This is a genomic window from Pseudaquabacterium pictum (assembly GCF_005403045.1).
Lineage (GTDB): Bacteria > Pseudomonadota > Gammaproteobacteria > Burkholderiales > Burkholderiaceae_C > Pseudaquabacterium > Pseudaquabacterium pictum.
This window is the reverse complement of the sequence record NZ_BJCL01000002.1, coordinates 220,502-275,983: the sequence shown is the minus strand read 5'-3', so window position 1 is coordinate 275,983 and position 55,482 is coordinate 220,502. Positions and strand designations below refer to the sequence as shown.

General features: G+C 71.2%; 52 protein-coding genes and 1 pseudogene (2 of these 53 only partly in view). 28 read left to right on the top strand and 25 right to left on the bottom strand.

Going from position 1 to position 55,482, the window contains the following annotated elements; genetic code table 11:
• Together FFT10_RS05335 and FFT10_RS05325 are read right to left on the bottom strand one after the other, a co-directional pair.
• Positions 1–311 (bottom strand): annotated as a pseudogene (locus FFT10_RS05335) (AfsR/SARP family transcriptional regulator); it reaches 1,980 nt to the left of the window's first position.
• Between the two features lie 124 nt (positions 312–435).
• The gene (locus FFT10_RS05325; RefSeq protein WP_137731742.1) at positions 436–1,797 is read right to left on the bottom strand and encodes a TrpB-like pyridoxal phosphate-dependent enzyme; all 1,362 of its coding nucleotides are present in this window, start codon (positions 1,795–1,797) and stop codon (positions 436–438) included.
• A 280-nt stretch (positions 1,798–2,077) separates the two neighbouring features.
• Here FFT10_RS05325 and FFT10_RS05320 point away from each other — a divergent pair, with 280 nt between their 5' ends.
• Positions 2,078–2,689: a protein phosphatase CheZ gene (locus FFT10_RS05320; RefSeq protein WP_162520697.1), complete on the top strand. Its 612-nt coding sequence runs from the start codon at positions 2,078–2,080 to the stop codon at positions 2,687–2,689.
• Positions 2,690–2,703: 14 nt separating this feature from the next.
• Here FFT10_RS05320 and FFT10_RS05315 read toward each other — a convergent pair whose 3' ends face one another.
• Together FFT10_RS05315 and serB are read right to left on the bottom strand one after the other, a co-directional pair.
• A complete protein-coding gene (locus FFT10_RS05315; protein WP_137731740.1) occupies positions 2,704–3,156 on the bottom strand; it encodes a response regulator in 453 nt (150 codons plus the stop codon).
• A gap of 130 nt (positions 3,157–3,286) precedes the next feature.
• Entirely contained in the window at positions 3,287–4,000 is a 714-nt protein-coding gene (gene serB / locus FFT10_RS05310; protein ID WP_137731739.1) for a phosphoserine phosphatase SerB, read from the bottom strand.
• A 68-nt stretch (positions 4,001–4,068) separates the two neighbouring features.
• Between serB and FFT10_RS05305 the strand changes: the two genes are divergently transcribed.
• Positions 4,069–4,860 (top strand): enoyl-CoA hydratase-related protein, encoded by a 792-nt coding sequence (locus FFT10_RS05305; protein ID WP_137731738.1) that lies wholly within the window; start codon positions 4,069–4,071, stop codon positions 4,858–4,860.
• 12 nt (positions 4,861–4,872) lie between these two features.
• On the opposite strand, the gene FFT10_RS05300 is transcribed toward FFT10_RS05305, so the two are convergent.
• The 8 genes from FFT10_RS05300 to FFT10_RS05265 form a co-directional block, all read right to left on the bottom strand.
• Entirely contained in the window at positions 4,873–5,550 is a 678-nt protein-coding gene (locus FFT10_RS05300; protein WP_137731737.1) for a DUF1007 family protein, read from the bottom strand.
• A complete protein-coding gene (locus tag FFT10_RS05295; RefSeq protein ID WP_137731736.1) occupies positions 5,550–6,515 on the bottom strand; it encodes a cyclase family protein in 966 nt (321 codons plus the stop codon). The genes FFT10_RS05300 and FFT10_RS05295 overlap by 1 nt, the downstream gene beginning before the upstream one ends.
• Before the next feature lie 163 nt (positions 6,516–6,678).
• Complete coding sequence (locus tag FFT10_RS05290; protein ID WP_137731735.1) at positions 6,679–7,605, bottom strand: LysR substrate-binding domain-containing protein; 927 nt, start codon at positions 7,603–7,605, stop codon at positions 6,679–6,681.
• A 16-nt stretch (positions 7,606–7,621) separates the two neighbouring features.
• On the bottom strand, positions 7,622–9,388 hold the full coding sequence (gene araD, locus FFT10_RS05285) for an L-arabinonate dehydratase (RefSeq protein WP_174246078.1): 1,767 nt from the start codon (positions 9,386–9,388) through the stop codon (positions 7,622–7,624).
• A 31-nt stretch (positions 9,389–9,419) separates the two neighbouring features.
• Positions 9,420–11,927 (bottom strand): CHASE domain-containing protein, encoded by a 2,508-nt coding sequence (locus FFT10_RS05280; RefSeq protein ID WP_137731734.1) that lies wholly within the window; start codon positions 11,925–11,927, stop codon positions 9,420–9,422.
• A 29-nt stretch (positions 11,928–11,956) separates the two neighbouring features.
• The gene (locus tag FFT10_RS05275; protein WP_137731733.1) at positions 11,957–12,754 is read right to left on the bottom strand and encodes a substrate-binding periplasmic protein; all 798 of its coding nucleotides are present in this window, start codon (positions 12,752–12,754) and stop codon (positions 11,957–11,959) included.
• Between the two features lie 63 nt (positions 12,755–12,817).
• On the bottom strand, positions 12,818–13,288 hold the full coding sequence (locus FFT10_RS05270; RefSeq protein ID WP_137731732.1) for a PaaI family thioesterase: 471 nt from the start codon (positions 13,286–13,288) through the stop codon (positions 12,818–12,820).
• Positions 13,285–13,971: a transglutaminase-like domain-containing protein gene (locus FFT10_RS05265; protein ID WP_137731731.1), complete on the bottom strand. Its 687-nt coding sequence runs from the start codon at positions 13,969–13,971 to the stop codon at positions 13,285–13,287. The genes FFT10_RS05270 and FFT10_RS05265 overlap by 4 nt, the downstream gene beginning before the upstream one ends.
• Before the next feature lie 77 nt (positions 13,972–14,048).
• On the opposite strand from FFT10_RS05265, the gene FFT10_RS05260 reads away from it, so the two are divergent.
• From FFT10_RS05260 to FFT10_RS05245, 4 genes are read left to right on the top strand one after another with little or no spacing between them, the layout of a single operon-like run.
• A complete protein-coding gene (locus tag FFT10_RS05260; RefSeq protein ID WP_137731730.1) occupies positions 14,049–14,759 on the top strand; it encodes a glutathione binding-like protein in 711 nt (236 codons plus the stop codon).
• Between the two features lie 4 nt (positions 14,760–14,763).
• The gene (locus tag FFT10_RS05255; protein WP_137731729.1) at positions 14,764–15,387 is read left to right on the top strand and encodes a 2-hydroxychromene-2-carboxylate isomerase; all 624 of its coding nucleotides are present in this window, start codon (positions 14,764–14,766) and stop codon (positions 15,385–15,387) included.
• Positions 15,388–15,397: 10 nt separating this feature from the next.
• Positions 15,398–16,798, top strand: a complete 1,401-nt coding sequence (locus tag FFT10_RS05250; RefSeq protein ID WP_228026963.1) for an MATE family efflux transporter — start codon at positions 15,398–15,400, stop codon at positions 16,796–16,798.
• Between the two features lie 34 nt (positions 16,799–16,832).
• A complete protein-coding gene (locus FFT10_RS05245; protein ID WP_137731728.1) occupies positions 16,833–17,636 on the top strand; it encodes an NUDIX hydrolase in 804 nt (267 codons plus the stop codon).
• A gap of 6 nt (positions 17,637–17,642) precedes the next feature.
• Here FFT10_RS05245 and FFT10_RS05240 read toward each other — a convergent pair whose 3' ends face one another.
• The 3 genes from FFT10_RS05240 to FFT10_RS05230 form a co-directional block, all read right to left on the bottom strand.
• On the bottom strand, positions 17,643–18,119 hold the full coding sequence (locus tag FFT10_RS05240) for a BLUF domain-containing protein (RefSeq protein ID WP_137731727.1): 477 nt from the start codon (positions 18,117–18,119) through the stop codon (positions 17,643–17,645).
• A gap of 100 nt (positions 18,120–18,219) precedes the next feature.
• Positions 18,220–18,915, bottom strand: a complete 696-nt coding sequence (locus tag FFT10_RS05235; protein ID WP_137731726.1) for a nitroreductase — start codon at positions 18,913–18,915, stop codon at positions 18,220–18,222.
• Positions 18,916–18,929: 14 nt separating this feature from the next.
• A complete protein-coding gene (locus FFT10_RS05230) occupies positions 18,930–20,111 on the bottom strand; it encodes an ABC transporter substrate-binding protein (protein ID WP_228026962.1) in 1,182 nt (393 codons plus the stop codon).
• A gap of 174 nt (positions 20,112–20,285) precedes the next feature.
• On the opposite strand from FFT10_RS05230, the gene FFT10_RS05225 reads away from it, so the two are divergent.
• From FFT10_RS05225 to FFT10_RS28730, 5 genes are all read left to right on the top strand, one after another.
• Positions 20,286–21,473 carry an acyl-CoA dehydrogenase family protein gene (locus FFT10_RS05225; RefSeq protein WP_137731725.1) on the top strand — a complete coding sequence of 396 codons (1,188 nt, stop codon included), beginning with the start codon at positions 20,286–20,288 and terminating at the stop codon, positions 21,471–21,473.
• A gap of 12 nt (positions 21,474–21,485) precedes the next feature.
• Entirely contained in the window at positions 21,486–23,099 is a 1,614-nt protein-coding gene (locus FFT10_RS05220; RefSeq protein WP_137731724.1) for an acyl-CoA carboxylase subunit beta, read from the top strand.
• 19 nt (positions 23,100–23,118) lie between these two features.
• On the top strand, positions 23,119–24,279 hold the full coding sequence (locus FFT10_RS05215) for an acyl-CoA dehydrogenase family protein (protein WP_137731723.1): 1,161 nt from the start codon (positions 23,119–23,121) through the stop codon (positions 24,277–24,279).
• Between the two features lie 16 nt (positions 24,280–24,295).
• Complete coding sequence (locus FFT10_RS05210) at positions 24,296–26,299, top strand: acetyl/propionyl/methylcrotonyl-CoA carboxylase subunit alpha (RefSeq protein ID WP_137731722.1); 2,004 nt, start codon at positions 24,296–24,298, stop codon at positions 26,297–26,299.
• A gap of 67 nt (positions 26,300–26,366) precedes the next feature.
• Positions 26,367–27,920 carry a methyl-accepting chemotaxis protein gene (locus FFT10_RS28730; protein WP_137731721.1) on the top strand — a complete coding sequence of 518 codons (1,554 nt, stop codon included), beginning with the start codon at positions 26,367–26,369 and terminating at the stop codon, positions 27,918–27,920.
• A 14-nt stretch (positions 27,921–27,934) separates the two neighbouring features.
• On the opposite strand, the gene FFT10_RS05200 is transcribed toward FFT10_RS28730, so the two are convergent.
• A complete protein-coding gene (locus tag FFT10_RS05200; protein WP_137731720.1) occupies positions 27,935–28,387 on the bottom strand; it encodes an FKBP-type peptidyl-prolyl cis-trans isomerase in 453 nt (150 codons plus the stop codon).
• A 58-nt stretch (positions 28,388–28,445) separates the two neighbouring features.
• Positions 28,446–30,272: an acyclic terpene utilization AtuA family protein gene (locus FFT10_RS05195; protein WP_137731719.1), complete on the bottom strand. Its 1,827-nt coding sequence runs from the start codon at positions 30,270–30,272 to the stop codon at positions 28,446–28,448.
• Between the two features lie 278 nt (positions 30,273–30,550).
• Between FFT10_RS05195 and minC the strand changes: the two genes are divergently transcribed.
• The 6 genes from minC to FFT10_RS05165 are packed head-to-tail and all read left to right on the top strand — an operon-like array spanning position 30,551 to position 34,754.
• The gene (minC, locus tag FFT10_RS05190; RefSeq protein ID WP_137731718.1) at positions 30,551–31,348 is read left to right on the top strand and encodes a septum site-determining protein MinC; all 798 of its coding nucleotides are present in this window, start codon (positions 30,551–30,553) and stop codon (positions 31,346–31,348) included.
• 34 nt (positions 31,349–31,382) lie between these two features.
• Entirely contained in the window at positions 31,383–32,198 is an 816-nt protein-coding gene (gene minD, locus FFT10_RS05185) for a septum site-determining protein MinD (RefSeq protein ID WP_137731717.1), read from the top strand.
• A 6-nt stretch (positions 32,199–32,204) separates the two neighbouring features.
• Positions 32,205–32,468: a cell division topological specificity factor MinE gene (minE, locus tag FFT10_RS05180; RefSeq protein ID WP_137731716.1), complete on the top strand. Its 264-nt coding sequence runs from the start codon at positions 32,205–32,207 to the stop codon at positions 32,466–32,468.
• On the top strand, positions 32,465–32,992 hold the full coding sequence (locus tag FFT10_RS05175) for a YgjP-like metallopeptidase domain-containing protein (RefSeq protein WP_137731715.1): 528 nt from the start codon (positions 32,465–32,467) through the stop codon (positions 32,990–32,992). The genes minE and FFT10_RS05175 overlap by 4 nt, the downstream gene beginning before the upstream one ends.
• A complete protein-coding gene (locus FFT10_RS05170) occupies positions 32,989–33,795 on the top strand; it encodes a YdcF family protein (RefSeq protein WP_137731714.1) in 807 nt (268 codons plus the stop codon). The genes FFT10_RS05175 and FFT10_RS05170 overlap by 4 nt, the downstream gene beginning before the upstream one ends.
• 56 nt (positions 33,796–33,851) lie before the next feature.
• Positions 33,852–34,754: a PEP-CTERM sorting domain-containing protein gene (locus tag FFT10_RS05165; RefSeq protein ID WP_162520696.1), complete on the top strand. Its 903-nt coding sequence runs from the start codon at positions 33,852–33,854 to the stop codon at positions 34,752–34,754.
• 12 nt (positions 34,755–34,766) lie between these two features.
• On the opposite strand, the gene FFT10_RS05160 is transcribed toward FFT10_RS05165, so the two are convergent.
• Complete coding sequence (locus tag FFT10_RS05160) at positions 34,767–35,969, bottom strand: acyl-CoA dehydrogenase family protein (RefSeq protein ID WP_137731712.1); 1,203 nt, start codon at positions 35,967–35,969, stop codon at positions 34,767–34,769.
• Positions 35,970–36,143: 174 nt separating this feature from the next.
• On the opposite strand from FFT10_RS05160, the gene nosR reads away from it, so the two are divergent.
• The 7 genes from nosR (at position 36,144) to FFT10_RS05125 (ending at position 44,711) form a co-directional block, all read left to right on the top strand.
• On the top strand, positions 36,144–37,535 hold the full coding sequence (nosR, locus tag FFT10_RS05155; RefSeq protein WP_137731711.1) for a response regulator c-di-GMP phosphodiesterase, NosR family: 1,392 nt from the start codon (positions 36,144–36,146) through the stop codon (positions 37,533–37,535).
• An 18-nt stretch (positions 37,536–37,553) separates the two neighbouring features.
• Positions 37,554–39,779, top strand: coding sequence for an ATP-binding protein (locus tag FFT10_RS05150; protein ID WP_137731710.1), 2,226 nt, complete (start codon positions 37,554–37,556; stop codon positions 39,777–39,779).
• 115 nt (positions 39,780–39,894) lie between these two features.
• Positions 39,895–40,554 (top strand): cupin domain-containing protein, encoded by a 660-nt coding sequence (locus FFT10_RS05145; RefSeq protein ID WP_228026961.1) that lies wholly within the window; start codon positions 39,895–39,897, stop codon positions 40,552–40,554.
• On the top strand, positions 40,547–41,920 hold the full coding sequence (locus FFT10_RS05140) for an ABC1 kinase family protein (protein ID WP_137731708.1): 1,374 nt from the start codon (positions 40,547–40,549) through the stop codon (positions 41,918–41,920). The genes FFT10_RS05145 and FFT10_RS05140 overlap by 8 nt, the downstream gene beginning before the upstream one ends.
• A gap of 55 nt (positions 41,921–41,975) precedes the next feature.
• On the top strand, positions 41,976–42,788 hold the full coding sequence (locus FFT10_RS05135; RefSeq protein WP_137731707.1) for a phytanoyl-CoA dioxygenase family protein: 813 nt from the start codon (positions 41,976–41,978) through the stop codon (positions 42,786–42,788).
• 51 nt (positions 42,789–42,839) lie between these two features.
• Positions 42,840–43,991, top strand: a complete 1,152-nt coding sequence (locus FFT10_RS05130; protein WP_137731706.1) for a phage late control D family protein — start codon at positions 42,840–42,842, stop codon at positions 43,989–43,991.
• 36 nt (positions 43,992–44,027) lie between these two features.
• Positions 44,028–44,711: a phage baseplate assembly protein V gene (locus FFT10_RS05125; RefSeq protein ID WP_137731705.1), complete on the top strand. Its 684-nt coding sequence runs from the start codon at positions 44,028–44,030 to the stop codon at positions 44,709–44,711.
• A 19-nt stretch (positions 44,712–44,730) separates the two neighbouring features.
• Here FFT10_RS05125 and FFT10_RS05120 read toward each other — a convergent pair whose 3' ends face one another.
• The 3 genes from FFT10_RS05120 to FFT10_RS05110 all read right to left on the bottom strand — a co-directional run bounded on the left by FFT10_RS05120 (position 44,731) and on the right by FFT10_RS05110 (position 48,282).
• Complete coding sequence (locus FFT10_RS05120) at positions 44,731–46,524, bottom strand: glutamine--tRNA ligase/YqeY domain fusion protein (RefSeq protein ID WP_137731704.1); 1,794 nt, start codon at positions 46,522–46,524, stop codon at positions 44,731–44,733.
• 72 nt (positions 46,525–46,596) lie between these two features.
• Positions 46,597–47,037 (bottom strand): DUF2306 domain-containing protein, encoded by a 441-nt coding sequence (locus tag FFT10_RS05115; protein ID WP_228026960.1) that lies wholly within the window; start codon positions 47,035–47,037, stop codon positions 46,597–46,599.
• A 135-nt stretch (positions 47,038–47,172) separates the two neighbouring features.
• Positions 47,173–48,282 carry a hypothetical protein gene (locus FFT10_RS05110; RefSeq protein ID WP_137731703.1) on the bottom strand — a complete coding sequence of 370 codons (1,110 nt, stop codon included), beginning with the start codon at positions 48,280–48,282 and terminating at the stop codon, positions 47,173–47,175.
• Position 48,283: 1 nt separating this feature from the next.
• Here FFT10_RS05110 and FFT10_RS05105 point away from each other — a divergent pair, with 1 nt between their 5' ends.
• Genes FFT10_RS05105 through FFT10_RS05095 form a run of 3 tightly spaced genes read left to right on the top strand, consistent with a single transcriptional unit; the run spans position 48,284 to position 50,950 of the window.
• Positions 48,284–49,534: a lipid A deacylase LpxR family protein gene (locus FFT10_RS05105; RefSeq protein WP_137731702.1), complete on the top strand. Its 1,251-nt coding sequence runs from the start codon at positions 48,284–48,286 to the stop codon at positions 49,532–49,534.
• Between the two features lie 41 nt (positions 49,535–49,575).
• Positions 49,576–50,646 carry a M4 family metallopeptidase gene (locus FFT10_RS05100; RefSeq protein ID WP_228026959.1) on the top strand — a complete coding sequence of 357 codons (1,071 nt, stop codon included), beginning with the start codon at positions 49,576–49,578 and terminating at the stop codon, positions 50,644–50,646.
• A complete protein-coding gene (locus tag FFT10_RS05095; protein WP_137731701.1) occupies positions 50,621–50,950 on the top strand; it encodes a protealysin inhibitor emfourin in 330 nt (109 codons plus the stop codon). The genes FFT10_RS05100 and FFT10_RS05095 overlap by 26 nt, the downstream gene beginning before the upstream one ends.
• 36 nt (positions 50,951–50,986) lie before the next feature.
• Here the strand turns inward: FFT10_RS05095 and FFT10_RS05090 are convergent, their stop codons facing one another.
• From FFT10_RS05090 to argC, 3 genes are all read right to left on the bottom strand, one after another.
• On the bottom strand, positions 50,987–51,799 hold the full coding sequence (locus FFT10_RS05090) for a LytR/AlgR family response regulator transcription factor (RefSeq protein ID WP_174246077.1): 813 nt from the start codon (positions 51,797–51,799) through the stop codon (positions 50,987–50,989).
• A gap of 5 nt (positions 51,800–51,804) precedes the next feature.
• Entirely contained in the window at positions 51,805–52,971 is a 1,167-nt protein-coding gene (locus FFT10_RS05085; RefSeq protein WP_228026958.1) for a sensor histidine kinase, read from the bottom strand.
• A 158-nt stretch (positions 52,972–53,129) separates the two neighbouring features.
• Positions 53,130–54,053, bottom strand: coding sequence for an N-acetyl-gamma-glutamyl-phosphate reductase (gene argC / locus FFT10_RS05080; protein WP_137731699.1), 924 nt, complete (start codon positions 54,051–54,053; stop codon positions 53,130–53,132).
• A 105-nt stretch (positions 54,054–54,158) separates the two neighbouring features.
• Between argC and FFT10_RS05075 the strand changes: the two genes are divergently transcribed.
• Entirely contained in the window at positions 54,159–55,043 is an 885-nt protein-coding gene (locus tag FFT10_RS05075) for a LysR family transcriptional regulator (protein ID WP_137731698.1), read from the top strand.
• Positions 55,044–55,058: 15 nt separating this feature from the next.
• Here the strand turns inward: FFT10_RS05075 and FFT10_RS05070 are convergent, their stop codons facing one another.
• Positions 55,059–55,482: the final stretch of a helicase HerA-like domain-containing protein gene (locus tag FFT10_RS05070; protein WP_137731697.1), read on the bottom strand. It continues 1,130 nt past the right edge of the window; the window shows 424 of its 1,554 coding nt (coding positions 1,131–1,554); the start codon falls outside the window, past its right edge; the stop codon is at positions 55,059–55,061.

Genomic DNA, 55,482 nt, shown 5'->3' with positions numbered 1-55,482 from the left:
GTGGCGCCAGTCTGCAGGCCATCGGCCAGCGGGCCCCGCCACAGGGCCAGCGCCTCGGCGGCCCGGCCGCCATCGGCCAGCGCGGCAAACGCCAGCGCGTCGCACTGCACGGCCGGCGAAAGAGCCAGCACCTCGCCCTGGCTGCGCAGCGCATCGCCGGCGCCGGCATCGCGCAGGCGGGCCAGCTCACGGCGCAGGTTGCGGCGGCTGGCGCTGTCGTCGGCCAGCGGCCACAGCCAGCTGGCCAGGCGTGCCCGGTGGCCAGGGCCGCCCAGCGCCAGCAGCAGCAGCAGGGCCTGCGCCTTGTGCATGGGCAACGGCAGGAGCTGGTCGTCCTGCAGCAGGCTGACCGGCCCCAGCAGGCGGAGCGACAACATGCGGCGATGATGCCAGCGCGGCGCGCCGGCGATCCGGCCGCGGGCCCCGGTGCTGCCGTCAGGCTGGCACGGAGGGCAGGCCCGACAGCGCCATCGCCAGCTCTTCCTCGCTGTAGCTCTGGTCGCTGAGCTTGCCGGCGAAGTAGTTGCTGTAGGCCGCCATGTCGAAGTGGCCGTGGCCGCAGAGGTTGAACAGGATGGTCTCGCTGCGGCCCTCGGCCTTGCAGCGCAGTGCCTCGACGATGGCGCCCTTGACCGCGTGGTTGGCCTCGGGCGCCGGCACGATGCCCTCGCTGCGGGCGAACAGCACGCCGGCCTCGAAGCAGGCCACCTGGTGGTAGGCGGTGGCTTCCAGCAGGCCCAGCTCTTTCAGGTGGCTGACCATCGGCGCCATGCCGTGGTAGCGCAGCCCGCCGGCATGGAAGCCCGGCGGCGTGAAGGTGGAGCCCAGCGTGTGCATCTTGGTCAGCGGCGTCATGTGGCCGGTGTCGCCGAAGTCGTACGCGTACTTGCCGCGGGTCAGGCTGGGGCAGGCGGCCGGCTCCACCGCCACGATGCGGCGCTTCTTGCCGCCGCGCAGCTGCTGGCCGATGAACGGGAAGGCGATGCCGGCGAAGTTGCTGCCGCCGCCGGTGCAGCCGACGATCACGTCGGGGTCGTCGCCGGCCATCTCCAGCTGCAGCATGGCCTCCTGGCCGATGATGGTCTGGTGCAGCAGCACATGGTTCAGCACCGAGCCCAGCGCGTACTTGGTGTCGTCGTTCTGGGCGGCGATCTCCACCGCCTCGCTGATCGCGATGCCCAGGCTGCCGGGGTGGTCGGCCCGCTGGGCCAGCACGGCGCGGCCATACGCCGTCTCGTTGCTGGGGCTGGCGACGCAGCGGGCACCGTAGGTCTCCATCAGCGCGCGGCGGTAGGGTTTCTGGTCGTAGCTGACGCGCACCTGGAACACCGTCACATCCAGCCCGAACAGGCTGCCGGCGAAGCTGAGCGACGAGCCCCACTGGCCGGCGCCGGTTTCGGTGGTGAGCTTCTTCACGCCGGCCTGGGCATTGAACCAGGCCTGCGGCACGGCGGTGTTGGGCTTGTGGCTGCCGGCGGGCGAGACGCCCTCGTACTTGTAGTAGATCTTGGCCGGCGTGCCCAGCGCCTTCTCCAGCCGGTGGGCGCGGAACAGCGGCGCCGGCCGCCACAGCTTGAACACCTCGCGCACCGGCTCGGGGATCTCGATCTCGCGCTCGGTCGACACCTCCTGCAGGATCAGCTCCATCGGGAACAGCGGCGCCAGATCGGCCGGGCCGATGGGCTGCAAGGTGCCGGGATGCAGCACCGCCGGCGGCGGGCTGGGCAGGTCGGCGGCGATGTTGTACCAGTGCTTGGGCATGCGGCTGGCGTCGAGCAGGTACTGGGTGGTGGCCATCGGGAGCAATCCTCGTCGTGTGGGGTGGAGCTGGGCTGCATGCTAGGCAGGGCCGGACGGCGCGCCCAGCCGGACTTGCCCGCAGGGCCGGAAGCCCCGTTCAGGTGCAGACAGGGTGGCTGAGCGTGACGGTGTTGACACGCGCAGCCGTCCGGCGCGGTCAAGCCTGGCCGTCGGCTGGCCGATACAGCAGCACAGGTGGCCCGCCGTCGCGGGCCCGCGCGTCGGTGCCAGTCGCCAACCCGTCTTCCATCGATCTTGCAGTGGGGAGTGCGTCAACGTGAGTGATCTGTCTGATGGCCCGGATGCTCTCGACGAGCTGGATGCGCTGGTGCGGCGCCTGGGCGCCACCCTGGCCGAACTGGGCTGGGATGTGGCCCTGCACCAGCTGGCCGACGAGTTGCCGGACGCCCGCGACCGCCTGGCCTACGTCGGCCGGATGACCGAGGACGCCGCCATGAAGGTGCTGAACATGGTGGACGCCACGCAGCCGGTCTGCCAGGCGGCCGCCACCGAGGCGCTGGCCCTGGCCGACCGTCTGGAGGGCGTCGGCACCCATGCCGAGCTGGGCGTGGGCGAGGCCCGCGCCGCACTGGCCGAGGCCACCGCTGCGCTGCGCCACCAGGCCAGCCTGCAGAAGGCGCACAACGCCGTGCTCACCGACATCATGATGGCGCAGGACTTCCAGGACCTGTCGGGCCAGGTGATCAAGAAGGTGGTCAACATCATCGGCCATGCCGAGCAGCAACTGCAGCAGATGCTGGCGCAGAGCGAAGGCAAGGTGGCGGTGGTGGCCCAGCGCGAGAAGTCGCAGCTGGCCGGCCCGCAGGTGCCTGACAAGGCCGTGGCGCAGGAAGACGTGGACGACTTGCTGGCTTCGCTGGGCTTCTGAGCCCGCGGCGGCCGTCAGACCTGCGGCAGCCAGCGCCGCAGCGCGTTGGCCAGCGACAGGATGTCGATCGGCTTGGTGACGAAGTCGTTCATGCCGGCGGCCATGCAGTCCAGCCGGCTCTGGTCGCTGCTGTTGGCGGTGACGGCGATCACCGGCAGCGTGCCCAGCCCGGGCAGCGTGCGCAGGTGGCGGGTGGCGGCAAAGCCATCCAGCCGCGGCATCTGCACATCCATCAGCACCAGGTCATAGCGGGCGGCGCTTGCCATGTCCACCGCCTCGTGGCCGTCCTTGGCGGTGTGCACCTGCAGGCCCAGGGCCTCCAGCAGGGCGCTGCCCACCTCCCGGTTGATCGGGTTGTCGTCGGCCAGCAGCGCCAGCCAGGGCTGGCCGTCGGGCCGCTGCAGGTGCGGCAGGCTGGCGGCATGCAACGCGGCGGACCGGCGCTCGGGTGGGGCGGGCGAGGACATGGGCGGTGGGGTGGGCCTGCCCGGGATTCTGTCTGCCGCCGGCACACCGCCTGCGGCCACCGGCGCGCCGTTGCAGGGATTGCCAGACCGGCGCGCCTGCGCTATGCGGCGGCGTGCCCATTGACAATGCTCAAGTCCGCAGCAGCTCCAGCGCGCGGTCCATGCCGCCGGATTCGATCGAGATCATTGCCTGCTCGCGCACCGCCGGCTTGCCGTGGTAGGCGATCGACAGGCCGGCGGCGGCCATCATCGGCAGGTCGTTGGCGCCGTCGCCCACGGCGATGGCCTGGGTGGTGTCGATGCCCATCAGCTCGCACACCTCGAGCACCACCCGGCGCTTCTCGGCGCCGTCGCAGATGTCGCCCCAGGGGCGGTCGAACAGCGTGCCGGTGAGCCGGCCGTTGAAGGTGCCCAGGCTGTTGGCCCGGGCGAAATCCAGCCCCAGGCGGTGGCGGATGCGCTCGCTGAAGAAGGTGAAGCCGCCGGAGACCAGCAGCGTCTTCAGACCGGCGCGCTGGCAGGCCTGCACGAAGGTCTCGACCCCGGGGTTGAGCCGCAGGCGCTGGTCGTAGACCTGCTGCAGCGCGGTCTCGGGCACGCCGGCCAGCAGCGCCACGCGGCGGCGCAGGCTGTCCTTGAAGTCGGTGATCTCGCCGCGCATGGCCGCCTCGGTGATGGCGGCCACCTCGTCCTTGCGGCCGGCCACCGCGGCGATCTCGTCCACGCACTCGATGTTGATCAGCGTGGAATCCATGTCGAAGGCCACCAGCTTGTAGGCCGACAGCGGCAGCGGTGGCGTGAAACCGCGGATGAACAGGCCGGGGGCGAACTCGTGGGCAGACATGGCGCGGCGGATCTTACCCGCCGCCCCCGGCAGAATCGGCGTTCGACAACCACGATGGAGACCAACCCATGTCCGAACCCCTGGTCCTGGTCAGCGACCAAGGCGCCGTGCGCACCTTCACCCTCAACCGGCCGCAGGCGCTGAACAGCTTCACCGCCGCGCTGCACCGCGAACTGCTGGCCGGGCTGGATGCTGCCGCCGCCGACGCCACCGTGCGCTGCGTGGTGCTGACCGGCGCCGGCCGCGGCTTCTGCGCCGGCCAGGACCTGAACGACGAGGGCATGGGCCAGGACGGCACGCCCGCGGACGTGGAAGGCGTGGTCGAGCGCCACTACAAGCCGCTGGCCCTGCGAATCCGCAGCATGCCGGTGCCGGTGATCGCCATGGTCAATGGCGTGGCTGCCGGCGCCGGCGCCAACATCGCCCTGGGCTGCGACATGGTGATCGCCGCCCGCTCGGCCAGCTTCATCCAGGCCTTCAGCAAGATCGGCCTGGTGCCCGATGGCGGCGGCACCTGGCTGCTGCCGCGCCTGGTGGGCCGCGCCCGCGCCCTGGGCCTGGCGATGACTGGCGACAAGCTCCCCGCGGCCGAGGCCGCGGCCATGGGCATGATCTGGCAGTGCGTGGACGATGCCGCGCTGCTGGAGACCACGATGGCGCTGGCCCAGCGGCTGGCCGGCCTGTCGTCGAAGGCGCTGGCGGCCACCCGCCAGGTCATCGACGACGCTGGCGGCATGGACTTCGACGCCGCGCTGAGCCTGGAGGCCCGGGTGCAGGGCGCCATGAGCCGTGGCCATGACTTTGCCGAAGGCGTGGCCGCCTTCCTGCAGAAGCGGCCGGCGATCTTCAAGGATCGCTGAGCAACGGCCCGCTCAGGGCATCGTGCAGCGGATGGTGCCCGACGGCGCCCGCACGCCGGCGGCGGTGAGCAGGCCGGGGGCGGCTTGGTCCGCGCCCAGCACGCCGGCCTTCAAGGCGGCAGCCTGCAGCGCCTGGGCCTGCTCGGCCATGCTGCGCATGGCTTCCAGCTCGGCCCGGCAGGGCGCGCTGGCGGTGAACTGTGTCGGGCCGGCGAAGCCGGTGGCCCAGTACCAGGTGGGATCGAGGCAGGCCAGCCTCCAGCCATGGGCCGGGTTGGCCGGCTCCGCCGGCTTCAGCGCCACCTGCACCACCACCTGGCCGTCTGCACGGCGGCTGAAGCGGGCCGGATCGGGGTCGGCCAGCTCCAGCGCCGCACCGGCCGGCTCGCCATCGGCGCCCAGTGCCTGCAGCTTCAGCATCCAGCCGCTCTGGCGGAACATGCCGGCCACCAGGTCGGCGAACTGCCGCACCGGCTTGTCGCCGGCCAGCTGACCCCGGTCATCGAACTGCAGCCGCGGCACCAGCGCGGCCGACGACTGCGCATCCAGCGTGAGCTGCAGCGCAATCGCCTGCAGCCCGGCCGGGCCGGCCTGCACCTGCGCCTGGCAGTCGATGCGGCCATGCGGATGGGCCGCTGCCGGGCCGGCCAGGCACAGCAGCCCGGCCAGGGCCGGCAGCTGCCGCCACATCAGCGGATCGCGATCGGGTTGATGATGGCCTGCACGCCACCAGTGATGCGCGAGGCGCCCAGCGTGAACATGAACTCCCAGGCCTTGTCCTTCACCAGCTCGGAGGTGTCCATGTTCTCCAGGATGTAGACACCGTTGCGCGCCAGCAGGATCTGGTGCACCTCGAACACGCCCACGCCCTTCTCGAACGGAATCACCTCCAGGCCCCAGGTGTCGGCGCCCACGGCCACCACGCCCTTGCTGATCAGGTACTCGGCGCCTTCCTTGCCCAGGCCGGGTTCGCCGGCCAGGAAGCGCTTCTTGTCCTTGTAGGCCAGGTCCTGCCACCCGGTGTGGAACAGCACCACATCACCGGTGCCGATGCTGATGCCCTGGCGCTGGGCCTGCTCGTCGATCTCCTTCCGGTTGAAGGCCGTGCCCTCGGGCACCGGGTTCTTGCCGGTGTAGGCCACCATGTCGAGCACCACGCCGCGGGTGGCGATGGCCGGCACCTGCTCGATGCCCAGCTTCTTCAGGCCGTCGGGCTGGGCGAATTCAGCCTGCTTGTTGCAGTTGTAGTAGACGCCATCGACGCCGATGTGGCCCAGGCCGTCGAGCTGCGAGCCCACGGCGGTGTAGCCCATGTAGATGTCGTCGTTGTAGGTGGTCTTGGTGGGGCCCAGGCTGCCGCCGCCGGCCTGGCCGGGCTGCTGGATCAGCACCGACCAGGTGCGGGTGGCGAAGGCCGGCGTCTGGGCATTGGTCTCGACGCCCAGGCGGTAGGTCTTGCCGGTCTTGATCAGCTTGGCCGCGTTCTGGGTCATCGCGGGCGTCAGCAGGTTCAGGGCGCCCACCTGGTCGTTCGGGCCCCACTTGCTCTTGCACCAGTCGGCCTGGGCCAGGGCCGGCGTGGCGGCCAGGCTGGCGGCGGCCAGGGTTGCGGCGCCGAGCAGGCTGCGCAGGACGGGACGGGATGAGGATGCCATGGTTGTCTCCTGAGACTTGCGAGGTGCCGGCGGTCTTGTGCTGGGTGCTGCCAGGTCCCCTCTCGGTTGGTTTGGCGCCGGCGGGCAACACCCGCGGCCATCATCCGTGGTCCGCTCCGGATCGGCGTTGGGGATTGCGAGGGTCCGCCTTGTCGCCGATGTGTCAATCGGTGACGGCCGCCCGGGCGCGCTCGGCGTCCGCCACGAGGAGATCGACCAGATCACGCGCAAACGCCGGCAAGGCCTGCAGACTGCGCATGCAGATCTGCATCTCGCGCAGCGACCAGTCATCGCTGAGCGCGACGGTGTCGATGGCCATGGTCTGGGCATGCCGGCGCGCGGCCGAGCCCGGCAGGATGCTGACGCCCACGCCCGCCTCGACCATGCGGCAGGCGGCTTCGAAGTTGCCCACCTCGATGCGGGTGGGCAGCACCCGGTGCAGCTTGTCGCCCGCCTGGCGCAGGAAGGCATGGATGGCGCTGGCCTCGTGCAGGCCGACATGGTCCAGGTCCAGCGTGTCGGCAAAGGCCACCGCGCCGGCGCCGGCCAGCGACAAGGGGTGGCCGCGGGGCACCACCAGCAGCAGCGTGTCCTGGCGGTAGGGCAGGGTCTCCAGGTTCTCGGTGCGCACCGCGCCGGCGACGATGCCGATGTCGGTCTGCCCCTCGCTGACGGCGCGCACGATGTCGTGGCTGAGCCGCTCGCGCAGGTCGATGTTCACGTCGGGGTGGCTCGCCAGGTAATCGCGCAGCACCGGCGGCAGGAACTCGCCCAGCGCCGTGGTGTTGGCAAACACCCGCAGGTGGCCCTTGATGCCCTTGGCATAGCTCTGCAAATCACCGCGCAGGTGCTCGATCTGGCCCAGCACCAGCCGCGCGTGGTGCACGAAGGCCTGGCCCGGCGGCGTCAGCGTCACGCCCTGGCTGGTGCGGTAGAGCAGCTTGGCGCCGATGCTCTCCTCCAGGTTCTTCACCCGGGTGCTGGCCGCGGGCAGGCTCATGTGCGAGGCCTCGGCGCCGCGGGTCAGGCCGTTGGTCTCGGCGATGCGCACCATCAGGCGCAGGTCGACCAGATCGAAGTGCATGGCCATGGGGGTTCGCTCGTGGTCAGAAGATGTCGGGTTCCGGCACCGGGGCGCCGAAGCCGGTTTCCAGGTAGTCGAAGTCGCAGCCGGCGTCGGCCTGCAGGATGTGCTGCGCAGCCATCCAGCCGTAGCCGCGTTCATAGCGCGGTGGTGGCGGCACCCAGGCGGCACGGCGGGCGGCCAATTCGGCATCGCTGACCTCCAGGTGGATGCGCCGGGCCGGCACGTCCACGGTGATCCGGTCGCCGGTGCGGACCAGGGCCAGCGGGCCGCCGATGAAGGCCTCGGGCGCGCAGTGCAGGATGCAGGCGCCGTAGCTGGTGCCGCTCATGCGCGCATCGCTCAGGCGCAGCATGTCGCGCACCCCCTGCTTCACCAGCTTGGTGGGGATGGGCAGCATGCCCCATTCCGGCATGCCGGGGCCGCCCTTGGGGCCGGCGTTGCGCAGCACCAGGATGTGGTCGGCGGTCACGTCCAGGTCGGGGTCGTCCACCGCCGCCTTCAGCGCCGGGTAGTCGTCGAAGACCAGCGCCGGCCCGGTGTGCTGCAGGTACTGCGGCGCGCAGGCGCTGGGCTTGATGACCGCGCCGCCAGGCGCGATGTTGCCGCGCAGCACCGCCAGCGCGCCCTCGGCATACAGCGGCCGGTCCAGCGGGCGGATCACGTCGTCGTTGACCACGCGGGCGCCGGCGATGTTGTCGCCCAGGCTGCGGCCGGTGACGGTGGCGGCTGACAGATCGAGGTGCGGCGCCAGCCGCTGCAGCAGGGCCGGCAGGCCGCCGGCTTCGTAGAAATCCTGCATCAGGTACTGGCTGCCGCTGGGGCGGATGTTGGCGAGTACCGGCACCCGGCGGCTGGCGGCATCGAAGTCGTCCAGGCCGATGGCGCAGTGCGCCCCGGCGCGGCGCGACAGTGCCACCAGATGGATGATGGCATTGGTGCTGCAGCCCAGCGCCATGGCCGCGGCGATGGCGTTGTGGAAGCTGGCGCGGCTGAGCAGCTTGTCCGGTGTCAGGCCCTCCCACACCATGTCGACGATGCGCCGGCCGCAGGCGGCGGCCATGCGCGGATGGTGGGCATCCACCGCCGGGATGCTGCTGGCGCCGGGCAGGGCCAGGCCCAGGGTCTCGGCCAGGGCCATCATCGTGGCGGCGGTGCCCATGGTCATGCAGGTGCCGGGGCTGCGGGCGATGCCGCCCTCGATGGCCAGCCACTGCGCATCGGTCAGCTGGCCGGCGCGGCGCTCGTCCCAGAACTTCCAGGCATCCGAGCCCGAGCCCAGGGTCTGGCCGGCCACATGGCCGCGCAGCATCGGCCCGGCCGGCAGGTAGATGCAGGGCAGGCCCATCGAGATGGCGCCCATCAGCAGGCCTGGCGTGGTCTTGTCGCAGCCGCCCATCAGCACCGCGCCGTCCACCGGGTGGCTGCGCAGCAGCTCCTCGGTCTCCATCGCCAGCAGGTTGCGGTAGAGCATGGTGGTGGGCTTGACGAACACCTCGGCCAGCGACAGCGCCGGCAGCTCCAGCGGAAAGCCGCCGGCCTGCAGCACGCCGCGCTTCACATCCTCCACCCGCTGCTTGAAGTGGCCGTGGCAGGGGTTGATGTCGCTCCAGGTGTTGACGATGGCGATCACCGGCTTGCCGGCCCAGTCTTCCGGGCCGTAGCCCATCTGCATGGCGCGTGACCGGTGGCTGGAACTGCGCAGGTCGTCGGGCGCGAACCAGCGCGCGCTGCGCAGCTGGGCGGGTGTCAGGCGGGGCGGCATGGCGTCGGGATTGCGGTCGGTCATGCCCGCAGTACACCACCGTGCGGCAGGCGCATCAGCCGCCCGGGTGACTGGCCTCGGCCAGCACCTGCACCAGCAACGGGCCCAGCTGGTCCAGCGTGTGCTCCTTCTGCAGCAGCTGGCGCACGCCGGCCTGCCGGGCCTCGGCGCGCAGGCCGTCGGTGATGTAGCCCGAGGTGATGACCACCGGCAGCGCCGGCCGGCTGTCCGCCAGCGTGCGCGCCAGCTCCAGGCCCGACAGGCCGGGCATGTTGAAGTCGGTCACCACCACGTCCACCGCGTCGCCCGCCTGCTGCGCCCGCGCCAGCGCGGCGCGCGGGTCGTCCAGGCAGCTGACACGCCAGCCCTGGCGCAGCAGCAGGGTCTCGACCATCAGGCCCATCACCGGGTCGTCGTCCACGTACAGCACATGCCGGCCCTGGCCCAGCAGCCGCAGCGGCGTGCTGGCGCTGCTGTCCGGCGCGGCCAGCGCCTGCTGCGCCTGCGGGAAGTACAGGTGGAAGGTGCTGCCGCGGCCGGGCGTGCTGTCGACGGTGATGGCGCCGCCATGGCTGGTGACGATGCCGTGCACCACCGCCAGGCCCAGGCCGGTGCCCTGGCCCACCGGCTTGGTGGTGTAGAAGGGTTCGAAAATGCGCTGGCGGGTGGCCTCGTCCATGCCGGTGCCGTCGTCCTGCACCCAGACATGGACATGCGGCCCGGGGTGCAGGCCGCCCAGCCGCTCGGCCAGCCCGGCATCCAGCACGGTGCTGTCCAGCCCCACGGCGATGCGGCCGCTGTCGCCGGGCAGGGCGTGCCAGGCGTTGGTGCACAGGTTCAGCAGCACCTGCTGCAGCTGGGTGGCGTCGGCAGCCACCGGCAGCGGTTCGGTGGCGCCCTGCAGCACCAGCTGAACCCGCGCCGGCAGCGTGGCGCGCAGCAGCTTGACCGTCTCCTCCAGCAGCGGGCGCAACGGCTGCACCACCAGGGCCTGCGGCTGCTGGCGGCTGAAGGTGACGATCTGCTGCACCAGGCTGCGGGCGCGGGCGCCGGCCTGGGCGATCTGCTGCAGCCGCGGCTGCGACGGGTGGCTGCTGCCCAGGTCCTGCTGCACCAGGGCCACGTTGCCCAGGATGGCGGCCAGGATGTTGTTGAAGTCGTGCGCGATGCCGCCGGCCAGCGTGCCGATGGCCTCCATCTTCTGCGACTGGCGCAGCTGGTCTTCCAGCAGGGTGCGGCGGGCTTCGTCCTGGTGGCGCTGGCTGACATCGGTCACCATGGCCAGCATGCCGGCGCCCTGGCCGGCTTCGTCGACGATGCGGCTGGCCGACACCTGCGCCCACAGCTGGCTGCCATCGGGCCGGCGGAAGCGGATGTCGTGCTGCGCCACCGCCGCGCCGGCGCCTGCGCCGTGCAGGGCCACGCCGCCGTCGGCATCCATGAAGTCGGCCCAGGGCCGGCCGGTCAGGTCCCCGGCCGCGCAGCCCAGCAGTCGCAGCAGGGCCGGGTTGGCGAAGGTGGTGAGGCCCTGCGCGTCGACCATCCAGATGCCCTCGCTGGCGGTCTCGACGATGCGGCGGTACTGGCGCTCGCTGTCCTGCAGCTGGCGGGTCATCTCCCGCGCGGCGGCCTGGGCACGGTCGCGGCCGGTCAGCAGCAGCCAGGCCAGCAGGGTCAGCGCCGCGCCCATGGCGGTGCCGGCCACCGCGATCACCTGGGCCGGGTCCTGTCCCGGCTGGTGCTCGAAGGCCGGCGTGCTGCGGGCCCACAGCGTCCAGGTGTGGCCGGGCACGCCGATGTACTCCTGCGCGTCGAAGCGCGGTGTGCGCCCCGGCGCGTCGGCCACGCTGGCCGGGAAGATGCGGCTGCCGGCGTCGATGCTGGCGCCGTCGTGGATGCGCAGGTCCAGGCCCGGCGTGCCCTGGCCGTAGAGGCTGGCCACCAAGTCGTCCAGCCGGAAGGCGGCGAACACCCAGCCGCGCAGGTGCTGGCGGCGGTCGGCCGCCGTCAGCAGCGGCTGGCCCGGGGTGTAGAGCGCCATGAACAGCAGCACGCCCGGCTCGCTGCCGTCGGCCGGGTTGTCGGGCCGTACCAGCGGCGTCATCACCGCGCCGCCGGCATCACGGGCCTGCAGCATGGCTGCACGCAGCTGCGGCCGGGCCAGCAGGTCGCTGCCGGGCGCGGTGATGCGGGCGCCGCCCGCAGGCGCCAGCAGGGCCACCGGCGCGCGTGGTGCATCGGCCGGGTCCTGCAGCGGCGCATGGCCGATGCCGCGCAGGCCGGCGAAATCGGCCCCGGCCTGCAGCAGGTCGACATAGCGGTCGAAGTCCTGCGGGCTGACCTCGGACGAGGCATCGAACAGCCCGCGCACGCCACGCAGCATCTGCTCGTAGCTGGCCATGCGCTGCTCCACCTGGGTGGCGGCCTGGCGCAGGCCGAAGTCGAAGTTGCGGCGCAGGTCGCGCTGCTGCAGTTCGCGCTCGTGGCTGGTCAGCCAGGCCGTGGTCAGCAGGGCCAGCAGGCCCACCAGGGCCGGCCAGAACCAGGTCGTCCAGCGTTTCAAGGCAGATGGCGGCCGCGCTGCACCGGAGTTCAGAACTGGGTGAGCTGGCGCGCCAGCTCGGGCTTGAAGTACTTCTCGAAGATGCGGGTGACGGTGCCATCGGCCCGCATCGCATCGACCAGCGCCCGCCAGGCCTGCTGCTGCGCAGGCGGCAGCGCCTTGCGCGACATGATCAGCCCGTGCGGCACCGGCGGGTCGTCGAACTCCAGCACCATGGTCTGTTCGCGGATGCGGGCATTCTCCAGCGCCGGGTAGTCGAAGGGCTCGATGATCATCGCCTGCAGCCGGTTCTCCAGCAGCACCTGGTACAGCGCGGCCAGCGTGGTGGCATGGCTGACGCGGCCCTGGCTGTCCAGCCGGTCGACCAGGCGGTTGGCCGTGGGGTTGTAGCGGAAGCTGCGGATCACGCCCAGCTTCAGCGCCGGGTTGCGGTCGAAGTCGGCCAGCGTCTGCACGCCGGCATCCTTGCGCACCAGCAGGTAGTACTTGTTCGAGAAGTACCAGGCGAAGCTGGCGAAGTTGTCGCGCGCGTCGTTGCGGATGCCCGACAGGCTGAAGTCGAGCACGCCGGACTCGATCAGCTGCCAGATGCGCGCCCGCGGCATCAACGTGACATTGATCTTGCAGCCGCTGCGGCGGGTCAGCGCCTCGGCCATGTCGCGGTCGATGCCTTCGCCGGTCTGGCTGTCGTAGAGCAGGCCGTGGTCATGCAGGGCCAGGGTGTAGGGGCGGCTGCAGTCGGGGCCGTCGGCGGCCTGGGCCGCCGTCGCCAGCAGGCCGAGCAGCGACAGCACCACGCCCAGTCCGCGTGAGAGACGTTTCAACATCCGGGTCCCGGTCACAGGCGCCCACGGCGCCACGGACCGGAATCTACACGCTCCTGCGGCCGGTCAGGCCGGCGGCGCGGGCGGATGGAACGGCTTGCCGATCTTGAAGATGCCGCTGACCCGCAGCGCCGGCACGCCATCGGCCGTGATCAGGCCCTGCACGAAGGCCAGGTTGCGGGTGGTGCGCAGCACCTGCGCCTCGCCCTGCACCCAGGCGCCCAGCGGGCTGGGCGCCAGGTAGTCGATCTGCAGGCTCACCGTGGGCAGGAACTGGTTGCGCAGCTCGGGCGCCTGCCGGTGCGCCAGCATCGGCAGCATCATGTCGGCGAAGGTGGCCAGCATGCCGCCGTGGCAGTTGCCCATCGGGTTGGTGTGGCGCTGCTCCACCCGGAAGCCCAGGTGGCGCACTTTGCTGCCATCGGGCTGGACCACGCTGCGGATGTACAGCGGGCCGTTGCCGGCGATGAAGTCGCCGCCCACCGGCAGCGGCTTGAAGCCCTCGGGCACGGGCATGGGCAGGGTGACGTCGTTCATGCGCGGCTCCGGCCGGTCTCGGCATCCACGTCGGCCAGGAAGTCGGCCGCCTGCTGGCCGTCGCTGCCGCTGACCCAGCGCGGATAGTGCACGCGGAAGTCGGCCAGGATGGCGTCCAGCGGCAGGTCGTCGAAGCTGCCGCGCTGGTGGATGTATTCCATGTGGCGGTTGCCGGCCAGGTCGAACGGGTGGTAGATCGAATCGGCGCGGCCGTCGAAGTCCAGCGGTTTCAGGCCGAACTTCTGGCACAGGCTCAGGTTGAAGGCCGGCGTGGCCTTGCGCCAGGCGCCGGCGATCCAGAGGTCGGTGTAGCCGTGCCAGTAGAAGACTTCGGTCTCCATGTTGCGGCGCATGCGCTCGGTGCTGAGGTGGTTGCGCACGTCGGCAAAGCCCAGCCGCGCCGGGATGCCGGCGGCCCGGCACACCGCCGCCAGCAGCACCGCCTTGGGCACGCACCAGCCGTAGCCCTGGGCCAGCACGGTGCTGGCGCGCATGCCCAGCGGCGACAGGTCGGCCTTGTACGGGTCGTAGCGGAAGCCGTCGCGCACCGCCAGGGCCAGGGCCACGGCGCGCTCGCGGTCGTCGGCGCCCACGGCATGCTGGCGGGCGAAGGCCTGCACCGCCGGATGGTCGCTGTCGATGGCAGCGGTGGGTGCCAGCGTGGCGGGCGCTGGTGTCGTCATGGCGTCGTCCATCCACGGCAGTTTCACGGTAGCGTCGGCAGCCTGCTGTCACACCGGCGCCAAGGGGGCGCAGCACCATGATCGACCTGTATTCCTGGCCCACGCCCAACGGCTGGAAGATCAGCATCGCGTTGGAGGAACTGGGCCTGCCCTACACCCTCAAGCCGGTGAACATCGGCCGCGGCGAGCAGTTCACGCCCGACTTCCTGGCCATCAGCCCGAACAACCGCATTCCGGCACTGGTCGACCACGACCCACCCGGCGGTGGCGCCCCGTTTGCCAGCTTCGAGACTGGCGCCATGCTGGTCTACCTGGCCGAGAAAACCGGCCGCCTGCTGCCCACCGACTGGCGCGGCCGCCACACCGTGCTGCCCTGGCTGATGTGGCAGATGGGCGGCCTGGGGCCGATGCTGGGCCAGCACGGCCACTTCCGGCTCTATGCGCCGGAAAAGATCCCCTACGCCATCGACCGCTACGAGCGCGAGACCCGCCGGCTCTACGGCGTGCTCGACGGCCAGCTCGGCCGCACCGGGGCCTATGTGGCCGGTGACGACTACGGCATCGCCGACATCGCCATCTTCCCCTGGACCATGACCCACAAGGCCCAGGGGCTGACGCTGGATGACTGGCCCCACATCCAGCGCTGGTATGCCACGGTGCGCGCCCGCGAGGCCGTGCAGCGTGGCCTGGCCGTGGGCAAGGACCTGCGCAAGGCCGCCGGCATGGACGCTGAAACCCGAAAGAACCTGTTCGGCACGCCGCCGGCGGCCACCCAGCCCGGAGAATGACCCGATGATCGAATGCTTCTTCGACTGCAGCAGCCCCTGGACCTGGCTGGGCTTCCGCAACCTGCGCCAGCTGGCGGCCGAGCTGGACGTGCCGGTGCAGTGGAAGCCGGTGCTGGTGGGCGGCATCTTCAATGCGGTCAACCCCAGCGTCTACGAAAGCCGCGAGCGTGGCGTGCCCGCCAAGCAGGCCTACCTGAAGAAGGACCTGCAGGACTGGGCCCGCCACGAGGGTGTGGACATCCGCTTTCCGCCCAGCATCTTCCCGGTCAACAGCGTCAAGGCCATGCGGGCCTGCTGCTGGCTGCTGACCAGGCCGGACGGGACAGCGCCGATGGAAGCCTTTGCCGAGGCGGTGTTCCAGGCCTACTGGACACACGACCGCGACATCAGCCAGGACAGCGTGCTCGCCGGTATCGCCACCACCTTGGGGCTGGATGCCGCGGTGCTGCTGGCGGCGATCGCCACGCCCGAGGTCAAGGCCCTGCTGAAGGCCAACACCGACGAGGTCATCGCCCGCGGCGGCTTCGGCTCGCCGACGTTCTTCGTCGGTGGCGACGACATGTACTTCGGCAATGACCGCCTGCCCCTGCTGCGTGCGGCGGTGCTGCGGCGGCGCACGGTCGCCTGAAGCCCAGCGCTTGACCACCCGCCACGCCCTGCGCGACGACCCGCGGCCACCGCCGCCCGCGCCGCGGCTGCTGCCGCTGGCCGTGCCGCTGTTCGCCGAGATGGCGCTGGCCATCGGCATGGGCCTGGTGGGCACGGTGCTGGCGGCCCGCCTGGGCGATGCCCAGGGCGCGGCCTTCGCCCTGGTCAACCAGGTGCTGGCGATGCTGTTCGTGTTCTTCCGCATCATCGGTGCCGGGGTGGGTGTGGTGGTGGCGCAGGCGCTGGGCGGCAACAAGCGTGCCGCGGCCGATGCCGCGGCGCGGGCCGCCTGGGGCGCCAGCAGCTGGATCGGCGGCATCTGCATGCTGCTGGCCGCGGTGTTGGCCGCGCCGCTGCTGGGCGTGATGAATGCGCCGCCCGAGGTGCTGCCGCTGGCCGTGCCGCTGCTGCAGTGGATGGCGCCGGCCGTGCTGCTGGATGCCTGGAACAGCACCGCCGCCAGCGTGCTGCGCTCGCACCTGCATGCCCGGCCGACGATGGTGGTCAACATCACCATGCAGGTGGTGCACCTGGCGCTGGCCGTGCCGCTGATGGGTGGCGCCTTCGGCTGGGACGGCCTGGGCCTGGCCGGCTATGCGCTGGCCCTGCTGGCCGCCCGCACGCTGGGGCTGGTCCTGTTCCTGCAGGCCTGGCACACCCGGCTGGGCGGTGTGCCCACCGGCGCCGACTGGTGGCAGTGGCGGCAGCGCGCGCTGGCGCCGGTGTTGCACATCGGCCTGCCGGGCGCGGCCGAGAACGTGGCCTGGCGCGCCGCCTATGTCTTCAGCATCTCGGTGGTGGGCAGCATGGGCACGCTGGCACTGGCCACCCATGCCTACACCATGCAGCTGATCCACTTCATCCTGCTGTTCGCCGCCACGCTGGGGCTGGCGGCCGAGATCATGGTGGGCCACCTGGTGGGCGCCGGCCGGCTGCACCAGGCCAACGCGCTGGTGCGCCGGCTGCTGGGCCGCGGCCTGCTGATGGCGCTGGCCGTCTCGCTGGTGGTGGCGCTGGCCGGGCGCTGGCTGATGGGCTGGTTCACCGCCGATGCGCAGATCATCGCCGCCGGCGCCACCCTGCTGTGGCTGACCATCGCCCTGGAGACCGGCCGCACCTTCAACCTGGTGCTGGTGAATGCGCTGCGCGCCGCGGGCGATGCCCGCTTTCCGGTGCAGGCCGGCGCGGTGAGCTTTGCGCTGGTGATGGCCGGCGGCAGCTGGCTGCTGGGCGCCCACCTCGGCTGGGGGCTGGTGGGTGTGTGGGTCGCCTATGCGGCTGACGAGTGGCTGCGCGGCCTGCTCAACTGGTGGCGCTGGTCCCGTCTGGGCTGGCTGCCGGCCGCACGCCAGATGCACCGGCGGCTGCACCAGAGCGGCCGCTTCCGCTGACCGCTTGTGGACACGACATCCAGGAGACATGCCCATGCCGACCCCGCCCCCCACCGTCACGCCGCGCCTGGCGGCCACCACCCTGATCCTGCGCGATGGCGCTGCCGGCCCCGAGGTGCTGATGGTGCGCCGCTCGATGCAGGCCAGCTTCATGCCCGGGGCCTATGTGTTTCCCGGCGGCGCGGTGGATGCGGCCGACGGCGATGCCGCCCATCTGGCCCGCCTGGACGAGCCGCTGGCCGTGCTGCAGCAGCGCATCGGCGGGGTGACCGGCGTCGGCGACCAGGCCGGCGCCTTCGCCGTGGCCGGGCTGCGGGAATGCTTCGAGGAGTGCGGCCTGTGGCTGGGCGCGCCCGACGACCACCTGCCGCCCGCCGGCTGGGCGCCGCTGCGCGCGCGCCTGCATGCCGGCACCACGCTGGCCGCGCTGGCCACCGAGGCCGGCCTGCCGCTGGCCACCAGCGGGCTGCAGCCCTGGAGCCGCTGGGTCACGCCGGCCGGCCTGCCCAAGCGCTTCGACACCCTGTTCCTGGTGGCAAGGGCGCCAATCGGTCAGTTGCCCGAGGTCGATGCCGGCGAGACCACCACGCTGGCCTGGGTGCAGCCCGCCGCGGCGCTGGACGCCCGCAGCCGGGGTGAATTCCAGATGGAGTTCGCCACCGTGGCCACGGTGCAGTCGCTGGTGCCGTTTGCCAGCGTGGCCGCGCTGCTGGACCATGCCGCCGCCCAGACAGCGCTGCCGGCCATCCATCCGCGGGTGACTTTCAATGCCGAGGGCAGGATCAGCGGCGTGTTGCTGCCCGGCCAGTCGGGCTACGACAGCGCCTGGGCGGGCTGAGCCCGGTCAGAGATCGACCAGCCGGCTCAACTCGCCGGTTTCCAGCCGTTGCAGCAGGCCGCGCAGGGTGGTGGCGCTGGCGGCGTCACGGGCGTTGTCCAGCGCGTCCTGCAGCACCTCGCGGATGTGGGCGCCGCCCACCAGTTCCATGTCCCAGTCGGGGAACAGGCGCTCACGCACCTCTTCGCTGGTGTCCAGGGTCACCAGGTCGACATGGCGCGGGTCGGCCTCGAGGTGGGCCATCAGCGCCTGGATGTTGTCGCGCGGGCCTTCCAGCCACTGGAAGAAGATGCCGCTGCCGAACACCAGCAGGCCGGTGATGCCCTGCGCCGGGTTGCGGCGGCGGGCGCTGCGGATGATGCCGTGCACCGCCTCGTCATCGACACCAGGCGTGGCGCGGCTGCAGTAGACCAGCTGGTAGAGCAGCGGCTCGACATGGCCGGCGCGTGGTTCATCCAGCGGGGGGCGTGGGGCGGCGCTCATGACAGTGGCTTCTCCAGCAGATGCCACGCAGCCAATCCGCGTTGTGCAGGCGCGCCAGCATAGCGCATGGCCCGCCGCAAGCCGCGGGCGGGCGTGCCGGTCAGCCGCCGTGGAACTGCGCGAAGCTGTCCACCGCCGCCCGTTCCGAGCGCAGCCCGTTGATCGGATGATCGGGGTTGCGCCAGCCAATGGCCATGCCAGTGAACAGCATGCGCTCGGGCGGGATGCCGATGAAGTCGCCGATGGTCTTGGGGTAGACGGCCCAGCATTCCTGGGCGCAGCTGTCCAGGCCCTGCTCGCGCAGCAGCAGCATCAGGCTTTGCAGGAACATGCCGCAGTCGCTCCACTGCGGCGGGCCCATGCGGCGGTCGATGCTGCAGAACAGCGCCACCGGCGCACCGAAGAACTGGTAGTTGCGCGCAAACCACTGCAGCCGCTTGGCCTTGTCCTCGCGCGGGATGCCCAGGCGGGCGTACATGTCCTCGCCGATCTTGAAGCGGTAGTCGCGGTGCGGCGCCACCAGTTCCTTGGGGTAGATGTCGTACTCGGGCGACTCGCTCTTGTCGCCGGCGGCCACCTCGGCCAGGCGGCGCTGCATGATGGCCTTCAGTTCGTCCAGCTTGGCGCCGGTGACGACATCGATGCGCCAGGGCTGCACATTCCCGCCAGACGGTGAGCGCGAGGCGGTCGCCAGCACCTGGCGGATGGTGGCCATCGGCACCGGGTCGGGCAGGAAATCGCGCACCGACAGGCGGGTGTCGAGGGCTTCGGTGACGGTCTTGGCGGGTGTGGTCATGGGGATGCTTTCATTCAGCGGAGGTCGGTGACCACTTTCCAGCGGCCGTCCTGGATCTGGCTGAGCCGCGACAGGTTCGAGCCCAGCCGCTTGGTGGCGGTGAAGGTCAGCGGCGGCGTGCCGAAGATGTCGGTCGGCACCTCGCCCATGGTCTCCATGGCCTTGATGAAGCTGTCGGTCGTCAGGTTCGGGCCGGCCTTCAGCGCGGCCTTGATGAAGATGTCCATCGTGCTGTAGCCGCCGGTGGAATAGGTGCTGGGATCATCGCCGAACTTGGTCTTGTACTTGTTGGCCCAGAAGCGCAGCGGCTGGTTGTCCAGGTCGGTGTACGGGAAGTGCTGGGTGCTGACGGCGTAGTAGCCGTCCATCGCCTTGCCGCCCAGCTTGTGGATCAGGTCGGTGTAGCTGGCCTGCGAGCCCACGATGGTGGGCGACCAGCCGATCTTGCGGGCCTCGCCGATGGCGCCGATGGTCTCGCGCACGATGGTGCCCAGCACCAGGAAGTCGCAGTTGCTGGCCTTGAGCCGCGCGATCTGGCTGGAGAAATCGGTGGCGCCGCGCTTGTAGGTGGTCTTCTCGCCCATGGCCACGCCGATGTCCTTCAGGCCGGCCTCGGCGCCCTTGACCACCTCCAGGCCGTAGTCGTCGTCCTGGTACAGGGTGCAGGCGTTCTTGGCGGCCTTCTCCTTGTAGAGCTTGGCCACGTTCATGCGCATGGTGTCGTGGTACGAGGCCACGCTGGCGAACTTGAGCTTGTGCACCGGCTCGAACATCTCGCGCCCGGCCGACAGCGGCATGAAGTTGATGACGTTCTTTTCGAACATCACCGGCATGGAGGCGTTGTTCATCGGCGTGCCGATGTGCGAGGCGATCAGGAACACCTTGTCCTGGTTCACCAGCTTCTGCGTGGCCAGCACCGCGCGCTTGGGGTCGTAGGCGTTGTCCTCGACCAGCAGCTTGATCTTGCGGCCGTGGATGCCGCCCTGCTCGTTGATCTCGTCCACCCGCAATTGCAGGCCGTTGCGCGCCGCCTTGCCGTAGGCCGCCACCGGGCCCGACAGATCCTGGATGGTGGCGATCACGATCTCGGTCTTGCTCACGCCCTGGGTGGCCTGGGCCAGCGCCGGACCGGCCAGCACGGCCAGGCCGGCAGCCATGCAGGCGGTCAAGGTCAAGCGGCGGGGCAGGGCAGGCATGGTGTCTCCGGGATGTTCGGCCAAGGCAATCGGCGCAGTGTGGCCATGGCCGCAGGCGGCCGCCATCGTCGGTTCAGACGATCAGCCGGCAGCCGGGCGGCGATCAGCCAATTCCCGCAAGACGCCCCGGTGGCGGGGCCACACCATGCGGTCTCCACGGTCTGAGGTCTGCCCATGTCCCTGCCAGACGCCCCGCCGGCGCCCCACTACTTCACCGATGCCCATGTGCAGTTCCGCGACAGCCTGCGTGACTGGGTGGCGCGCGAGATCACGCCGCATGCCACCGCCTGGGACGAGGCCGGCGGCTTCCCGCGCGAGCTGTACAAGAAGGCCTCGGCCATCGGCCTGCTGGGCCTGGACTATGCCGAGGCCCACGGCGGCACGCCGGCCGACCTGTTCTACCACCTGATCCTCAGCGAGGAACTGGCGAGGGCCGGCGCCGGCGGCGTGTCGGCCAGCCTGATGTCGCACAGCATCGGCCTGCCGCCGATCAAGAACTTCGGCAGCCCGGCGCTGCAGGCGCGGGTGATCCCGCCGGTGCTGGCCGGCGAGAAGATCGCCGCGCTGGCGGTCACCGAGCCCTCGGGCGGCTCGGACGTGGCGGCACTCAAGACCACCGCCGTGCGTCAATCCGACAGTTCGGGCGACCACTACATCGTCAACGGCGAGAAGGTCTTCATCACCTCGGGCATGCGCGCCGACTTCATCACCGCCGCGGTGCGCACCGACCCGGCCAGCAAGGGCGCCAACGGCATCTCGGCGCTGCTGATCGAGGGCGACATGCCGGGCCTCACCCGCACCAAGCTCGACAAGATGGGCTGGTGGGCCAGCGACACGGCGCATCTGCGCTTCGACAACGTGCGGGTGCCGGTGGCCAACCTGATCGGCGAGGAGCACAAGGGCTTCAAGACCTTCATGACCAACTTCAACGGCGAGCGCCTGGGCATGGCCGCGCAGGCCGTGGCCTATGCCCAGGTCTGCTTCGACGAGGCACTGGACTGGGCCCGCCAGCGCAGCACCTTCGGCGCGCCGCTCTCCGAGCGGCAGGTGATCCGCCACAAGCTGATGGACATGCTGCGCGCGATCGACGTGGCCCGCTGCCATGTCTACGACCTGGCCTGGGCCCAGCAGCACGACCATGGCGACCCCAACCTGCGGGTGGCCCGCATCGCCATGGCCAAGGTGGAGAGCACCCGCTGCATGCAGTTCTGTGCCGACAGCGCGGTGCAGATCCTCGGCGGCATGGGCTTCATGCGCGGCACCAAGAGCGAGCGCATCTACCGCGAGGTCAAGGTCATGATGATCGGCGGCGGGTCGGAAGAAATCATGAAGGACCTGGCCGCAAGGCAACTGGGCATCTGAACGAAAGCAACCATGGCTGTCATCGACTCCACCATCTCCACCGGCAGCGAGACCTTCGCCGCCAACCGCGACGGCATGCTCGCGCTGATCGGCAAGATCCGCGAGGCCGAAGGCCGCGCGGTGGCCGCCAGCGGCGCCTCGCGCCAGCGCTTCGAATCCCGCGGCCAGCTGCTGCCGCGCGACCGCATCGCGCTGCTGCTGGACCCCGGCTCGCCGTGGCTGGAGATCGCCACCCTGGCCGGCTACGGGCTGGACACGCCGGACGAGAGCAAGACCGTGCCCGGTGGCGGCGTGATCGGCGGCATCGGCTTCGTGTCCGGCATCCGCTGCATGATCGCCGCCAGTGATTCCGGCATCGACGCCGGCGCCATGCAGGCCGGCGGCCTGGAGAAGGCGCTGCGCATCCAGGAGCTGGCGCTGGAGAACCGCCTGCCGTATGTGCAACTGGTCGAATCTGCCGGCGCCAACCTGCTGAAGTACCGGGTGGAAGGCTTCGTGCGTGGCGGCAGCCTGTTCCGCAACCTGGCGCTGATGTCGGCTGCGGGCCTGCCGGTGGTCACCGTCACCCATGGCTCGTCCACTGCCGGTGGCGCCTACCAGACCGGCTTGAGCGACTACATCATCATGGTGCGCGGCCGCAGCCGGGCCTTCCTGGCCGGCCCGCCGCTGCTGAAGGCCGCCACCGGTGAAGTGGCGACGGAAGAGGAACTGGGCGGCGCCGAGATGCACACCACCATCAGCGGCCTGGGCGACTACATGGCCGAGGACGACCGCGACGCGCTGCGCATCGCCCGCGAGGTGATGGGCCAGATCGACTGGCCGCATGAACGTGCGGCCGCCCGCCCGTTCCAGCCGCCGCGCTACGACAGCGAGGAGCTGCTGGGCATCATGCCGATGGACCACAAGCGGCCGGTGGACATGAAGCAGGTGATCGCCCGCATCGTCGATGGCAGCGAGTTCCTGGAGTTCAGCGCCGACTACGGCAGCGCCACCGTCTGCGGCCATGCCCGCATCGAGGGCCATGCGGTGGGCATCATCACCAACAACGGCCCGATCGACAACGCCGGCGCGGCCAAGGCCACCCACTTCATCCATGCCTGCTGCCAGAGCGGCACGCCCATCGTCTACCTGCAGAACACCACCGGCTACATGGTGGGCCGGCAGTATGAAGAGCGCGGCATGATCAAGCAGGGCAGCGGCATGATCCAGGCGGTGGCCAGCGCCAACGTGCCGCAGATCACCGTGCAATGCGGCGCCAGCTTCGGCGCCGGCAACTACGGCATGTGCGGCCGCGGCTTCGCGCCGCGCTTCTGCTTCAGCTGGCCCAATGCCAAGACGGCGGTGATGGGCGGTGAGCAGGCCGCCGGCACCATGGCCATCGTCACCGAGGCGGCGATGAAGCGCAAGGGCGAAGTCGACCACGCCAAGATCGAGCAGCTCAAGGCCGGCATCCAGCAGCGCTTCGACAGCCAGATGAGCGTGTTCACCACCAGCGCGCTGGGCCTGGACGATGGCGTGATCGACCCGCGCCACACCCGCGCCGTGCTGGCCCTGACGCTGGCCACCTGCCGCGAGGCCGATGCGCGCCGCCCGCGGCCGATGCAGTTCTCCGTCTCCCGTCCCTGATCTCCCCGAGGCACCCACCATGCTGAACCAGCTCACCCCCGAGCACGACGCCCTGCGCGCCACCACCAAGCGCTTCATCGCCGAGAAGGTGAACCCATTTGTCGACCAGTGGGAGGCCGACGAGATCTTCCCGGCCCACCAGGTGTTCAAGGGCATGGGCGACCTGGGCCTGCTGGGCCTGGACAAGCCGGTGGAGAACGGCGGCAGCGGCCTGGACTACAGCTATGCCGCGGTGTTTGCCGAGGCGCTGGCCGACATCAACTGCGGCGGCATCCCGATGGCCACCGGCGTGCAGACCGACATGGCCACGCCGGCCCTGGCGCGGCGCGGCAGCGCCGAGCTGCGCGCCGAGTTCCTGGCACCCGCCATCAGCGGCGACATGGTGGCCTGCCTGGGTGTCAGCGAGGTGGGCAGTGGCAGCGATGTCGCCAGCATCAAGACCAAGGCCCGCAAGGATGGGGACGACTACATCATCAACGGCGGCAAGATGTGGACCACCAACGGCACGCAGGCCGATTTCTGCTGCGTGCTGGCCAACACCAGCGAGGGCGCCAGCCACAAAAACAAGACGCTGATCATCGTGCCGATGAAGACGCCCGGCGTCAGCGTGGCGAAGAAGCTGAAGAAGGTGGGCATGGATGCCAGCGACACCGCGCAGCTGCACTTCGACGATGTGCGCGTGCCACAGCGCTACCGCATCGGCGAAGAGGGCATGGGCTTCATGTACCAGATGGAGCAGTTCCAGATCGAGCGGCTGTGGGGCGCGCTGAACTGCGGCGCCATGGCCCAGCGCGCCATCGACCACACCATCACCTACACCCGCGAGCGCCAGGCCTTCGGCCGCAGCATCCTCGACAACCAGTGGGTGCACTACAAGCTGGCCGAGCTGCAGACCGAGGTGGAAGCCCTGCGCAGCCTGGCTTGGCGCGGCGTGGAGATGGTGGTCAAGGGTGAAGATGCCACCAAGCTGGCCACCATGGCCAAGCTGAAGGCTGGCCGCACCATCCGCGAGGTGACCGACGGCTGCCTGCAGTTCTGGGGCGGCATGGGCTATGTGATGGACAGCCCGATCAGCCGCATGTGGCGGGATGGCCGGCTCACCAGCATCGGCGGCGGCGCCGACGAGGTGATGCTGCAGATCCTGTGCAAGTTCATGGGCACCTTCCCCACCGGCCGTTGAAGGCGAGGGCAATCCGATGTCATTCACCAAGATCCTGATCGCCAACCGCGGCGAAATCGCGCTGCGCGTGCTGCGCAGCGCCCATGCCCTGGGCTACCAGACGGTGGCGGTGTACTCCACCGCCGATGCCGGTGCCCGCCATGTGCTGGAGGCCGACCAGGCCGTGTGCATCGGCGAACCGCTGCCGCGCCAGAGCTACCTGAACATCCCGGCCATCATCGATGCCGCCCGCCAGAGCGGTGCCGATGCGGTGCACCCGGGCTACGGCTTCCTGGCCGAGAACGAGGACTTCGCCGCCGCCTGCCGCGACGCCGGCCTGGTGTTCATTGGCCCGTCGCCCGAGGCGATCAAGGCCATGGGCGACAAGGCCGGCGCCAAGGCGCTGATGGCCGCGGCCGGCGTGCCAGTCATCCCGGGTTACCAGGGCGAAGACCAGTCGGCCGAACGGCTGGCCGCCGAGGCCGCCAGCATCGGCTGGCCGGTGATGATCAAGGCCACGGCCGGCGGCGGTGGGCGTGGCATGCGCCGGGTCGACCGGGCCGCCGACTTTGCCGGGGCGCTGCAAAGCGCCCAGAGCGAGGCGCTGGGCGCCTTCGGCGATGCCACCGTGATCCTGGAGCGGGCGCTGATCGCCCCGCGCCACATCGAGATCCAGGTGTTCGCCGACCGCCACGGCAACGCCCTCCACCTGGGCGAGCGGGATTGCTCGGTGCAGCGCCGCCACCAGAAGGTGATCGAGGAGGCACCGTCACCGGCGGTGGATGCCGCGCTGCGTGCCCGCATGGGCGAGGTGGCGGTCAAGGCGGTGAAGGCCATCGGCTACGAGGGCGCCGGCACGCTGGAGTTCCTGCTCGACAGCCGGGGTGAATTCTTCTTCATGGAGATGAACACCCGGCTGCAGGTGGAGCATCCGGTCACCGAGGCCATCACCGGGCTCGACCTGGTCGACTGGCAGCTGCGCGTGGCCGCCGGTGAGCCGCTGCCGCTGGCGCAGCAGCAGATCACCTTCCACGGCCATGCCATCGAGGTGCGGCTGTGCGCCGAAGACCCGCGCCAGAGCTTCATGCCGCAGAGCGGCCGCATGCTGGGTTGGCAGATGCCCACCGACCTGCGGGTGGAGCATGCGCTGCGCCCGGGCGACGAGATCCCGCCGTTCTACGACTCGATGATCGCCAAGCTGGTGGCCCATGGCGCCAACCGGGCCGAGTCCCTGCGCCGGCTGCAGCGCGGCCTGCGCCAGGCGGTGGCGCTGGGCGTGGCCACCAACCAGGCCTTCCTGCTGCAGTGCATCGGGCACCCGGTGTTCGCCGCTGGCGGCGCCACCACCGCGTTCATCGGTGACCACCAGGATGCGCTGCTCGGCCCGCTGGGCACCGAGGGCGATGCCACGCTGCGCCGCCGGGTGGCGGCGCTGGGCGCGCTGCTGCTGCACCACAGCGCCGGCGCGGTGGCCCAGGCCAGCCCGCTGGCCCACCGCCTGCCCACGCTGCAGCGCTTCACCCTGGACGGTGTGGCGGTGCAGGGCGCGCTGGTGCAGGCCGGCCCGCAGCACTTCAGCAGCCGGCTGAACGGCGACGACAGCCAGCTGCAGGTGCTGCTGCATGCCGACGGCAGCGGCCACGGGCGCGCGCGGGTGCTGGTCGACGGCCTGGCCGAGACGGTGGTGTGGCAGCGTGACGGCGCCACCCTGCACCTGGCCCTGGCCGGCCGCGCCTGGGTGGTGCAGGACCTCAGCCGCGCCGTGGCCGCCCGCGGCGGTGAAGGCGCCAGCGACGGCAAGCTGCGCGCCAGCATGAACGGCCGTGTCGTGGCGGTGCAGGTGGCCGTGGGCGACCGGGTGGCCGCCGGCCAGCCGATGCTGACGCTGGAGGCGATGAAGATGGAGCATGTGCATGCCGCGCCGATCGCCGGCGTGGTGGCGGCGCTGCATGTCAGCCTGGGCGAGCAGGTGGGCTCGCACCGTGTGGTGGCCGAGGTGGTGGCCGACCCGGCGGCAGGCGCGGCCGCGCAGGCGGGTTGACGAGCCTGTGGGGGAGACCCCACATGGCCAGGTTCAAGTTTCCCGACAGCATGCCGAAAAAGACCTGATGTACAAGTTCTCCAACATCGGCATCGGCACCCGCCTGGGCCTCAGTTTCGCCAGCGTGCTCGTGCTGCTGGTCCTCATCGCCACCCTCGGCATGCTGCAGTTGCGCGAGATCGGCGTGCTCCATGCCAAGCGGGCCGACCTCGCCGAACACGCCACCAGCATCGAGCGCTGGCAGGGCGCCGTCACCCTGAACCTGACCCGCGCCCTGGGCGTGGGCGCCTCGGGCTACCACCCGGCCACCGTCGCCTTCCTCGAGCCGCCGATGAAGGAGACCTCCGAGGCCATCACCAAGCTGCAGGAGCGGGTCAACCAGTCGCTGACCGGGCCGGAGGAGCGGGCGATGCTCGACGAGATCGGCGCGCGCCGCAAGGCCTATGTCGAGGCCCGGGCCAAGGCCGCGGCCGCCTTCAAGGAAGGCCGTGCCGAAGACGGCAACCGCATCGTCAGCGGACCGATGACCGACGGCGCCAAGGCCTACAAGGACGCCATCGCCGCGCTGCAGGCCCATGTGCAGGCCGCTGCCGATGCCATGGAACTGGCCGCCAGCCAGCGCGCCAGCCTGGCGCAGACGCTGATGCTGGCGCTGTCGGTGCTGGCCCTGGCGCTGGGCAGCGGCCTGGCCTGGGCCATCACCCGCTCGGTCACCCACCCGCTGCGCCAGGCGGTCGACATCGCCGAGCGCATCGCCGCCAAGGACCTGTCGTCGCCGCCTGCGGTGGTGCGCCGCGGCGACGAGATCGGCACCTTGCAGCAGGCCCTGGGCCAGATGCAGGGCAGCCTGGTCGAGATGGTGCGGGAGATCCGCGCCGGCACGGCCGGCGTGGCCACGGCCAGCGCCGAGATCGCCTCGGCCAGCACCGACCTGAGCCAGCGCACCGAGGAGACGGCGGGCTCGCTGCAGCAGACCGCGAGCGCGATGGAGCAGATCACCGCCACCGTGGCCCAGACTTCGGATTCGGCGCGTGCCGCCAACCAGCTCGCGGCCTCGGCCAGCGACGTGGCCGGGCGCGGCGGCGAGATGGTCGACCAGGTGGTGCGCACCATGGAATCCATCCATGCCAGCAGCCGGCAGATCGGCGACATCATCGGCACCATCGACGGCATCGCCTTCCAGACCAACATCCTGGCGCTGAACGCGGCGGTGGAAGCCGCGCGGGCTGGCGAGCAGGGCCGCGGCTTTGCCGTGGTGGCGGCCGAGGTGCGCAGCCTGGCCCAGCGCAGCGCCGAGGCGGCCAAGCAGATCAAGAGCCTGATCGGCACCAGCGTGGACCGGGTGGAATCGGGCTCGCGCCTGGTCGGTGATGCCGGCGGCACCATGGCCGAGATCGTGGCCAGCGTGCGCCGGGTCAGCGACATCATCGGCGAGGTGATGTCGGCCGCCAACGAGCAGAGCCAGGGCATCGCCCAGGTCAATGACTCGGTGGCCACGCTGGACCAGATGACGCAGCAGAACGCCGCGCTGGTGGAGCAGAGCGCCGCAGCGGCCGAGTCGCTGAAGGACCAGTCAGACCGCTTGGCGGCCCTGGTGTCGACCTTCCGGCTGGCGGCCTGAGCGCCGCGGGGCGCTCAGCGCCCGGCGATGCCCAGCAGTTCCACGTCGAAGGTGAGCGTGGCGTTGGGCGGGATCACCCCGCCGGCGCCGCGTTCACCATAGGCGATGGCCGGCGGGCAGGTCAGGCGGGCGCTGCCGCCCACCTTGAGCAGCTGCACGCCTTCGGTCCAGCACTTGATGACGCGGTTGAGCGGAAACTCCAGCGGCTGGCCGCGGCTGTAGGAGCTGTCGAACTCCTTGCCCTTGTCCTTGCCATCGGCGAGGGTGCCGCGGTAGTGCACCTTCACCGTGTCGGTGGCGGTCGGGCTGGGCCCGGTGCCGGCCTTGATCAGCTTGAACACCAGGCCACTGCTGGTGGTGACGGTGGCGCCGGCGTCGGTGGGCGGCGTCGGGGCGGCGCTGGTCTGGGCGGCCGTCAGCAGCGGCAGCAGCAGGGCGGTGGTGGCGAGCAGGCGGGGCAGCGTCATCGGGTGCGGTCGGTGAAGTGGTTCCGGGTACCGGATGATCGCACTGCCGCGTGTCGGCTCAGCGGTAGAGGCCGACCTGCGCCGGCAGGTCCCAGTCGGCCGGCACGGTGATCGGCATCTCCAGCAGCAGTTGCGCCATGCCCTTGCCCAGCGGGTCCAGCCGCAGCGAGGCCGGGCCGCCGCCGTCCAGCGCCTGGTGCATGACCAGGTTCATCGCGTGCAGGCCGGGCAGGTGGTGGCGGTCGACGCGGCCCTTGACCATGTGGGCGAACCAGTCCTGCACCCGTTCGGGCGTCACCTGCGCCCACAGCAGCGGCAGCCATTCGGGCCGGCGGGCGATCAGGCCGATGTTGGAGATGTCGCCCTTGTCGCCGCTGCGGCCCCAGGCCAGGCGCACCAGCGGCACGGTCTGGGTGGCACCGGCGGGCGCTTTCCAGGCGGCGGGGTCGGGCAGGGGGGCAGGCGCTGCCAGCGGGCGGGCGGTGGTGGCCATCGGCACGGCGATGGCCTGGTCGCCCAGCTTGACCACCGGCTGCACCGCGCTGCGCGGGATCAGGAAGGCACACGGCACGATGTGTGGCGACACGCTGCCGCGGCCGCCGCCGGGCCCGGTGGTGCCGGGCGACCAGCTGGTGCCCGGCGCCGCTTTTTCGCGGGTGAACAGTTCCAGCGCTTCCTTCTTCGGATGGCGCACCGCCACCCGCACGATCACTTCGCGCAGCTGGGCGCTGGTGGCGCGCGGGCCGTACAGCGTCTCGGTGCCGATCACCTCCACCCGGGTGGCGGAGAAATCGCCCCAGCCGCGGGCCAGGATCATCTCGCGGGTGCGCTGCACCAGGCTCTCGCCGGTGCGGCGGGCCTTGGCCACCGCGTCGATGCCGACGATCACCGTCATGCCGTCGCAGCGCCAGCCCACCAGGGTGGTGGCGCTGACCTTCAGCGTCTCGGGCGGCGCGCTGCCGCGCACGCCGGCCACATGCACCCGGTCGGGGCCGGCCTGCACCATCGTCACCTGCCTGAAGTCGCAGGTCACGTCGGGCAGCAGGTAGGCGCCGGGATCGCCGATCTCGTAGAGCAGCTGTTCGCCCACCGTGGCCGGGCTCACCAGGCCGCCGGTGCCGGGCACCTTGGTGACGGTGAAGCTGCCGTCCTCGGCGCATTCGACGATGGGGTAGCCGATGTGGGTCCAGTCGGGCACGGTGTCCCAGTCGGTGAACAGGCCGCCGGTGGCCTGGCAGCCGCATTCGATGATGTGGCCGGCCAGGCTGGCGCCGGCCAGGCGGTCGAAGTCGGTCATCGACCAGCCGAAGTGGTGGATCAGCGCGCCCAGGGTCACCGCGCTGTCGACGCTGCGGCCGGTGATCACGATGTCGGCCCCGGCATCCAGCGCGCGGGCGATGGGCTCGGCGCCCAGGTAGGCATTGGCGCTCAGCAGGTTGGCCGGCACCGGCTGGCTGCCGACCAGGTCGACCAGCGTGCCGCCGGCGGCCTCGCGCAGCGCCGGCAGGGCGGCGCGCACATCATCCCCCTCGACGATGGCGATCTTCACTGACAGCCCCAGCTCGTCGGCCACCTTGGCCAGTGCCCGGGCGCAGGCCTGGGGGTGGATGCCGCCGGCATTCGTCACCACCTTGATGCCGCGTTTCACCACCTCGGGCAGCACCTGCCGCATCACCGGGTCGACGAAGTCGGTGGCGAAGCCGGCCTCGGGGTTCTTGCGCTGGGCCGCGGCCAGGATGGCCATGGTGGTCTCGGCCAGGTAGTCGAACACCAGCACGTCGATCAGGCCGCTGTTGACCAGCTGCGGCGCGCCCAGGCTGCTGTCGCCCCAGAAGCCGGAGGCGCCGCCGATGCGCAACGGGGGGCGGTTGGACGGTGTGGACATGGCAGCTCCTCAAGTTGGTGCGGCAGCCTAAGGGCGGCCGGCCGCCAGTGTCTTGCGGTGATTGGCTGAGCCCGGACACAGAGGCTCCTGAGGAGCCTCTGTGCCTGGCGAAGCGGCCGAGCTCTGCGAGGCCGTGGGTGGGCCTGGGCGGAGAGGCGGCCCCGGGCGGCCCGGTACACTGCAGGGCATCGCTGGCCTGTGGATTTCCACACACCCGGCCGGCCCGCCCGACCGCCTGACCCTCTGCGTCTGCCTCCACCGGCCCACGCCACCCACCCATGTCCGCTGCCGCCCCGGCCTCCGCCCTGTTCGACCTGAAAAGCGCCGCCTGGACGCTGACGGCACTGCGCCTGCAGTCGGCCGACGTGGCGCAGCTGGCCGCCGCGCTGGATGCCCGCTTCGCGGACAGCCCCGGCCTGTTCGACGGCGAGGGCGTGGCCATCGACCTGACCGCGCTGCGCGAGGCCGACGTGGCGCTGGACTTCTCTGCCCTGCTGCCGCAGCTGCGCCGCCACGGCATGCTGCCGGTGGCCGCGATGGGCGGCAGCCCGGCACAGATGGCCGCCGCCCGTGCCGCCGGCCTGGCCGAGGCCCCCGATGCCCCGGCCGCCGCCCGCACCGAGCCGGCCCGCCCGGTGCAGAAGCAGGTGGTGCGCGCCGCGCCGATCGAGGTGGTGCGCGAGGTCGAGGTGATCCGCGAGGTCGAGGTGGTGCGCGAGGTGCCGGCCGAACCCGTCAGCGTGCCGCCGATGGTCATCGACAAGCCGCTGCGCTCGGGCCAGCGGGTCTATGCCAAGGGCGGCGACCTGATCGTGCTGGCGGTGGTCAGCTTCGGCGCCGAGGTCATCGCCGACGGCAACATCCATGTCTATGCACCGCTGCGCGGCCGGGCGATCGCCGGTGCGCGGGGCGATGTCAATGCCCGCATCTACTGCACCTGCCTGGAGCCCCAGCTGGTCTCGGTGGCCGGCATCTACCGCACCACCGAGACGCCGCTGGCCGCCGATGTGCTGGGCAAGCCGGCCCTGGTGCGGCTGGAGGGCGAAAAGATCATCGTCGAGGCGCTGGGCGCCTGACACCTGAGCAATCCACACCAAGAAAGCAACCCTGATGGCCAAGATCATCGTCGTCACGTCCGGCAAGGGCGGGGTGGGCAAGACCACCACCAGCGCCAGTTTCTCCTCGGGCCTGGCCCTGCGCGGCCACAAGACCGCGGTGATCGACTTCGACGTGGGCCTGCGCAACCTCGACCTGATCATGGGCTGCGAGCGGCGGGTGGTCTACGACCTGATCAACGTGATCCACGGCGAGGCCAACCTGCACCAGGCCTTGATCAAGGACAAGCAGTGCGACAACCTCTACGTGCTGGCCGCCAGCCAGACGCGCGACAAGGACGCACTCACCCAGGACGGCGTCGAGAAGGTGCTGAAGGACCTGGCCGAGATGGGATTTGAATACATCGTCTGCGATTCACCCGCCGGCATCGAGACCGGCGCGCTGATGGCCATGCACTTTGCCGACGAGGCGCTGGTGGTGACCAACCCCGAGGTCTCGTCGGTGCGCGACTCGGACCGCATCCTGGGCATGCTCAGCAGCAAGACCAAGCGCGCCATCGAGGGCGGCACGCCGATCAAGGAGCACCTGCTGATCACCCGCTACAACCCCAGCCGGGTCGAGGGCGGCCAGATGTTGAGCCTGACCGACATCCAGGAGATCCTGCGGATCCCGCTGATCGGCGTGATCCCCGAGAGCGAGACGGTGCTGGATGCGTCCAACCAGGGCCTGCCGGCCATCCACCTGAAGACCACCGACGTGAGCGAGGCCTACAAGGACGTGATCAGCCGCTTCCTGGGCGAGACGGTGCCGATGCGCTTCACCGATTTCGAGAAGCCGGGCTTCTTCAAGCGCCTGTTCGGCGGGAGGTGAGCGGCCATGTCGTTCCTCTCGTTCTTTCTCGGTGAGAAGAAGAAGACCGCCACCGTCGCCAAGGAGCGGCTGCAGATCATCCTGGCGCACGAGCGATCGGGCCGCGGTGCCTCGCGCGCCGACTACCTGCCGCAGCTGCAGGCCGAGCTGGTGGCGGTGATCAGCAAGTACGTGCAGATCTCGGCCAGCGACATCAAGGTCAGCCTGGAGAAGCAGGACAACTTCGAGGTGCTGGAAGTCAAGATCGAATTGCCCGACGCAGTGAAATGACGCCCGCCGCGGCCGGCGATCCCTGCCGCGCCTTCCTGGCCGGCTACCCGGCCGATCTGCTGGACCGGGTGCGCGCCCTGCTGGCCGACGGCAGCCTGGGTGACTGGCTGGACAAGCGCTACCCCGAGGCCCACACCATCCGCACCGACGGCGCGCTGTACGACCATGCGTCGGCGCTGAAGGCGCGCCACCTGCGCAACGCGCCGGCGCTGAACAAGGTGGCCTACGACGGCCGGCTGCAGATCGACCAGCGCGCGCTGGGCACGCTCACCGCCGCCTCCCGGGTGCAGGGTGGCCGCCTGGCCGCCAAGCGTGAGCTGCGGGTGGCCGCCTGCTTCAAGCACGCGCCGGCGGCGATGCTGGACATGATCGTGGTGCACGAGCTGGCGCACCTGAAGGAGCGCGAGCACAACAAGCCGTTCTACGCGCTGTGCGACCACATGCTGCCGGGCTACCACCAGATCGAGTTCGACACCCGGCTGTGGCTGACCTGGCAACAACTGCAGGCGGCGGCCCCGCCATGAACGACTGGCTGGTGCACTGGGGCCTGGAGGCCTGGAAGCCGGCGCTGCGTGCGCTGGTGATGCCGCCGGTGCCGATGCTGCTGCTGGTGTTGCTGGGCCTGGCCCTGGTGCGCCGGCGGCCCGGCTTGGGGCGCAGCCTGGCGGTGCTGGGCGTGCTGGCCACGTGGCTGGTGTGCACGCCCTGGGCCGGCCACCTGCTTCAGCAGGCCCTGACCCGGCCGCCACCGCCGCTGGCGGCCGCGCAGGTGGCCAGCCTCCGGCAGGCGCCCGGCACCGCCATCCTGGTGCTCGGTGCCGGCCGCCGCACGCTGATGCTGGAGTACGGCCAGCCCGACCTGACGCCGCTGACCCTGGAGCGCTTGCGCTACGGCTGGTGGCTGGCCCGCCAGACCGGCCTGCCGCTGGGCTACAGCGGCGGCGTGGGCCATGGCGCCCGCGACGGCGTCACCGAGGCCGATGCGGTGGCGCTGGTGACCGTGCGGGACCACGGCGTGCCCTTGCGCTGGGCCGAAGGCCGCTCGCGCGACACCAACGAGAACGCCCGCTACAGCGTCGCCATGCTGCAGGCCGCCGGCATCACCCGGCTGGTGCTGGTGACCCACGGCTTCCACCAGCAGCGGGCGCTGGCGGCCTTCGGGCGCGCCATCGCCAATTCCGGCCGGCCGATGGCCCTGGTGGCCGCGCCGGTGGGCCTGCGCCCACCGCCGACCCCTGCACTGGGCGACTTCCTGCCCGGCCACGACGGCCTGGCCCACAGCATCTGGGCGGTGCATGAATGGCTGGGCTGGTTGGCCGGGGCCTGACAGCCGCTTCCGGCTGTGGCACGATCCGATCGCCTCAGCTGGACACGGAGCCTTTCATGCGGATGTCGAACTGGTTGGCAGGTGCCGCCACCTGCCTCCTGATGCCGGTGGCGGCAGCGATCGAGTTTCCGAAAGAACTCGACATCTCCGTCCATGTGGCAGATGTCCGCATCAGCCGGGCAGTCGGCACCGTGGCAAGCCACGTCGACCCGGTGCTGGCCCAGGTGACGGACGCGCCGAATTTCGTGCGATCCGACTTCGCCAGCGGCAAACTGCGCGGCAGCGCATTCATCCAGGACGCCTTCGGCGACTTCGTCCTGTCGACCGCGTCACTGGCGGTGGAACTGCGCAACAACTCTGCCGCGGTCCTGTCGCTGGATCCGGGCAAGGTGAAGCTGACGGTCGACGCAACGTTCCAGCACAGCCTGGGCACCGAGAGCCTCGGCACGGTCGGCAACACCCTCGTGGCCAACCTGGCGGCGGTGGTGGTCGACGCTGTCGGCAGCGTGCGGTCCTCCGGCGCGACGAACATCGTCTACCGCTACGCCGACTCGGTCGACGACGCGCCGGCGGATCTGTCGCTGCTGACCGACGTCCAGGGCGGTTTCAGCTTTGCGACCCCGGTGTTCAATGCCGACGAGCTCGCGGTCGACCTGCTGTCGTCGGCGCTGACGGTGCTGCCGGGCGAAACGCTGGCCTTGTCGGTGCTCGTCTCGGGCACCGCCACCGCGTTCGCGTTCTTCGGCGGCACCGGCTTCTCGGCAACCACCGACTTCGGCAACACCGCCTCGCTGCTGCTCGACCTGCCGCCGGGCTTCCAGGTCCGCAGCGATGTGCCGCTGTCCTGGGTGACGACAACCCCCGTGCCGGAGCCGGCGAGCGCGATGCTGCTGGTCGCCGGGCTGGCGCTGCTGTGGCGCCGCCGGGCCGGCCGTGCCCGGGGCGCACCAGCGCCGTGAGCGCGGCGCAGCTCAGGCGTGGCGCTTGAGCAGCGCCCGGCCCAGCGCCGCCAGGTGCACCTGGTCGGGCCCGTCGCCCATGCGCATGTAGCGCGCGTAGGCATAGGCCTCGGCCAGGAAGGTGTCCTGCGACAGACCGGCGGCGCCGTGCACCTGCATGGCCCGGTCGATCACCCGCGCGGCCATGTCGGGCACCACGATCTTGGCGGCGCTGATCATGTCGCGCGCCGCCTTGTTGCCCTCGCGGTCCATCTTGTCGGCGGTGCGCAGCGTCAGCAGCCGGGCCTGCTCGATGTCGCAGAAGCTGCGGGCGATGTCCTCCTTCACCGAGCCATGCTCGCCCAGCGCGCGGCCGAAGGCATGGCGGCTGTTGGCGCGCCTGCACATCAGCTCCAGCGCCCGCTGGGCGCAGCCGATCAGCCGCATGCAGTGGTGGATGCGGCCCGGCCCCAGCCGGCCCTGGGCGATCTCGAAGCCGCGGCCCTCGCCCAGCAGCATGTGGTCCAGCGGCACGCGCACGTTGTCGTACACCACCTCGGCATGGCCCACCGGCCGGCTGTCGTAGCCGAACACCGTCATGTCGCGCAGGATGGTGATGCCCGGCGTGTCCTTGGGCACCAGCAGCATCGACTGCTGGCGGTGCGCATCCGGGTGGTCGGGTGATGACTTGCCCATCACGATCAGCAGCTTGCAGTCGCTGTTCATCGCACCCGAGGTGAACCACTTGCGGCCGTTGACCACCCAGTGGTCGCCGTCCTGCGTGATCGAACAGCGGATGTTGGTGGCGTCACTCGACGCCACCGCCGGCTCGGTCATCGAGAACGCTGAGCGGATGGTGCCGGCCAGCAGCGGCTTCAGCCACCGGTCCTGCTGGGCCGGCGTGCCGTAGAGCGACAGCACCTCCATGTTGCCGGTGTCGGGCGCCGAGCAGTTGAACACCTCGCTGGCCCACAGCACCCGGCCCATGGCCTCGGCCAGTGGCGCGTACTCCAGGTTGCGCAAGCCCGCGCCATGGCTGCCGGGCAGGAACAGGTTCCACAGCCCCTGGGCGCGGGCCTCGGCCTTGAGCTGCTGCACGATGGCCGGCGTGGCCGGCACGACCTGGGCGCGGGCCTGCTGGTCGTACAAGTGCTCATTCGGCAGCACCTGCGCTGCCATGAAGGCCTCCACCTGCGCCAGCAGGGTGCGGGCACGTTCGCTCAGCTCGAAATCCATGGTGTCTCCTGGTGGTGCACCAGGGTAGGCGCCCCGGCGCCGCCGGTCTTGCATCAACTGGCTACCGGGTTGCTGGTCGCTTGATTTGTTCATTTGTAATGATTTGCTCAAGTCGCCGCCGGCGCTGCCGATAAGCCAGACATGCCGGGCACGGCTGCCTGGCCGGAGTGTCCGATGGTTGACCCCGCAACCGCTGCCCCGCCCGATCCGGCGTTGGTCCAGCCCCCCACCGTGCTGCTGGTGGATGACGAGCCGTCCGTGCTGAGCGCGCTGCGCCGGCTGTTCCGCACCCAGGGCTACCGCATCGAGCAGGCCACCAGCGGTGCCGATGCACTGGCGCTGATGCGCAACACCCCGGTGGACCTGGTGGTGTCGGACATGCGCATGCCCGGCATGGACGGCGCTGCCTTCCTGTCGCAGGTGCGGGTCCTCTATCCCGGGGCGGTGCGCATCCTGCTGACCGGCTACGCCGACATCACCGCCACCATCGCTGCCATCAACCAGGGCGCGATCCACCGCTACATCGCCAAGCCCTGGGACGACAACGACCTGCTGCTGGTCGTCAGCGACGCGTTGCACCGGCGCGACCTGGAGCAGGAGAACGTGCGCCTGCTGGCGCTGACGCAATCGCAGAACCAGGCCCTGGTGTCGCTGAACCAGGGGCTGGAGGCCCGCGTGGCCGAGCGCACTGCCGCGCTGGAGACCAGCCTGGCTGACCTGGCCGTCGCCCATGCCGAGGTGGAGGCGCATTTCATGCTCGCCGTCACCGTGTTCTCCGGCCTGCTGGAGCTGCGCGAGGGCGGCATGGCCGGCCATGCCCGCCGCGTGGCCGAACTGGCCCGCCGGGTGGCGGCCCGCCTGGGCCTGGACGAGAACGCCCAGCGCGATGTGCAGATGGCCGCGCTGTTGCACGACATCGGCAAGATCGGCTTCGACGACACGATGCTGCGCACGCCGGTGTCGAAGTACAGCGCCGACCAGCTGACGGCCTACCAGCACCACCCGGTGGACGGCGAGGCGGCGCTGCTGCCGCTGGACAAGCTGCGCGGCGTGGCCGCCATCGTGCGCCAGCACCATGAGCGCTGGGACGGCCGCGGCTTCCCCGACGGCCTGCGCGGCCCCGGCATCCTGCTGGGCGCGCGCATCCTGGCCGCGGCCAGCGACTACGACGACCTGACCAGCGGCACCATGGCCGAGCATGTCTACACCAGCGACAAGGCCCGTGCCGCGCTGCGCGACGGCCTCTACACCCACTACGACCCCCAGGTGGTCGAGGCCCTGCAGGCGGTGCTGGGCGAGATCGAGGCCGAGGCCAAGGCCGACGTGGTGGTGCCGGTGGCCGAGCTGCAGCCCCGCATGGTGCTGGCCGCGGACCTGCTGTCACCGCAGGGCGTGATCCTGCTGCCGGCCGGCCATGTCTTCCAGCCGCCACTGATCGCCAAGCTGCGCGAGCTGTCGTCACGCCAGAGCCAGCCGCTGCAGCTGCGGGTGCTGCGCCGCTCGCTGCCGGCGGCCGGCAGTCGGCAGCACGCCCCCAGCGGGCCGGGCAAGGCCGTCATGGCCTGATGGCGGAGGGGCCGTCCCGTGAGCGACCTCTTCATCGAGCTGGACACCTGGCTGGAGCTCGACCAGCCTGGCACGCCGGCCGTGGCGGCCGATGCCACACCGGGCAGCACCGAGCACGATGGCGGCGCAGCAGCACCGCCCGATGCCGGCGGACTGGCCGAGCAGCTGCTCGACGCCATGGGCATGCCGGCCTGGCTGCACCGCCCCGACCGCCCGATGCGAGCCAACGCCGCGCTGCGCCGCCTGTGCGGCCTGCACCGCGACACCCCGGCCGATCCGCTGCAGCTGCTGGTGCCCGACGACCGCGCCGCCCTGGCCGACGCCAGCGACGAGTGCCTGTGGCGCAGCGGCGAGCCGCCGGCCCAGTCGGTGCGCCTGCTGGGCGGCAACGGCAGCCAGCGGCCGGTGGAACTCAGCCTGCGCCGCGTGCAGCTGGACGACGGGCCGGCCATCCTGGTCACCTGCCAGGACCTGAGCGACATCCAGCATGTGCAGACCATGCTGCAGGGCATGAGCAGCCTGCTCGGCCAGATCATCGACGGCGCGCCGGTGGCCAGCTTCGTGATCGACCGCCACCACCGGGTGACGCACTGGAACACCGCCTGCGGCCACCTCACCGGCCATGGTGCCGACACCATGATCGGTAGCACCACGCCCTGGCGGGCGTTCTACGACGAGGCCCGCCCGCTGCTGGCCGACCTGATCGTCGACGGCACCGCCGATGCCGAGCTGGCGGCGCTGTACGGCGACAGCGCCAAGCCGTCGGCCCTGATCGCCGGCGCCTACGAGGCCGAGGCCTTCTTCCCGCAGTTCGGGCCCGACGGCCGCTGGCTGAGCTTCACTGCCGCGCCGCTGCGCGACCATGCGGCGCAGGTGATCGGCGCCATCGTCACGCTGCAGGACGTGAGCCAGCGCCGCCGCACCGAGGAAGAGCTGACCCGCCGCCTGGAGCAGCTGGTCGAGGCCCGGTCGGCCGAACTGGCCGCCAATGCCCGGCTGATGGACGCCTTCATCGACAACGCGCCGATCGGCGTGGTCTACACCGTCAATGGCGACGTGCAACGCGCGAACCGGCAGATGACCGAGATGTTCGGCGCCGCCGAGCCCATGCCGGGCGGCGGCCGGCCCGACCGGCCGTTCTACATGGCGCCGGACGACCTGGTGCATCTGCGCGAGCTGGCGCAGCTGCCGTTCTCCCGCAACGAGGCCCTGCACCACGAGATGTGGCTGCACGACCGCAGCGGCCGGCCGCTGTGGATGCAGGTCAATGCCTGCCCGGTGGAGTACAGCGACGACGCCACCGGCGCCTGGTGGATGCTGCAGGACCGCACCGAGGTGCGCACCGCCCAGGAGGCGCTGCGCCAGCGCTTCGAGGAGCTGCAGCAGACCAACCAGAAGCTGGAGCAGGCGCAGAACCAGCTGCTGCAGAGCGACAAGATGGCCAGCATCGGCCAGCTGGCCGCCGGCGTGGCGCACGAGATCAACAACCCGGTCGGCTTCGTCAGCAGCAACCTCAACACGCTGCGCCAGTACGTGGGCAGCCTGCTGCAGCTGGCCGATGCCTACGGCCGCCACAGCCAGCCCGCCGGCCCCGAGGCAGCGCAGCAGCTGGCCGCCACGCTGAAGGCGGTGGAGCTGGACTATCTGAAGGACGATCTGCCGCAGCTGCTGGATGAAAGCGCCGATGGCCTGACGCGGGTGAAGAAGATCGTGCAGGACCTGAAGGACTTCTCCCGCGTCGACCAGGCCGACTGGCAGCTGGCCGACCTCAATGCCGGGCTGGAATCGACGCTGAACGTGGTGCTGCACGAGGTCAAGTACAAGGCCGACATCGTGCGTGCGCTCACGCCGCTGCCGCTGGTGAACTGCCTGGCCGGGCAGCTCAACCAGGTGTTCATGAACCTGATCGTCAATGCCTCGCAGTCCATCGACGGCCGCGGCACCATCACCCTGTCGTCCGGCGCAGAGGGCGACTGGGTGTGGGTGCAGGTGGGCGACACCGGCGCCGGCATGACCGATGCGGTGATGCGCCGCATCTTCGAGCCTTTCTTCACCACCAAGGACGTGGGCAAGGGCACGGGCCTGGGGCTGTCGCTGTCGTTCTCGATCGTGCAGCGCCATGGCGGCGTGATCCAGGTGCGCTCGCAGCGCGGCGTGGGCAGCCGTTTCCGGGTGTGGGTGCCGGTGGCCGGCCCCGCGCCGGGCGGCCAGGCCGCCGCACCGCAGCCGCCAGCCTGGGATTGAGCGCCGCCCCGTGCTCGGCGGGCACAAACCGGGCGATGATGTGAGGGTGTGCGAAGCCCGAACCACCCTTTCCCCGCCGCCGTTAGGCGATCTCCACACCGACCTGAGCCAGCGCGTGGTGCTGCATGCCGCCGATGCGGTGTGGCAGCCATCCCCGCAGCCCGGCGTGCAGCGCCGCCTGCTCGACCGCTGGGGCGGCGAACGGGCCCGCGCCACCAGCCTGGTGCGCTACGCGCCCGGCGCCCGCTTCAACACCCACGTACATGACGGCGGCGAAGAGATCCTGGTGCTGGAAGGCGTGTTCTCCGACGAGACCGGCGACCACCCCGCCGGCACCTACCTGCGCAACCCGCCGGGCAGCAGCCATGCGCCGTTCTCGCAGCCCGGCTGCCTGCTGTACGTGAAGCTGCGCCACTTCGCGGCCGACGACACCGCCGCGGTGCGCATCGACACCCGCAGCGCCGCCTGGCAGGCCGATGCCGTGCCCGGCCTGTGGTTCCTGCCGCTGCACAGCCACGGCGGCACCGACACCCTGCTGCTGCGCGCCGGGCCGAACTGCTGGTTCGACATGCACAGCCATCCCGGCGGCGAGGAACTGCTGGTCGTCGAAGGCGTGCTGTACGACGACCTCGGTTGCTATCCCCGCCACACCTGGACCCGCAGCCCGCGCTGGAGCCGCCACGCGCCGCACACCATGGCCGAGGGCGCGGTGTCGCTGGTCAAGCGGGGCCACCTGGCACCGCCGACGCGCCCGGCTGCGGCCAAGGATGCCTGAGCCCGCGCTGCCCGCGGCCGACAGTCCCGCCCCACCCGATGCCAGCCCGGCGGCCACACCGCTGCGCGCGGCGGCCGTGCCGCAGGGCCGGGCCAGCCGCCTGCTGCACCTGGGCCGGGCGGTGGGCGAACTGGCCGCCGGTGCCGCCGCCGAGGGCCTGGGCCGCCTGGCCCGTGGCGAGCGGCCGGCGCTGGCGGACATCGTCTTCACCCCCGCCAATGCCCGCCGCCTGGCCGAGCGGCTGTCGCAGATGCGCGGCGCGGTGATGAAGCTGGGCCAGCTGCTGTCGATGGACGGCGAGGGCGTGCTGCCGCCGGCCTTTGCCGCGCTGCTGGCCGGCCTGCGCGACCAAGCCCATGCGATGCCGGCCACCCAGCTGGATGCGGTGCTCAGCCAGGCCTGGGGTGCCGATTGGCACCAGCGCTTCCGCCGCTTCAGCTTCCAGCCGATCGCCTCGGCCTCCATCGGCCAGGTGCACCGGGCCGAGACGCACGACGGCCGCGTGCTGGCGCTGAAGATCCAGCACCCCGGCGTGCGCGAGAGCATCGCCAGCGACGTGGCCAACCTGGCCCTGCTGGCCCGCACGCCCGGCCTGCTGCCCGCCGGGCTGGACCTGACCGAGCTGCTCGACCGCGTGCGGCAGCAGTTGCTGCGCGAAACCGACTATGTCGCCGAGGCGGCCGCCACCACCGCCTACCGCGAGGCCCTGGGCGACGACCCGGTGCTGTGGGTGCCGGCGGTGCATGCCGACCACAGCAGCGCCCGGATCCTGGCCACGGACTTTGTGGCGGGCGTGCCGGTCGACCGGCTGGCCGACAACGGCAGCCAGCCCCAGCGCGATGCGGCGGCCACCGCGCTGGCCCGCCTCGCCGCGCACGAGCTGTTCACCATGCAGCTGGTGCAGACCGACCCCAACTTCGGCAACTACCTGGTCGACGTCGACGGCGGCCGCATCGCGCTGCTGGACTTCGGCGCCGCCCAGGCCATCGCCCCGCAGCGGGTGCAGCAGCTGCGCGACCTGGGCCGCGCCCTGCGGGCGTCCGATGCCGATGCCGTGCGCCAGGCCGCGCTGGCGCTGGGCTACATCGGCGCCTCCGAGCCACCGGCCCAGGCCGACGGCGTGCTGGCCATGCTGATGGCCGCCGGCGAGCCGCTGCGCCAGGCCGGACCCTACGACTTCGGTGCCTCCGACCTGTTCCGCCGCATGGTCGACCAGGGCCAGGCGCAGTTCTTCGACCAGGGCTTCTCGCGCACGCCGCCGGCCGATCTGCTGCTGCTGCAGCGCAAGTTCATCGGCACCTTCCTGCTGTGCGCCCGGCTGCGGGCGCGGGTGGACCTGGCGGCGGTGTTTGCCCCGCATCTCTGACGCGGCCGGGCGGCCCACAATCCGGCATCGCCTGACACTGCCCAGGAGCCGGCCCATGCCCCGTCTGCAGCCCGATGAGATCCGCCGCTACCAGCGCGAGGGCTGGGTGGTGCCACAGTGGCGGCTGCCCGCGGCCCAGGTGGCCACCATGCAGGCGGCGCTGGACGAACTGCTGCGCCGCAACCCCGGCGTGCGGCCGGAGAAGCTGGTGTCGGCCCATGTCGAGCGCGCCGGCAGCGACAACGGCGAGGGCGTTCGCGGCGTGGCCGATTTCCTGCAGCTGGCGCGCGACCCCGACATCATCGACCTGGTGGCCAGCCTGCTCGGTGACGACGTGATCCTGTGGGGCGCGCATGTGTTCTGCAAGCCGGCGGCCGAGGGCTACGAGACACCCTGGCACCAGGACGGCCACTACTGGCCGATCCGCCCGCTGGCCACCTGCACCGTGTGGGTGGCGCTGGAGCCCAGCACCCGCGCCAACGGCTGCCTGCGGGTCATCCCCGGCTCGCACCGCGACCGCCACCTGCACCCGCACCTGCATGAGGACCGGCAGGACCTCACCCTGCAGCAGCGCATGGCCGACGGCTGCTTCGACGAGGCCGACGCGGTCGACATCGAGCTGCAGCCCGGCCAGATGAGCCTGCACGACGTCTACATGATCCACGGTGCGGCGGCCAACACCAGCACCCAGCGCCGCACCGGCGTGGCGCTGCGCTACATGCCGGCCACGTCGCACTTCGACCGCAGCCTCAAGCCGGTGGACGGCAAGACCGGCGTGGCGGTCAACTTCGCCCAGCGGCCGCTGTGGCTGGTGAAGGGGCGCGATGTGTGCGGGCAGAATGATTTCACGGTGGGCCATCCGGCCTGAGTGCACGCGCCGGCGGCCCACCCGCCGCGGCCCATCCTGATCGGAGCGCGCATGCCCAGCAAGACGGTTCTCAGCAAGACGGTCTCCGTCCGCAAGGCGGTGGTGAAGCCGCCGACCCGGGAGGTGCTTCCAACCGCGCCGCCGCGGGTGGCGGTGTCGCGGCCGGTGCTGCTGCTCGATGGCATGCAGCGCGGCGCGGTGGATGCCTGCGTGGTGGCCTGCAACCTGCGCCATGCGCTGAACCAGCCGGCCGAGCTGACGCTGGAGATCGACCTCGACGCCGCCCACGCCGCCCTGGATGGCACCGGCACGCAGCTGTGGCGCTGGCTGGACATCGGCCAGCCGTTGCAGCTGAGCCTGGGCCCCTATGCCGATGTGCAGGTGTTCAGCGGGCAGGTGTTGTCGGTGGGCCTGTCGCAGGCCGAGGGCCGGCCGGTGCTGCTGCGGGTGGTGGCCACGGACGGGCTGCAGGCCATGCAGGCCACGCTGCGCCAGCGCAGCCTGCCGGCGGCCACCACGGCCCAGCGGGTGGCCGGCCTGGCTGCGGAGCGGGGCCTGTCGACCGACCTGCAGTGGCCCGGTCCGGTGCAGCCTGAGCAGGTGCAACTGGGCGAGAGCAACCTGGCCCTGCTGCAGCGCTGGGCCCAGGCCGACGGCATCGTCTTCTGGCTCGACGGCCGCACCCTGCGGGCCCGCCCGCTGGACGCCGCCGGCCGCCCGGCCCATCGGCTGGCCCACGGCAGCAGCCTGCGCAGTTTCGATCTGGCGGCCGATGTGCGCAGCCAGTGCACGGCGGTGCTGGCCGGCGGCTGGCTGGTGCCGACGGGTCGGGCCGCCACGGAACTGGTGCGCCCGGATGCCGTGGCCGGCGCCCTGGGTGGCCCGACAGCCCTGTCCCATGGCCTGGGTGAGCGCATGCGGCCGCTGCCCGATCTGGCCGCCGCCACCGTGGCCGATGTCCGGCGCAGCGGACAGCAGGCGCTGTCGGCCAGCAGCCGGCAGTTCCTGCAGGGCCGCGCCACCGCCACCGGCCCGCTGACCGACCCCGCCCCGCTGCTGCCGGGCGGGCGCGTCAGCCTGGAGAGCCTGGGCCCGCGCTTCAGCGGCGATTACCAGGTGGTGGCCCTGTGCCGGCGCTTCGACCTGGCCAACGGCCTGCTGACCGACCTGGACCTGCAGCGCGACACCCTGGGCCGGCCCTGACCCGCGCCAGGGCCACACCCACGGAGCCCGCCCACCATGTCTGACACCACCGGCACTGCCGCCCCCGCCTGGCCCGGCGTCTACCCCGCGCTGGTCACCGACCTGCGCGACCCGCAGGCCCTGGGCCGGGTGCAGGTGTCGCTGCCCTGGGCGGCCGATCCTGAAGGCAGCCGGCCGGTGGCCTGGGCCCGCCTGGCCACGCTGGCCGCTGGCGCCGGCAGCGGCACCTGGTTCCTGCCGGCGGTGGGCGACGAGGTGCTGGTGGCCTTCCAGGCGGGCGACCCCAGCCTGCCGGTGGTGCTGGGCGGCTTGTGGAACGGCCAGCAGCGCCCGCCCCAGGCGGTGGCGGCCGATGGCAGCAACCACCACCGGGTGATCCGCTCTCCGCGCGGCGTGGTGATCGACCTGGTCGACGGGCCCGGCCGGGCGGGGCTGACGTTGCGCACCCCCGGTGGCTGCGAGCTGGTGCTGGACGATGCCAGCCAGGAGGTGCGCCTGAGCGACGGCCAGGGCAACCAGGTCGAGATCAAGAACGGCGAGCTGCGGGTGACCGCCGCCAAGGCGGTGGTGGTGTCGGCCAGCAAGGTCAGCATCGCGGCCGGCAGCGTGCAGGTGGACACCGGCATGCTCAAGGTGAGCGGCACCGTCCAGGCCGACACGCTGATCGCCAACAGCGTGGTGGCCAGGAGCTACACCCCCGGGGCCGGCAACGTCCTCTGATGCCGCGGGCGCGGCCGGGCTACTTGCCCCAGCTGTCCTTCAGCCCGGTGATGCGGTTGAACACCGGCGCGGCGGCGGTGTGCAGCACCCGGTCGGCGACGAAGTAGCCGTGGCGCTCGAACTGGAAGCGTGATTCCGCCGCCACCGCGGCCAGCGCGGGTTCCACATAGCCCTGCACCACCGCCTTGCTGTGCGGGTTCAGCACGCTGCGGAAGTCGCGGTCGCCGGCATCGGGCTGGGGCTCGGTGAACAGCCGGTCATAGAGGTGGAAGCTGGCGGCCACCGCATCCTGCGCGCCCACCCAGGTGATCGTTCCCTTGACCTTCACCGCGTCCGCTCCGGGCGTGCCGCTCTTGGTGTCGGGCACCACGGTGGCCAGCACCGCGGTCACGCGGCCGTCGGTGTCCTTCTCGCAGCCGGTGCACTCCACCACCATGCCGTACTTCAGCCGCACCTTGTTGCCGGGGAAGAGCCGGAAGAAGCCCTTGGCTGGCACCTCGGCAAAGTCGTCGCGCTCGATCCACACCACCGGCCCCAGGCCGAAGCTGCGCTGGCCCAGGTCGGGCTGCTGCGGATGGGCCGGGGCGCTGCAGGGCTCGACATGGCCGGCGCCAAACACCGTGTCCCAGTTGGTCAGCTTCAGCGGCAGCGGGTCGATCACTGCCATTGCCCGCGGTGCCTGGCCTTCCAGGTCGGCCCGCAGCGCGCCTTCGAGCACGCTGTAGTCGATCCAGATGTTGGTCTTGCTGGCGCCGGTGTCCTCGGCGAACTTGCGCACCGCCGCCGGGGTGTAGCCGCGGCGGCGCATGCCGGCCAGCGTGGGCATGCGGGGGTCGTCCCAGCCGCTGACATGGCCTTCGTCGACCAGCGCCTTCAGCTTGCGCTTGCTGGTGACGACGTAGGTGAGGTTCAGGCGGCCGAACTCATGCTGCTTGGGTGCCGGCGTGTTCAGCAGGCCGCCTTCGATCAGGCGGGCGAGCAGCCAGTCGTACCAGGGCCGCTGGTCCTCGAACTCCAGCGTGCAGATGCTGTGGGTGATGTTCTCCAGCGCGTCCTCGATCGGGTGCGCATAGGCGTACATCGGGTAGATGCACCAGCGGTCACCGGTGTTGTGGTGGTGGGCGCGCTTGATGCGGTAGAGCGCCGGATCGCGCAGGTTGATGTTCGGCGAGGCCATGTCGATCTTCGCGCGCAGCACCATGCTGCCGTCGGCATGCCGGCCGTCGCGCATCTCGCGCAGGCGCGCCAGGTTCTCGGCCACGGGGCGGTTGCGCCAGGGGCTGTCGGTGCCGGGGGTGGTGAAGTCGCCCCGGTTGGCGCGCATGGCTTCGGCGCTCTGCTCGTCCACGTAGGCCAGGCCGCGCTCGACCAGGTGCTCGGCCGCCCGGTACATGAAGTCAAAGTAGTTGCTGGCGTAGAACAGGTGGCTGGTGTGCTGCTCGTTGAAGTGGGCCTGCCAGCTCCAGCCCAGCCACTGCACCATCTCGACGATGGCGTCGACGTATTCCTGCTCTTCCTTCTCGGGGTTGGTGTCGTCGAAGCGCAGGTGGCAGACGCCGCCGAAATCGCGCGCCAGGCCGAAGTTCAGGCAGATGCTCTTGGCATGGCCGATGTGCAGGTAGCCGTTGGGCTCGGGCGGGAAGCGCAGCCGCACCGGGGCCGGGTCGGCGCCGCCGGCGGCATGGTGGGCCGCATCGCCCGGGCTGCCGCCCCACTGCCGCTGCGCATACACGCCGTCCTGCAGCTCGCGCTCGATCAGGGTGCGCAGGAAGTTGGCGGGCTTGGCGGCGTCGGTCGGCGGGGGATGGCTCATGCGCGGGATTCTACGGAGGCGCCACCGGGCCAAACCCAGGAACAGCGCGGCGTGGCCGGCTGGCGGCCCGGGTCAGAGCAGTCCCAGGCCTTGCCACAGCAGGCGGCCCAGGAAGCGGCCCGGCAGCAGGGTGAACACGCCGGCGACGATGCAGCCACCGAAGTACATGCTGCGCATGGTCTTGCGGTGCGCGGCCACGTTGCCCTGGCGGATGAACCAGATGCCGCGCGGCAGGTTGATGGCCACCATGGCGGTGAAGGCGTGGATCGGCGTGATGCCGGCCAGGTTGGGCAGGCGGTAGTCGCGGATGAAGGCGCTGGCGATGGCCGTGCTGCCCATCAGCAGCACCCAGGCCCAGCCCCAGGCGCGGTGGCTGCCGTTGCCCTTGCGGCGCAGCATCACCACCGAGCCGATCAGCAGCGCCAGCAGCGCGGTGACGAGGTGGAAGAACACCAACGGGTGACGGTCCAGCAGGTTGGCGAAGCTGGTGGCGAAAGGTAGGGTGGGCAGCATGTTGGCGTCGTGCGTGAAGCAATGGACGCCATGATCGGCCCTGCGCGTGGTCCGTTCATCGGGCTTGCGACCGAGCACCTGCTGCGGTCGCGAAGTGCCGGCAGCGCGGGCCGGAACGCGGCAGGCCCGGCATGCTCACCTCAGCGCGTCGCACTGCAGGCTTTGCAATGCCGCCGTGTCATTCTTCTTCAGCGCATCCAGGCAGCGGTCGAGCTTGAACCGGAGGATGTCGTTCTTCAGGTCGGCCTGGCGCACCGACAGGGCACGCGTGTCGCGTTCGGTGAATGCGTTGAACACGTTGCCCACCGCCGAGAAGTAGGCGCCCAACATGCTGGCGGGGAACTTCAGCATCGCTGCCAGCTCACCGTCGTTGGCTTGCTCATAGGCTTGCAGCACGCCGTCGACAAGCGTGATGTCCCCATCGTTGGCCGCGAACACGGTGCGGCCGAAGGGCAGCAGCACGGTCGGTGAATCATTCGGAGCCAGCAGCAGCTTGCTCTGGCCCACGCTGGCCTTGGACCCGGAGACGGGCGCCTGGGCGGTGGCCAGAAAGGCCCGGTTGATCCGGTAGTAGATCCCGGGTGTCCTGGCCAGCGTGGCCGGCGCTCCCGCTGGGGAACTGGCGCCCGCGGCTGGCAGGTTGTCTGCTGCGCCGGCCGGGGCACGCGCGATCCGGACATCGATCCATTGCCCGCACAGGATCTTGGTCTGCTCTGGCTTGTCGAAGACAAACACATAGTCGCCGTTGGCGGGACACCTGTCCACCGGGGCGTCGGCCTCGGTCTTCGACGGCAGGATGGAGGGCTTCTCCTGCACCTTGTTGGGCTGCACCGTGCCCAGTGCCGCGATCGAGTCGGTCGTCGCTGTGTTCGCGGTGCTCAGCAGCCCCTTGCTGTTGACCTCGACCTTGACCGTGGTCTTGCCGATCAGGTGCGCGTTGTAGCGCAGGACGAATGCCCGTGCCGGATCGGCGAATGCCTCCGAGGTCGACCAGTCCAGCGCGGTCACCTTCTGGTCGGCCACCGTCACCTTCAGCTGGAAGAAGCGCATCGGCAGGTGGTAGGCCACGCCCTCGACGACGTCCTGTCCACCCACAGGCGCGCTCTCGATGCCCGCACAGCCGGCCAATGCGGCAGCCAGCAGGCACGGCAGCGCAAGCTGGCCAGCGCGTTCGGTTGTCAGACGTGTCATGGAGATGTCCTTCCTCAAGTGGTAACACGACGGATGGGCGTGCTTGCGGACCATAGTGAGTGCCGCTGGCCGACGCATCCTGCAACCTGACGATTCGCCGGATGCAGGCCCGACAGACATTGGCGTGCCGCAACAACCAGGATTGCCGATGACCCCGCTCCAACCGATCCGCGACCCAGGCGTGCGGATGCGATGGGCACGGACCACGCGCCAGGCACTGCTGTGGCTCGTGTTGGGCGGCGGCGTGCTGGCAGCGCATGCCCAGCCCGCCACCGTGCCGCAGCCGTCGGACGACGAGGCAACCTGGGCGCTGCAATGGGAGAACGACCTCTTCGCCCGCGGGCGCACCGATCGCCACTACACCAACGGCATCCGCATCCTGCGGCTGCGCACCGGCCAGACGTTGGCGCAGGCGCAGGCATCAGCCGGTGGCTGGGTCCAGGCCTATGGCAGTCGCACGGGTGGCTGGCTGTGCCGGGTGGGCGATTGCGTGCCCGGGCAGGCACAAGTCGCCGTGGACACCTATGGCGCACAGAACATGTACACCCCCCGGAACCTGCGCCGCGCTGTCCCCAGCCTCGACGACCGGCCCTATGCCGGTTGGTTGTACCTGGGCAACCGCACCCGCCTGATGGACCTGCCCGATGCGCAGGGCGAGGCCAGCCGGCTGCAGGTGCTGGATCTCAGCCTCGGCGTCGTGGGTCCGAGCGCGGGTGCCGGTGCGGTTCAGCGCGGATGGCACCGGTTGGTCGGCGCGGTCGCGCCCCAGGGCTGGGGCCATCAGCTGCGGGACGAGCCTGCGGTGCAACTGGTCTACACCCAGGTGCGTCGCTTGCCGCTGGGCCCGCTGGTGGATGTGCTGCCGCACTGGCGCCTATCCGCCGGCAACGTGCTGGTGTCGGCAGCCGCTGGCGGGCAGATGCGCATCGGTCGTGACCTCGATGGCTTCGGCCATCTGGAACCCATGCAATCGGCCATCGCCACGGCCGGCACGCCTGCGCAGTCGGCGCGCCGGGGCTCGCCGCTCTATGCGTTTGCCGGTTTCGAGGCGCGCGCCGTGGCGCGCAACATCTTCATCGACGGCAACACCTTCCGCGACAGCCCTGCCACCCGGTTCATCACCCGCCAACCCTTGGTGGCCGATGCAAGCCTGGGTGTGTCGATGCGCATCGGATCGCAGTGGCGCATCAGCTACGCGCACATCTGGCGCAGCCGCGAGTTCTCGCAGGACCGCCCGCAACTGCCTGGCGAGCGCCTGGCGGCGGTCCAGCGCTATGGCGTCATCCAGTTGCAGCGCGAGCAGTGATCCGTGCCGCCACCCGTCGCTTGAACAACCCGGAGTCCACCATGCCCATGCAAGCCCTGCGCTGCGGCTGCAGCCACCACCCCCTGCACTGCATCATTCCGCCCTACATGCTGGAGACCATGGCTGAAAGCGCGGATGCTGCGGTGCGCAAGACCGCGGTCGCGGCGATCGAGGTCAGCGCGCAGGCGCGCACCTTGCGCAGCACCATGCAGGAGATGCCGGCCATGGCGGCGCTGATGTCGCCCAGCGGCAAGAAGAACCGCCAGGTCTACGACGGGCAGCACCTGGGCCAGTCGTCGATGCCTGGGGTGCTGGTGCGTGGCGAGGGCCAGCCGAAGGTGGCCGACGTTGCCGTCAACGAGGCGTATGACCACAGCGGGCGCACCTACGACTTCTTCAACACGGTCTTCGCCCGCAACTCGCTGGACGGCCAGGGCATGACCCTGGTGTCCAGCGTGCATCTGGGCCACAACATCAACAACGCCTTCTGGAACGGCCGGCAGATGATGTACGGCGACGGCGACGGTCACGCCTTCCTGCGTTTCACCCGCAGCCTGGATGTCGTCGGTCATGAGCTGACCCACGGCGTGATCGCGCACGAGTGCAACTTGCGTTACCAGGGCCAGTCCGGCGCCCTGAACGAGCACTTCGCAGACGTGTTCGGCATCCTGGTGCGCCAATGGCGGCTGAAGCAGTCCGCCAAAAAGGCCGATTGGCTGATCGGCCGCGAGCTGCTCGGACCGGCCGCCACCAAGGCCCGTGGCCTGCGCGACTTCGGGCCGGGCAAGGCCTACGAGGACGATCCGGCCATCGGCACCGATCCGCAGCCCAAGCACATGCAATCGCTGTACACCGGTCCGGGGGATTTTGGCGGCGTGCACATCAACTCCGGCATCCCGAACCATGCGTTCTACCTGTTCGCCCGCAGACTGGGTGGGCCGGCATGGCAACTGCCCGGAGCGATCTGGTACGAGGCCATGCGTAAACTCTCGGCAAACAGCGATTTCGGCGAGATGGTCTCCACCACCCTCATGATTGCCTCCGACCAGCACGGTGCAGGCAGCACGGTTCACAAGGCCCTCCAAGATGCCTGGCAAGCGGTTGGACTCTGAACAGCAATGGACCTCGCTGTCCCTGCGGGAGCAGGGCGGCTTTGCGGCCGTGCAACTCGGCTGCACCGTGCGCCGCACTGAACTGGACGCCCAGGTCCGGGACCCCACGGACGCGCTGGTGACTCGTCTGCGCGCACTGCCGGACATGCCGCAGGCGCCGATGCCGGACGCCCAGCAACTGGTGGTTGACGTGACGGCCGGCGATCAGCGCACCACGCAGGTCTTCGATCGGTCTGACCTGCCGGCCGATGTTGACGCGCTGCTGCAGCTTGTGCGGGGCGTTCAGCCGTTCCGGCCGGTGTAGCGGCGGACCGGCGGTAAACCCGGGTCTGCCGGGCCGCTACATGCCCTTGAACAGGTGGGCGTAGAGCCGGCTCGCGGTCAGCCGCTCGGCCCGGCCGCGCAGTTGCAGGAAGACCTTGCCCGATTCATCCCGCGTGGCGGTGGTGATGGCCGCGGCCCGCACCACCAGGCTGCGGTGCACCTGCCAGAACTGCTGCGCATCCAGCTGCGGCAGCAGCTCGCGCAGCGACAGGCGGATCAGGTGCTCGCGCTCGGCCGTCACCACCCGCAGGTACTTGTCGGCGGCCTCGAAGTACAGCACCTCGGCCACCGGCACCAGGTGCACGGTGTTGCCCACGCCGGCCTGGATCACTTCCAGCCGTGCCGGCGCCGGGGCCGGTGCCACGCCGATGCCGCTGCCCAGCAGGGCGCGCAGCTGGTCCAGCGCCTGGGCCAGCGGCGCATCGCCCGGCGCCGCGGGCGCCGCAGCATCGGCCAGGCGCTTCTGCAGCCGGGCGACGCAGGCTGCCAGCCGCGTGGCATCCACCGGCTTGACCAGGTAGTCGACCGCCTGGGCCTCGAAGGCGGCCAGGGCGTACTGGTCGTAGGCGGTGACGAACACCAGCAGCGGAAACGGCACGCCTGCCGGCCAGTCTTCGGCCAGCGTCTGGGCCGCCTCCAGACCGGTGGCGCCGGGCATGCGGATGTCGAAGAAGCAGACCTGGGGCCGCAGTGCCAGGGCCTGGGCGCTGGCGCTGAGGCCGTCGCCCACGGTGGCCAGCAGCTGCAGGCCGGGCCACAGGCGGGCCAGGTCGGCGGCCAGGGCCTGGGCCAGCAGGGGTTCGTCTTCGGCGATCAGGGCGGTGGGCATGGCGCTCAGGCGGGGGTGGGGGTGTCCATCGGCAGGCGCACCTCGGCCAGGGTGCCGCCGTCGGCATCGGGCGCCGGCCGCAGCCGGAAGCTGGCCCGCGGGCCGTACAGCGTGGCCAGGCGGTCGGCGACATGGCGGGTGCCGTAGTGGCTGCCATCGTGGGTGCCGTCACCGGGCGTCGCGGCCGGGACCGGCGCTGCGCCATCGGCCAGGCCCACGCCGGTGTCGCGCACCGTCAGCAGCAGCTGGCCGGCCTGCAACTCGGCGCGCACCGTGATGCGGCCACCGGCCACCTTGGGCTCCAGGCCGTGGCGGATGCAGTTTTCCACCAGCGGCTGCAGCAGCAGCGGCGGCACTGGCAGCTGGCGCAGGGCCTCCGGCAAGTCCAGCTGCACCTGCAGCCGCGGGCCCATGCGCAGGGCCATCAGCGCCAGGTAGTCGTCCAGGCAGGTGAATTCGGTGGCCAGCGGATGCAGCTTGGCATGGCTGGCGCCCAGCGTGGCGCGCAGGTAGCGGATCAGGTGGTCCAACATGTCCTGGGCGCGCGGCGGGTCCAGCGTCACCAGCACCCGCAGATTGGCCAGGGTGTTGAACAGCATGTGCGGTTCCAGCTGGCTCTGCAGCAGGCGCAGCTGGTTCTCGCCGGCCAGTCGGCGCGCGGCCTCGGCCTGGGCGGCGATGGTGGCCACCTGGCTGCGCATGAAGAAGTTGTAGGTGGCCGCGGCCGACACCGCCACGGTGATGGCCAGCACCAGCACCAGGCCACGCTGGCTGCCGAAGACCTGCACCGGCCAGGGGTGGCCCAGCAGCATGGCCGCCAGGTTGCGGCCCAGCCAGTAGCCCACCAGGGCCGCCACCAGCACATAGGGCGCCATGAACGGCCAGCCCGGCCAGTTCTTCATCACCTGCGGGCTGCGCACGCCCATGCTGCGCAGCCCGGCCGAGATGGCGTAGCGCCCGGCCTCGATCAGGCCCTGGATGCAGCCGCCGACGCACAGCGAGATCGCCAGGTTGGTCCACAGGCCGTCGCCGAAGATCAGCGAGATGAAGACGCCCACCGTCAGCGACACCATCAGGCCGCCGAACAGGTGTCGCAGCAACCGCTGCCACAGCGGCAGGTGGCCATCGGGATCGATCAGCGGCTGGGCGCTGGCATGGGGCAGGGCGGCCATGGCGGCATTGTGGCCTGTGCCCTGGGGGGCCAGCAGGCGTCGGCGGTGCGGGGCAGCCACTGTGCACCGGCCCGCGCGCGGTGTGCCGCCTGCGGCGACAGCCTGCGGCCGGCTGTCGCCAACTGCGGTACCACCGGCGCCAGATGCGGCAGGTGCCGTCAGCGCTGCAGCACCAGGTCCAGGTTCTGCACCGCTGCGCCGGCTGCGCCCTTGCCCAGGTTGTCGAACACCGCGGCAAGCACCACCTGGCGGTGGCCGGGGTGGGCCAGCACCCACAGGGCCAGGTCGTCGCTGCCGTTCAGTGCCGTGGGGTCCAGCGTCGGTGCCTGCCCAGGCATGGCCAGCGGCTGCAGCCGCACATGGCGGGTGCCGGCGTGCCGGGCGGCCAGCGCGGCATGCAGGTCGGCGGCGGCGGGGCGGCCCGGCAGGGCGTCCAGGTGCAGCGGGATGGTCAGCACGATGCCCTGGCGGAAGTGGCCGTAGGCCGGCAGGAAGATCGGCCGCGCCTGCAGGCCGGCATGGTGCTGGATCTCGGGCACATGCTTGTGGTCCAGCCCCAGGCCGTAGGCCAGCAGCGGCGGCGCGCTGCTGTCGGCAGACTCAAACTCGGCGATGCGTGCCTTGCCGCCGCCCGAGTAGCCCGACACCGCATGGATGGACAGGGGCTGCGCGGGCGCGAGCAGGCCGGCGTCGACCAGCGGCCGCAGCAGGGCCAGCGCGCCGGTCGGGTAGCAGCCGGGGTTGCTGATGCGCGTGGCGGTGGCGATGCGCGCCGGCTGGCCGGCGGTCAGCTCCGGCAGGCCGTAGACCCAGCCCGGCGCGGTGCGGTGGGCCGAGCTGGCGTCGATCACGCGCACGCCAGGCCGGCGCACCAGCGCCACCGCCTCGCGGGCCGCGTCATCGGGCAGGCACAGCAGGGCGATGTCGCAGTCGTTCAGCGCCTGCGCACGGCGGGCAGTGTCGCGGCGCTCGGCGTCGGGCAGGGACAGCAGGCGCAGGTCGGTGCGCGGGCGCAGGCGGTCGCGCAGCTGCAGGCCGGTGGTGCCTTGGTCACCGTCGATGAACACGAGGGGCTGGGACATGGCGGGGTCGGAAGTGGAGGACAGGGCCGCCATGCTCGCCGCCGGGCTTGCATCAGACAAGTTGAATCTGTAAAACGTGAAATTCCGAAATTCTGAATCAAGCCGATGCGCGAACTCAACCTCGACCGCCTGCGCACCCTGCTGGCGGTGGCCGATGGCGGCAGCTTCGCCGCGGCGGCGCAGCAGCTGGCGCTGTCGCCGCCCACCGTCACCCTGCATGTGGCCGATCTGGAAAGCCGCCTGGGCACGCCGCTGCTGCACCGTGGCCGGCCGGCGGCCACGCCCACGCCGGCCGGCCGGCTGCTGATCGACCATGCCCGCCGCCTGCTGGCCGAGGCCGATGCGCTGGTGGATGCGGTGCAGCGCCATGTGGCCGGGCAGGGCGGCCGGGTGCGGCTGGGTGCGTCGACCGGCGTCATCGTGCAGTGGCTGCCGCCCGTGCTGCAGCAGCTGGCGGCCGAGGCGCCCGGCATCGATGTGCAGTTGCAGGTGCTGACCTCGGCCGACACCCTGGCCGGCCTGGCCGCCGGCCGGCTGGACCTGGGCCTGGTGGCGCTGCCGCAGCCCCCGCGCGCCGGTGTGCTGGTGCAGCCCTGGCGGCGTGATCCGGTGCTGGCGGTGCTGCCCGCCGTCTGGGGCGACCTGCCCGACAGCGTGACGCCGGCCTGGCTGGCGGCGCGGCCGCTGGTGCTCAACGACGCCGGCACCCACCTGGCGCGGCTGTGCGCCGACTGGTTCGCCCAGGCCGGCCTGGCGCCGGCGGCGCGCATCACGCTGAACTTCAACGATGCCGTGCGCAGCCTGGTGGCGGCGGGCTACGGGGCGTCACTGCTGCCGCACGACGGCGGCCCCGCCGGGCTGGACGCCCGCCTGGCCACCCGGCCGCTGGACCCGCCGCTGTGGCGCGCCCTGGGCCTGGCCCGGCGGGATGGCCCGCCCGATGCGCTGGTCGAGCGGGTCTGGCAGCTGTTGCGGGCGCAGGCGGGCTGAGGACGCCGGCCTGCGTCAGCGGCGGCGGCTGCCGCCCAGGATCGAGCCCAGCACGCCGCGGATGATCTCGCGGCCCACGGCCGAACCGATGCTGCGCATGGCCGAGCTGGCCGCCGTCTCGGCCAGGCTGGGCCGGCGGCCGCCACGCGGGCCGGTGCTGCCGAACATGATGTCCTTCAGCCCGCCCATCAGGCCGCCGCCATCGTCGGCCGCCGCTGGCGTGGCGCCACCGCGGGCCGCGGCCTGGGCCTCGTCGGCCATGCTGGGCCCGCCGGCCATGGGCGCCGCCGTGCCAGCGCCGCGGCCTTTCAGGATCTCGTGTGCCGATTCGCGGTCGACGAACTTCTCGTACACCCCCGCCACCAGCGAGCTGCCGACCAGCTGCTGCCGCTGCGCGGGCGTGATCGGCCCGATCTGGCTGCCCGGCGGCAGCACGAAC

Bases quoted from the DNA above. Each gene is read 5' to 3' on its own strand.
- FFT10_RS05130 (WP_137731706.1), top strand. From the start codon at position 42,840: ATGCCCAGCAAGACGGTTCTCAGCAAGACGGTCTCCGTCCGCAAGGCG.
- minE (WP_137731716.1), top strand. From the start codon at position 32,205: ATGTCGTTCCTCTCGTTCTTTCTCGGTGAGAAGAAGAAGACCGCCACC.
- FFT10_RS05325 (WP_137731742.1), bottom strand. From the start codon at position 1,797: ATGGCCACCACCCAGTACCTGCTCGACGCCAGCCGCATGCCCAAGCAC.
- FFT10_RS05140 (WP_137731708.1), top strand. From the start codon at position 40,547: ATGCCTGAGCCCGCGCTGCCCGCGGCCGACAGTCCCGCCCCACCCGAT.
- FFT10_RS05090 (WP_174246077.1), bottom strand. From the start codon at position 51,799: ATGCCCACCGCCCTGATCGCCGAAGACGAACCCCTGCTGGCCCAGGCC.
- FFT10_RS28730 (WP_137731721.1), top strand. From the start codon at position 26,367: ATGTACAAGTTCTCCAACATCGGCATCGGCACCCGCCTGGGCCTCAGT.
- FFT10_RS05270 (WP_137731732.1), bottom strand. From the start codon at position 13,288: ATGAACGACGTCACCCTGCCCATGCCCGTGCCCGAGGGCTTCAAGCCG.
- FFT10_RS05100 (WP_228026959.1), top strand. From the start codon at position 49,576: ATGCCCATGCAAGCCCTGCGCTGCGGCTGCAGCCACCACCCCCTGCAC.
- serB (WP_137731739.1), bottom strand. From the start codon at position 4,000: ATGTCTGCCCACGAGTTCGCCCCCGGCCTGTTCATCCGCGGTTTCACG.
- FFT10_RS05255 (WP_137731729.1), top strand. From the start codon at position 14,764: ATGATCGAATGCTTCTTCGACTGCAGCAGCCCCTGGACCTGGCTGGGC.
- minD (WP_137731717.1), top strand. From the start codon at position 31,383: ATGGCCAAGATCATCGTCGTCACGTCCGGCAAGGGCGGGGTGGGCAAG.
- FFT10_RS05160 (WP_137731712.1), bottom strand. From the start codon at position 35,969: ATGGATTTCGAGCTGAGCGAACGTGCCCGCACCCTGCTGGCGCAGGTG.
- FFT10_RS05230 (WP_228026962.1), bottom strand. From the start codon at position 20,111: ATGCCTGCCCTGCCCCGCCGCTTGACCTTGACCGCCTGCATGGCTGCC.
- FFT10_RS05075 (WP_137731698.1), top strand. From the start codon at position 54,159: ATGCGCGAACTCAACCTCGACCGCCTGCGCACCCTGCTGGCGGTGGCC.
- FFT10_RS05245 (WP_137731728.1), top strand. From the start codon at position 16,833: ATGCCGACCCCGCCCCCCACCGTCACGCCGCGCCTGGCGGCCACCACC.
- FFT10_RS05195 (WP_137731719.1), bottom strand. From the start codon at position 30,272: ATGTCCACACCGTCCAACCGCCCCCCGTTGCGCATCGGCGGCGCCTCC.
- FFT10_RS05210 (WP_137731722.1), top strand. From the start codon at position 24,296: ATGTCATTCACCAAGATCCTGATCGCCAACCGCGGCGAAATCGCGCTG.
- FFT10_RS05225 (WP_137731725.1), top strand. From the start codon at position 20,286: ATGTCCCTGCCAGACGCCCCGCCGGCGCCCCACTACTTCACCGATGCC.
- FFT10_RS05240 (WP_137731727.1), bottom strand. From the start codon at position 18,119: ATGAGCGCCGCCCCACGCCCCCCGCTGGATGAACCACGCGCCGGCCAT.
- FFT10_RS05315 (WP_137731740.1), bottom strand. From the start codon at position 3,156: ATGTCCTCGCCCGCCCCACCCGAGCGCCGGTCCGCCGCGTTGCATGCC.
- nosR (WP_137731711.1), top strand. From the start codon at position 36,144: ATGGTTGACCCCGCAACCGCTGCCCCGCCCGATCCGGCGTTGGTCCAG.
- FFT10_RS05235 (WP_137731726.1), bottom strand. From the start codon at position 18,915: ATGACCACACCCGCCAAGACCGTCACCGAAGCCCTCGACACCCGCCTG.
- FFT10_RS05120 (WP_137731704.1), bottom strand. From the start codon at position 46,524: ATGAGCCATCCCCCGCCGACCGACGCCGCCAAGCCCGCCAACTTCCTG.
- FFT10_RS05300 (WP_137731737.1), bottom strand. From the start codon at position 5,550: ATGTGGCGGCAGCTGCCGGCCCTGGCCGGGCTGCTGTGCCTGGCCGGC.
- FFT10_RS05125 (WP_137731705.1), top strand. From the start codon at position 44,028: ATGTCTGACACCACCGGCACTGCCGCCCCCGCCTGGCCCGGCGTCTAC.
- FFT10_RS05260 (WP_137731730.1), top strand. From the start codon at position 14,049: ATGATCGACCTGTATTCCTGGCCCACGCCCAACGGCTGGAAGATCAGC.
- FFT10_RS05170 (WP_137731714.1), top strand. From the start codon at position 32,989: ATGAACGACTGGCTGGTGCACTGGGGCCTGGAGGCCTGGAAGCCGGCG.
- FFT10_RS05215 (WP_137731723.1), top strand. From the start codon at position 23,119: ATGCTGAACCAGCTCACCCCCGAGCACGACGCCCTGCGCGCCACCACC.
- FFT10_RS05135 (WP_137731707.1), top strand. From the start codon at position 41,976: ATGCCCCGTCTGCAGCCCGATGAGATCCGCCGCTACCAGCGCGAGGGC.
- FFT10_RS05110 (WP_137731703.1), bottom strand. From the start codon at position 48,282: ATGGTCCGCAAGCACGCCCATCCGTCGTGTTACCACTTGAGGAAGGAC.
- FFT10_RS05200 (WP_137731720.1), bottom strand. From the start codon at position 28,387: ATGACGCTGCCCCGCCTGCTCGCCACCACCGCCCTGCTGCTGCCGCTG.
- FFT10_RS05220 (WP_137731724.1), top strand. From the start codon at position 21,486: ATGGCTGTCATCGACTCCACCATCTCCACCGGCAGCGAGACCTTCGCC.
- FFT10_RS05085 (WP_228026958.1), bottom strand. From the start codon at position 52,971: ATGGCCGCCCTGCCCCATGCCAGCGCCCAGCCGCTGATCGATCCCGAT.
- araD (WP_174246078.1), bottom strand. From the start codon at position 9,388: ATGACCGACCGCAATCCCGACGCCATGCCGCCCCGCCTGACACCCGCC.
- FFT10_RS05295 (WP_137731736.1), bottom strand. From the start codon at position 6,515: ATGGCATCCTCATCCCGTCCCGTCCTGCGCAGCCTGCTCGGCGCCGCA.
- FFT10_RS05265 (WP_137731731.1), bottom strand. From the start codon at position 13,971: ATGACGACACCAGCGCCCGCCACGCTGGCACCCACCGCTGCCATCGAC.
- FFT10_RS05175 (WP_137731715.1), top strand. From the start codon at position 32,465: ATGACGCCCGCCGCGGCCGGCGATCCCTGCCGCGCCTTCCTGGCCGGC.
- FFT10_RS05290 (WP_137731735.1), bottom strand. From the start codon at position 7,605: ATGGCCATGCACTTCGATCTGGTCGACCTGCGCCTGATGGTGCGCATC.
- FFT10_RS05305 (WP_137731738.1), top strand. From the start codon at position 4,069: ATGTCCGAACCCCTGGTCCTGGTCAGCGACCAAGGCGCCGTGCGCACC.
- FFT10_RS05095 (WP_137731701.1), top strand. From the start codon at position 50,621: ATGCCTGGCAAGCGGTTGGACTCTGAACAGCAATGGACCTCGCTGTCC.
- FFT10_RS05275 (WP_137731733.1), bottom strand. From the start codon at position 12,754: ATGTTGAAACGTCTCTCACGCGGACTGGGCGTGGTGCTGTCGCTGCTC.
- FFT10_RS05165 (WP_162520696.1), top strand. From the start codon at position 33,852: ATGCGGATGTCGAACTGGTTGGCAGGTGCCGCCACCTGCCTCCTGATG.
- minC (WP_137731718.1), top strand. From the start codon at position 30,551: ATGTCCGCTGCCGCCCCGGCCTCCGCCCTGTTCGACCTGAAAAGCGCC.
- argC (WP_137731699.1), bottom strand. From the start codon at position 54,053: ATGTCCCAGCCCCTCGTGTTCATCGACGGTGACCAAGGCACCACCGGC.
- FFT10_RS05115 (WP_228026960.1), bottom strand. From the start codon at position 47,037: ATGCTGCCCACCCTACCTTTCGCCACCAGCTTCGCCAACCTGCTGGAC.